Raw genomic sequence first — 57671 nt, forward strand, 5'->3', positions numbered from 1 at the left:
ACCCTGTAGTATTAACAAATGTTAGAAATTCAAATAAACAATTAATTTTTTATACAAAATATTAATGCGTAGGCCGCTGATATTTTTTGAGGATATTAATTAGCGGTTATTTGAGCTGTGTATGTCTTTTTATGTGCAGTAAAGGCGAACGTAAAAAAACAGCGCAAATGGTGCGGTGAAGTGGAAGGAAAAGATTGTGTAATTGTGCGGAACGTCGCAGGCATATCCAATACAGCAGTCTGTGTTGTTGGCTGGATAGGGCGAAAAATGTTCGCTCAAATCCCTTACCGGATGGTTAAACATCAGGCGATTAGCCATCCGGTAAGGAATCTTAAGACAGGGGGGATCACAGATACGAGCGTTCAGCGTTCGTCAGTTTGTGCAGGAGAAGTCTGTTGCGGCAAGGTGGTCTGCTGGGATTCTTTCTTGTCCTGGTGGTGGTGCCACGCACCGATAGCAGAGTAGACGAAGCGTCCGAAGAAGAAGATGAAGCTGATAAGCAGTACGATCCGGATCATGCGACTGTTAAATCGGTGTCGTTTGCGTAGGCTGGTAACCTGGCTCACAAAAGGTTCCTTAAAGTGTACCCAACCAGTGGGCGATACTTACATTAAGGCACACTAAGAGGGAATGGTCAATTCTTCGTTATGTAAAATTGCATCATGGGTTTTATCCCCTTATGTTATGGAAATTAATATTATTATTTGCATTAATAATGAATAAACGATCATAAATAAAGAAAAAGGTAATAATTGATTAATGGGGGATATTTTTTTTGACATATATCAAACCTCATCGGTTATCCGTAACTAAAATCGATGAGTCGTTGTGATGTGTATTACATCATAGTTTTAAAGTCAGGTGGGATGCCTGTCTGAATGCCCTTCACAGAAAATACCCCTACATGACGTGAGGGATTCTACTGAGCATCTATGAAACTCAATAAAAACTATATAAGTATTAGAGATAAATGGTGGGCGCTACCCCTCATCTTACCATCTTTACTGTTGCCGTTATTGAGCACTGCCAATACCTACGCACATATTAGTACCGGTACTGTCATCCTTTTCTACCTGCCTTTAGCGCTGACGATTAGCCTGATGTTGTTTTTTAGTTGGGCGGCACTGCCAGGAATAATCATTGCCATCGGTTGGTACAAATATCCGCAGGTTGGGTTATTTGAAACGCTGTCAATTATTACGCACTTTATAGTTACAATGGTGCTTAGTTGGGGGGGGTATAAAGTTTTTGCTCCCCGGCGAAACAACGTGGCGCATGGCGACTCCCATCTGATGTTTCAGCGAATATTTTGGCAGGTTTTCTGTCCGGCAACGCTATTCCTGCTCCTCTTTCAGTTTGCTGCGTTTGTTGGCGTATACGAGAGCAAATCAGGCATGGTGGGCGTTATGCCCTTTAATACAGGAACGTTGATCAACTACCAGGCTATGCTGGTCGGGAACCTTGTTGGTATTCCTCTGTGCTATTTTATAATCCGAACCATTCGTAATCCGCTGCATATACGGGGCTATTTTTCGCAATTAAAGCAGCAGTTTGACACCAAAGTAACGCGAACAGAGTTTGCTGTCTGGTTGATAATATTGACTTTATTGATGGCTCTGCTGTGTATGCCGTTAAATGAACAGAGTTCGATATTCAGCACAAATTATACCTTGTCTCTGTTACTGCCCGTCATGTTATGGGGCGCAATGCGTTACGGTTACCGATTTATTTCAATGATATGGACAGTCGTGTTGATAACTGCCATTCATTATTATCAGCGCTATATGCCCTGGTATTCGGGTTACGATACACAACTTGCAATTACCTCTTCGAGTTACCTCGTTTTTTCTTTCATCGTAAATTACATTGCCGTGCTGGCAACGCGTCAGCGATTTGTCACCCGACGCACACATCGTCTGGCATATTTTGATCCGATGGTGCATTTGCCAAATCTGCGGGCATTGAACCGAACGTTGAAAAAAGCGCCATGGTCAGTGCTCTGTTTTCTGCGTATTCCGGGCATGGAACTGTTGGTGAAAAACTACGGTATTATGCTGCGTATCCAGTACAAGCAAAAACTTTCTCATTGGATAGCGCCGTTGCTGGAACAAGACGAATATGTTTTTCAATTATCCGGTAATGATTTAATTCTGCGTTTTAATACTGAGTCACATCAGCAGCGTATTGAAGCGCTGGACAAACATATCAGGCAGTTTCGTTTTGTCTGGGATGGTATGCCCCTACAACCGCAGGTTGGGATCAGTTTTTGCTATGTTCGCTCACCCGTTAACCACATCTATCTGTTGCTGGGGGAGTTAAGCACTATCGCCGAGCTCTCGCTGGCAACCAATATGCCGGAGAATTTGCAGCGACGTGGCGTAATGCACCTGCAGCGGGATCTGAAAGATAAAGTGGCGATGATGAACCGTTTGCAGCAGGCGCTGGAGCATGATCGCTTCTTCCTGATGGCACAGCCGATTTTTGGCGTGCGGGGCGATGTTTATCATGAAATCCTGTTGCGCCTTCAGGGCGATGAAGGTGAAACGATTGCTCCTGATAATTTCTTACCGGTAGCCCATGAGTTTGGGTTGTCATCCAGCATTGATCTGTGGGTCATTGAAAATACGCTGAAATTTATGGCGCAGAATCGGGAGAAAATGCCCGCTCATCGTTTTGCGATCAATTTATCACCCACGTCCGTATGTCGAGCCAAATTTCCTCACGAAATCAGCCAGTTGTTGGCGAAGTATCAGGTTGAAGCATGGCAATTGATCTTTGAGATTACAGAGAGCAATGCGTTAACCAATGCGGAGCAGGCGCATGCAACATTGCTGCAATTGCAAGTTCTGGGCTGTCAGATTGCGATCGATGATTTTGGTACCGGCTATGCCAGCTATGCACGGTTGAAAAATGTGAGCGCTGACATCCTGAAGATTGACGGAAGCTTTATCCGTAACATTGTCTCAAATAGTCTCGACTACCAAATCGTGGCCTCGATTTGCCACCTGGCGCGGATGAAAAAAATGTTGGTGGTCGCGGAGTATGTTGAAAGCGAAGAAATACGTAGTGCGGTGATTTCTCTGGGGATTGATTATTTGCAGGGCTATCTGATTGGTGAGCCGCGGCCGCTGCATAAAACTCTGGAAGAACAGGTGCCAGTCACGCTGGCACCTGCCGATCACTCACGCAGCGATATCGGGTGAGTTTTCTTCCTCAATTTTCAGGCGCCAGCCTGTGACGGCCTCCCAGTATTGCTGCTCTTTTTCCAGATCGAGCAACACCAGCGCGTTCTGGCTAAACCAGTCGTGCGGGAAGCGTAGCGTCCAGTGGTTATCGTCGGTAATCAACGTGAGCGTCGGTGGCGTAGTGGTTGCCTGGCGCTGGTTGTTGAGCAATACCCCAAGTCGCAACAGCTGAATTAGCGGCAGGAACTGCTTTTTCTTGAACAGCGTAAAGCGGGGCAAATCATCCAGCTTAACCGCTTTACGGTGATAGCGAACCAGGGTCGCCATCATCAGCTGTTGCTCCTGGTTGAAACCTGGCAGGTCGCTGTTTTGCAGAATATAAGCCGAGTGGCGATGCAGTCCGCTGTGGTTGATGTTCAGCCCGACTTCATGCAGCATCGCCGCCCACCGGAGCAACGCTTCCAGTTGTGGGTTTGCCAGTTTAGGTTGCTGCGCATGCCACTGATCGTACATTTGCATGGTTGTTTCCAGTACACGTCGGGCTTGTTCGCTGTCGATATTGTACTGGTTTGCCAGACTGCTGGCGGTACGGCTACGAACATCCTGGTGGCGAAAACGGCCTTCCATCTCATACAGTACGCCTTCACGCAGCGCGCCATCGGAAAGTCGGAGTTCACGAATAGCGAGGGCATCAAAAACACCGCACAGTATCGCCAGACCGGGAACAAAAACGGCTTTTCGTTCTTCTGACAGCCCCGGCATGCTGAGTGCCTCAAAGGAAGCATGCTTCAGGACTTCAGTTGTCAGCTTGTCCAGACGTTCAGGGGTGATAAAACCATCTTTCTCACCCATTTCCAGCAGCACTTCATGCGCGGCTTTGATGGTGCCTGAAGCTCCCAGTGCAACGTTCCAGCCCTGAATTCGAAATTGCCAGGTGAGCGTTTCAAGCTTTTGCGCTGCCGCCATACGGGCTCTCTGGAAGTTTTCCCGGCTGATCGCTCCACCCGGAAAGTACATCTGGGCAAAACTGACGCAACCCATACGGCGACTTTCGACCAGTTTAGGCTCGAAATCTTCACCGATCACCAGCTCTGTCGAACCACCACCGATGTCGATAACCAGCTTACGGCCTTTTTCTGGCTGCGTATGCTCCACGCCCATAAAAATCAGTCGGGCTTCTTCGTTACCGGAAATTATTTCGATCGGGTAGGGGATGACCTTTTCTGCTCGCTTAAGAAAATCGGTCGCATTTAGCGCCTGGCGCAAAGTATGGGTTCCCACGATGCAGACGCTGGAGGGAGGAAATCCCTGCAGACGTTCAGCGAAAAGTGACAAACAGCTTAAGCCGCGTTCCATCGCTTCTTCGCTTAGCTTGTTGTCCGCGCCAAGGCCGTCCGCCAGATGTACGCGTTGTTTCAGTCGCCCGATAATTTGCATTGCGCCATCAACCACGCGGGCAATGACCATATGGAAACTGTTTGAACCAAGGTCGACCGCAGCAAATTCCTGCGGTCGTGGAGACTTGTCGTGTATTGGCATAGAGTTAGTCAGGTTGCTCGAGTGATTTGATGTAGTCGTAAATCGCTAATTGTGACTGAACCTTACGGCGGTTTCCGCGCGGTACGTAGCGATTACTCAGTTCTTTATCAATAAAGCGGGCTTTCACCGTGTCGCTGAACAGGATATCGATAATATCCAGCACGCGCTGCTTAAGGCGTGGGTCAAGAAGCGGTGTGGCAACTTCGATACGATAATCGATGTTTCTTGTCATCCAGTCAGCAGAGGAGAGATACACCTGCTTATCGCCCCCGTTCTCGAAGATATAGACCCGGTCGTGTTCGAGATAGCGGTCAACAATGCTGATAACGCGAATATTGTCACTGATGCCTTCCAGATTCGGGATCAGTGAGCACATTCCGCGGATCAATAAATTAACGGGGACACCTGAACCTGAAGCCGCATACAGGCGGTCAACCAGCCCTTTATCGACCAGATTATTCAGCTTCAGGGTAATGCCAGAAGGCAGCCCTTGCTGTGCATTAGCGATCTCTTTGTCGATCATGCTGTACAGCAGGCGCCGTGAGTTCTGCGGGGAAACCAGCAGATAATCGAACGTTACCGGGCGATATGGGTTTTCGATGAAGTTAAACACCCGACGGACTTCGTTGGTAATGCGCGAATCGGCAGTCAGCAGCGAGTAGTCGGTATACAGACGCGCTGTTTTTTCGTTGAAGTTCCCGGTGCCGATATGTGCATAGCGCACGACTTCATCGCCTTCTTTGCGCGAAATCAGGAACAGCTTGGCGTGAATTTTCAGCCCTGGTGCGGAGAAGATGACATGAACCCCCGCTTCGGTAAGGCGCTTAGCCCAATGAATATTGGCCTCTTCATCGAAGCGCGCCTGCAGTTCCACCACCACGGTTACTTTTTTACCGTTATGCGCGGCATGGATCATCGAGTCGATGATGCGCGAATCTTTCGCCACACGGTAGATGTTAATTTTTATCGCCAGCACGCTCGGGTCAAATGAGGCCTGACGCAGCAGTTCAAGAACGTGTTCAAAGGTGTGATACGGATAATAAAGCAACACATCGCGTTCTCGTACGGCATCAAAGCCGTTGCGAAACTTCTCGTTATCGAACCAGATATGGCGCAGACGCGGCAGGGGTTTGTTCACCAGGTTAGCTTTGCCAACGTTGGGAAAATTAATAAAGTCTTTGAAGTTATGATAACGCCCGCCGGGGACAATGGAGTCGTAGCGAGAGATCGTCAGTTTTTCACGCAGTACTTCAACCAGCGCATTGGGCATATCGCGCTGATAAACAAAACGTACAGGCTCTGCGGTCAGACGTTGTTTCAGGCTGGAGGACATGAGCTCCATCAGGCTCGATTCCATCTCATGCACCAAATCGTACTCGGCATCGCGGGTCATTTTCATCGAATAGGCATTCAGCGCATCGTAATCAAAGAACCCTTTAAAAATGTCATCAAGGCAATAACGTAAAATGTTGTCCAGCAGGATCATCGGTTTGCGACGGCGCGGGGTTTCCGGCGGCAAATTCACAAAGCGAGGAACCTTATCGGATGGAATTTCCAGCAAAGCGTAACGAATCGTATCTCCGCGGATAATTTCCACGGCCAGATAAGTGTAATCGTCTTTTAAAAACTGGACTAAATCCGTCTCGCGGTTAATCAGGATTGGCGTAATGTGCTGACGCAGATATTGCTTGAAGTAGTGGCGTAACCAGCTCTGTTGATTTACTGACAACTGGCGTTCGTTGATCAAGAAGATCTGGTTGCGTGCCATCTCCAGCAGCAATTCGTTGTACAGGCCGTCAAATTCCTGATCGGCTTTTAATACGCGGGCCTGGATTTTGCCTAACAAATGGCGGGAGTGAGAGTTAGAACCCTGTTCTTCGCTAATAATGATACGGCGCTTCAGTTCGGCAAAACGCACCTTGTAAAACTCGTCAAGGTTATTGGAATAGATGCCTAAGAAACGCATCCGTTCGATCAACGGGTTTGATTTATCAGCTGCCTCCTGGAGCACGCGTTCGTTGAACGCCAACCAGCTGAGTTCTTTCTCGATATATAGCTTTTCCTGACCCATTACCACTTTTACTCCGTTTCATTCACGGGACACTACCGATTTATTATGGCGAGCATTGCTCTCAGATGTCCAACTGTGCCAGAAAAATATGACAATAAACCGTCTGATAGCAAAGAGAAAGGGGGAGCGTAGCGCCGCAGACCCGATAAGGCATTTATGCTGTTATCCGGAAATCAGGCGTTGTCATGCCGGATGGCGACGTTAAAGCGTCTTATCCGGCTTACAGGTTGGTGAGTCTATTATTCGTCTGCCGCATAACCATGGGGTGGCAGACGATTGCCATCCAGCCATGCGGCGTTATCGCGCATCTTCAGGCGACCGTCGGTAAACCAGCTGACGACCAGCGGATAAATAGCATGTTCCTGCGCCTGAACCCGGGCAGTAATATCATCCTCGCTATCACCTGCAAATACCGGCACCTTGGCCTGGAGAATAACCGGTCCGCCGTCCAGTTCATCGGTGACGAAATGGACTGAAGTTCCGTGTTCTTCATCCCCATTTTCCAGCACCTGACGATGGGTATGTAGGCCTGGATACTTGGGTAATAAAGAGGGATGGATGTTCAGCAGTCGTTCAGAATAGTGAGCGACAAACGCCGGGCTGAGGATGCGCATATAGCCGGCCAGCACGACGACATCTGGCGCATAGGCATCAATTTCCTGAATCAGCTGGCGGTCGAATGCTTCGCGGCTGGCAAAGTGGCTTGCTTCCAGGGAATGTGCCGGAATATTTTCCTCTCGCGCGCGAACAAGGCCGAACGCATCGGCCTTGTTGCTGAATACTGCACGTAGGGTGCCACTGATTTTTTTCTGTTTGCAGGCATCGATTATTGCCTGCAAATTGCTTCCGTTGCCGGAAATGAGCACCACAATGTTTTTCATTCAATGACCACACGCTGTTCGGAATCAGACGCTTTGATGATACCGATTTTCCAGGCGTTTTCACCTTTTGCCTTCAGCAGCGCGAGTGCACTTTCTACTTCGGATTCCGGTAGGGCAATGACCATGCCGACCCCACAGTTGAAGGTGCGATACATCTCGTGCTGACTGACGTTACCCGCAGTTTGCAGCCAGTTGAAGACGGCTGGCCACTGCCATGAGGATTCATCGATGACGGCCTGAGTATTGTCTGGCAGTACGCGCGGAATATTTTCCCAGAAACCACCGCCGGTCAGGTGTGCGATAGCATGCACATCAACCTTCTCGATCAGTTCCAGAATGGATTTCACATAAATGCGTGTTGGCGCCAGTAAATGGTCCGCCAGCGGCTTGCCTTCAAGTTCGGTGGTTTCTGGGTCGCAACCGCTGACTTCAACAATTTTACGTACCAGGGAGTAGCCGTTAGAGTGCGGGCCACTGGAGCCGAGCGCAATCAGCACATCGCCATCAGCCACTTTTGAACCGTCGATAATTTCTGATTTTTCGACGACGCCAACACAGAAACCTGCCACGTCATAATCTTCACCGTGATACATCCCCGGCATTTCAGCCGTTTCACCACCAACCAATGCACAACCAGACTGCAGGCAACCTTCGGCAATGCCGTTGATTACGCTGGCTGCGGTGTCCACATCCAGTTTACCCGTTGCATAGTAGTCGAGGAAAAACAGCGGTTCAGCGCCCTGAACCACGAGGTCGTTCACACACATCGCCACCAGATCAATGCCGATGGTATCGTGGCGTTTCAGATCCATCGCCAGACGCAGTTTTGTCCCTACGCCATCTGTGCCGGAAACCAGTACCGGTTCACGATATTTTTGCGGCAATGCGCACAGCGCACCGAAGCCACCCAGACCACCCATTACTTCCGGGCGACGAGTTTTCTTTACTACGCCTTTGATTCGATCAACCAGAGCATTACCCGCGTCAATATCAACACCGGCATCTTTGTAGCTAAGAGAGGTTTTATCGGTCACTGCTTGGGTCCCCACGCGTTAACTTGCGGTAGCAATTAAATTCGGCGCAATTCTAACAGGGAAAGCAAACGTTTGCGAGCCTGCTTTACAGTGACTTTTATCTGCTGAGTATTTCAGCATTTTACAGTCGTTTATCTATTTGTTTGAACTGAGCCACGAAAATGAAACCGGGTTCAGTCTTGTGCTTGAAACCTGCCTGCTGAATGCACAGTATCGTACTGAAACCGGTTTCTGTTTTCTGTTACGTACCACATCAGGTGCGTTTGAACAGTGCAATCATGATAGGGGAAACGTATGCCTGGGTTTAAAGCAGATTTTATGTGGGGCGGTGCTGTGGCCGCTCATCAACTGGAAGGCGGCTGGCAGGAGGGCGGTAAAGGGATTAGCGTTGCCGATGTGATGACGGCTGGGGCCCATGGGGTAGCGCGTGAAATTACCGACGGCGTGATTGCAGGTAAAAATTACCCTAACCACGAGGCTATCGATTTTTATCATCGCTATCAGGATGATATTAAGCTGTTTGCTGAAATGGGCTTTAAGTGCTTTCGTACCTCTATTGCATGGACGCGTATTTTCCCGCAAGGCGATGAAGCCCTGCCCAATGAAGCCGGATTGCAATTCTACGACGATCTCTTTGATGAATGCCTGAAGTATGGGATCGAACCGGTGATTACACTGTCGCATTTCGAGATGCCTTATCACCTGGTGACGGAATACGGTGGCTGGCGCAATCGTAAGCTGATCGATTTCTTTGTCCGTTTTGCCGGGGTGGTTTTCACTCGCTACCAGCATAAAGTGAAGTACTGGATGACGTTTAATGAAATCAACAACCAAGCTAACTTCCACGAAGATTTTGCTCCGTTTACCAACTCCGGCCTTAAGTATCAGCCGGGTGAAGACCGCGAACCGGTCATGTACCAGGCGGCGCACTATGAACTGGTGGCGAGTGCGCTGGCAGTAAAGGTTGCACGCGAAATCAACCCGGCATTGCAGGTTGGGTGCATGATCGCTATGTGTCCTGTTTACCCACTGACCTGTGCGCCAGACGATATAATGATGGCGATGAACGCGATGCACCGTCGATATTGGTTTACCGACGTTCACGCTCGGGGCAAGTATCCGCAGCATCTGTTGAACTACTTTGCGCGCCGCGGCTTCAAACTCGATATTACCGAAGAAGACCGACGAATACTGGCTCAGGGCTGCGTCGACTATATCGGCTTTAGCTACTATATGTCCTTCGCGACGCAGGCAACGGCAGATAACCCGCAGCTGGATTACGACGAATCGAAAAGCCTGGTGCCCAATCCGTATGTGCAGAAATCAGACTGGGGCTGGCAGATTGATCCCGTTGGTCTGCGCTATTCGCTGAACTGGTTCTGGGATCATTATCAGCTCCCGCTGTTTATTGTTGAAAACGGGTTTGGCGCGATTGACGTACAGGAAAGTGACGGCACGGTAAACGATCAGTACCGCATCGACTACCTGGCAGCCCATATTCGTGAGATGAAAAAAGCGGTGGTGGAAGATGGTGTGGATCTTATGGGCTACACGCCATGGGGCTGTATTGATTTAGTGTCAGCGGGAACCGGCGAAATGAAAAAACGCTATGGATTTATTTATGTCGACAAAAATAATGACGGGAGTGGGACATTAGCACGCTCTCCTAAGAAATCTTTTTCATGGTATCAAAATATCATCCGGAGCAACGCTGAATTTCTATAAAATTCAGTGCATTGATATTAAGCCCCGCCCATATTGCGGGGCTTGTTTTATACTCATCTTCCAGACGCAAATGACTTTGGTTGATCCATATCAAGCGTATCCAGTGTTGCGACAGAGACGAAAAGCGGTATAATCCGGCGATTTTTTTTGTGGTTGCCACTCGTCTGAGGAAAGGAGAAGAGTATGAAGATCGTGGAAGTCAAACACCCACTCGTCAAACACAAGCTGGGACTGATGCGTGAAAACGACATCAGCACTAAACGCTTTCGTGAACTCGCCTCGGAAGTTGGCAGTCTGCTGACTTATGAAGCAACTGCAGGTCTGGAAACCGAAAAGGTGACCATTGAAGGTTGGAACGGCCCGGTTGAAGTAGACCAAATCAAAGGCAAAAAAATCACCGTTGTCCCCATCCTGCGTGCGGGCCTGGGTATGATGGAAGGCGTACTGGAGAACGTTCCGAGCGCGCGTATCAGCGTGGTGGGGATGTACCGTAACGAAGAGACGCTGGAGCCGGTTCCGTATTTCCAGAAACTGGTTTCTAACATCGATGAGCGCATGGCGCTGATCGTTGACCCGATGCTGGCAACCGGTGGTTCCGTTATCGCGACCATCGACCTGCTGAAGAATGCAGGCTGCACCAGCATTAAAGTACTGGTCCTGGTTGCGGCACCAGAAGGTATCGCAGCACTGGAAAAAGCACACCCGGATGTTGAGCTGTACACCGCATCTATCGACCAGGGGCTGAACGAGCATGGATACATTATTCCGGGACTCGGCGATGCCGGCGATAAGATTTTTGGTACCAAGTAAATGAATAAATAAAAAGAAGCCGACTTTAAGAGTCGGCTTTTTTTTGAATAAAACAACCCAATCGCTACTAACACACAATACTCAGAGGAAAACACTATGACGCGCCGTGCTATCGGGGTGAGTGAAAGACCGCCGCTTTTACAGACAATCCCGCTTAGTTTGCAGCACCTGTTCGCCATGTTTGGTGCAACGGTACTGGTGCCAGTCCTGTTTCATATCAACCCGGCTACCGTCCTGCTGTTTAACGGCATTGGTACGTTGCTGTATCTCTTCATTTGTAAAGGTAAAATTCCAGCCTATCTGGGTTCCAGCTTTGCGTTTATCTCCCCGGTACTGTTGCTGCTGCCGTTAGGGTATGAAGTGGCGCTGGGCGGTTTTATTATGTGCGGCGTTCTGTTCTGCCTGGTTTCTTTCATCGTGAAGAAAGCTGGCACCGGCTGGCTGGATGTGATGTTCCCGCCTGCTGCGATGGGCGCAATCGTTGCCGTCATCGGTCTGGAGCTGGCGGGTGTTGCTGCGGGCATGGCGGGATTGTTGCCTGCTGAAGGGCAATTACCAGACTCGAAAACCATCATCATCTCAATGGTGACGCTGGCCGTAACGGTATTTGGCTCTGTGCTGTTCCGCGGTTTTATGGCGATTATCCCGATTTTGATTGGTGTACTGGCCGGTTACGCGCTTTCCTTTGTGATGGGCGTTGTGGACACCACACCCATTGCGCAAGCGCACTGGTTTGCTCTGCCAACGTTCTACACACCGCGCTTTGAGTGGGTTGCGATTCTGACCATCCTGCCTGCGGCATTAGTCGTTATCGCCGAGCACGTAGGCCACCTGGTCGTCACGGCCAACATTGTGAAAAAAGATCTGATTCGTGACCCTGGCCTGCACCGCTCGATGTTTGCCAACGGCCTGTCGACGGTGATCTCCGGCTTCTTTGGTTCGACGCCTAATACTACCTACGGTGAAAATATCGGTGTTATGGCGATTACTCGCGTATACAGTACCTGGGTTATCGGCGGTGCGGCGATTTTCGCCATTCTGCTCTCCTGTGTGGGTAAACTGGCGGCGGCAATCCAGATTATCCCGCTGCCGGTCATGGGCGGTGTATCGTTGCTGCTGTACGGCGTCATCGGCGCTTCCGGTATTCGCGTGTTAATCGAATCAAAAGTCGATTATAACAAGGCGCAAAACCTGATTCTGACGTCTGTTATTTTGATCATCGGCGTAAGTGGCGCGAAGGTTCACATTGGTGCTGCGGAACTGAAAGGTATGGCGCTGGCGACCATCGTCGGCGTTTGCCTGAGCCTGATTTTCAAAGTCATCAGTCTGCTGCGTCCGGAAGAAGTCGTCCTTGATGCTAAGGATGCGGATAGCCCGCAACAGTAAGTCTCTGACCGGGCAGCACTGCTGCCCGGTTCTATCACGACGTATTTCTGTGTTAAACTCATCTCGATTTTATGAAATCCTGGGTTGAGGTATCTCTGAACACACCGGCACAGCTCTCTCTGCCACTTTATCTTCCTGACGATGAAACCTTCGCAAGTTTCTGGCCGGGGGATAACTCCTCTTTACTGGCTGCACTGCAAAACGTGCTGCGTCAGGAACATAGCGGGTACATTTATCTTTGGTCGCGTGAAGGCGCAGGCCGTAGTCATTTGCTGCATGCAGCCTGTGCAGAACTGTCTGCACGCGGTGATGCGGTAGGGTATGTGCCGCTCGATAAACGAACCTGGTTCGTACCTGAGGTGCTTGACGGAATGGAGCATCTGTCGCTGGTATGCATCGATAATATCGAGTGTGTCGCCGGAGATTCTCTTTGGGAAATGGCGATCTTTGATCTTTACAACCGTATCCTGGAATCAGGGAAAACCCGCCTGCTGATCACCGGCGATCGCCCGCCGAGACAGCTGAACCTGGGGCTGCCGGATCTCGCCTCACGTCTGGACTGGGGGCAAATCTACAAGCTTCAGCCGCTTTCCGATGAAGACAAGCTACAGGCTTTGCAATTACGTGCCAGATTACGTGGGTTCGAACTGCCTGAAGATGTAGGACGTTTTCTGCTTAAGCGTCTGGATCGAGAAATGCGTACGCTGTTTATGACGCTGGATCAACTGGACCATGCTTCGATCACCGCTCAGCGCAAGCTGACGATTCCCTTCGTAAAAGAAATTTTGAAGCTGTAAGTGCCGCAGCCGAAAAACTGCGGCAGTCTTAAGATTAACCGACGATTTCCAGCACTTGCTCAGGTGGGCGACCAATCCGCGCCTGACCTTTCGCTACCACAATCGGGCGCTCCATCAGCTTCGGGTTTTCGACCATCGCCTGAATCAGCGCATCTTCACTCAAACTGCTGTCCGCCAGGTTGAGCGATTTGTAGAGTTCCTCTTTCTGACGCATCAGTTCACGCGCGCTGGACATTCCCAGCATCTTTAGCAATTCACGCAGTGTCGCTGCATCAGCCGGGGTTTCCAGATAAAGCACGACTTCTGGGTCTACACCGTTAGACTTTAGCAATTCCAGCGTTTCACGGCTCTTTGAGCAGCGTGGGTTATGGTAAATTTTAATCGCGTCTGACATGACTTCTCCTTGCATGACGATTCGGCCGGCCAAATGTGCCTGCCGCAGGCCGGATAAGACGCAACAGCGCCGCCATCCGGCAAGTATTCAATGGTTACATCTTCGAGTACGGTTTAAAGCGCTCTTGCAGTTGGCGCAGCTGGTCGATACGGGCATCGTATCTGGCCTGCTGCTGGCTGCCGAGTTTCACCTGAGCACTGGCATTGCTGAGCATCGAGATCGCCTGATCAAGACGGCCCGCCAGCGCATACCCTTCAGCACGCGCGGCCAGCTCCTGATCGCGGTTATTCAGGTTCGCTTCCGTTTGCGCCAACAGATCCCAGCCGTTAGTGTCATCTTTATGGTTAAACGTATAGCGATTCAGGATGGTGGCAGCCTCTTTAGCTTGTCCCCCCTGCAAATACGCATTTGCCAGGTTGAGTTGCAATACGGGATTCACGCGCAGATCGCGAGCGTTTTTCAGGCGATTAATGGCATCGCTGGTTTTCTTCTGACCGAGATCGATGTCTGTTGCCAGGTCGAGATACCATGCATTATTCGGATCTGCCGCGAGCAGCGGCTGAAGCGCTTTGCGTGCGTCGTCGTATTTACTGGCTTCCATCGCTTGCAGCGCCCGACCGTACTGCGCAGCGCGCTGTTCGCGCACGTTGCCTTTCGACCAGCTATCCAGTAGATCGCTGGTTAACTGATTGCGGCCTGAATTGTACATGCCCAGGGTTCGCGCTTTGGCCAAATAGAAATCTTCTGAAGATTGCACGACGACCGGGCGCATCTGGTTGGCGCGGTTACGCGCATCTGCCAGACGGCTTTCTGGCAGGGGGTGAGTCAGAAGAATTTCCGGGGGACGTGTAGAGTAACGGGCCTGATCGAGCAGTTTCTCCAGGAATGTTGGCATGGCCTGGGGATCGAATCCTGAACGTTGCAGCACCTGAATACCGATGCGGTCTGCTTCCTGTTCGTTCTGCTGAGTAAAGCTAATCATCCCCTGGCGAGTACCCGCCAGCGTACCGGTTAGCGCCGCCATACCTGCCTGCGGGCTGGCCATCGCTAATAAAATCGAACCTAATGCGCCGACCCATGTCAGCGGCGCGCTACGTTTCTGATCTTCCATCGCTCGCGCCAGGTGGCGCTGCGTGACGTGAGAAATTTCGTGCGCCATTACCGACGCCAGTTGGCTTTCGTTATCGGAATAGCGGAACAGTGCTGAGTGCAATACCACGTTGCCGCCAAAAAAAGCGAAGGCGTTTATTTCATCGTTGTTAATTAAAAAGAAAGTGAAGGGTGTTTTTACGGAGTCTGCATGCGAAACCAGGCGCATCCCCAGAGCATTAATATATTGGGTGAGCAGCGGATCGTTAATTAACGGCGCACTACCGCGCAGTTGGCGAACGTAATAATCGCCCATCTGCATTTCTTGTCCAATAGAAAGCGTACTCCCTGCCGAGGTTCCCATATCAGGTAGGGTATCCGCAGTGTCAGCAAATGCGGGCGCGACCTGACCGACGGTCAGTGCAGCAATGAGGGTAGCAACCAGGTTTTTTTTCAACTGCCTGAACATAACCTCTGTCCTGTATTCTTTTTTGAGATAGCCATTTGACCAATGCCGCGAAGTATCGTTCACACTCCGCAAGCTTAGCGAGTGTAACTGCGAAACCTGACGATGAACACCCAGGAAAAATGTCTTTTCACTTTGCGTAATCAGTCATAAAAAGCGAAGTCTTTTTTGTGACATTTCGATACAATTCGGGATCGCAATCCCGCTATTGAGGTTCAGGGAAGGTTTTATGCTCGAAATGTTGACGCAATGGTATCGCCGCCGCTTTAGCGACCCAGAGGCTATTGCTTTGCTGATTATTCTGGTTGCCGGTTTTGGCATCCTGTTCTTCTTTAGCGGTCTGTTAGCGCCGCTGCTGGTCGCGATTGTGCTGGCTTATCTGCTGGAATGGCCTACCGCCCGGCTGGAAAATATCGGTTGCTCGCGGCGCTGGGCGACGTCAATTGTGCTGGTGGTGTTTGTCGGAATTTTGCTGCTGATGGCGTTTGTGGTAATGCCTGTCGCATGGCAGCAAGGCATCTATTTGATCCGCGATATGCCTGGCATGCTCAACAAGTTGTCTGACTTTGCCGCCACCTTACCGCGACGTTATCCGGCGCTTATGGATGCGGGCATCATTGATGCGATGGCCGAGAATATGCGTTCCCGGATGCTCACCATGGGCGATTCAGTGGTGAAATATTCGCTGGCTTCTCTGGTTGGGCTGTTGACACTGGCGGTGTATCTGGTGCTTGTCCCATTGATGGTGTTCTTTTTGGTGAAGGATAAAAGCCAGATGTTGAATGCTGTGCGCCGGGTGCTGCCGCGAAATCGTGGACTGGCAGGACAGGTCTGGAAAGAGATGAACCAGCAAATCACCAACTATATCCGCGGTAAAGTACTGGAGATGGTGGTGGTCGGTGTTGCAACCTGGCTGGGCTTCCTGATGTTTGGTCTTAACTACTCTCTGCTGTTGGCAGTGCTGGTGGGGTTCTCTGTGCTAATCCCGTACATCGGCGCGTTTGTGGTGACTATTCCGGTCGTTGGTGTGGCGTTGTTTCAGTTCGGACTCGGAACGGAGTTCTGGAGCTGTTTCGCCGTGTACCTGATAATCCAGGCGCTGGACGGCAATCTGCTGGTTCCCGTCCTCTTCTCCGAAGCCGTAAACCTGCATCCATTGGTGATTATTCTGTCGGTAGTTATTTTCGGCGGTCTGTGGGGATTCTGGGGTGTATTCTTTGCCATTCCGCTGGCGACGCTAATCAAAGCCGTGGTGCATGCCTGGCCGGATGGTCAGACGGTTGACGATCGCTAATCCGTCAGCTCCGACGGCGCAATGCCGCCGGAGCTGAACTTGTCTGACCTCTATCCACTCTTTCTGAATAATTTCCTCCGGTATCGTTTTTCTCCGCGTTTGTCTTTAACTTGGCCATCGTGATGTTTTTTCGTCACGCAAGGAATAAGACCAACAGGAGAATTAAATGGGTCACAACACACACACGCAGCAAAAAGTGGGATGGGGCGGCTATCTCGCTTTTTTTATCACAATTGTCCTTTTTTCCGGCATGTTTGCGAAAAGTACCGAATGGTGGCGGGTGTTTGATTTCACCCTCCTCAACGGTGCGTTTGGGCAAATTAATGCGGCTGGCGAAACGGCGGTCTCTTTTCGCGGTACGGGCGGTATGGGGGCAAAAGATGGTTTTTTATTCGCACTTGAATTAGCCCCTTCCGTCATTCTTTCTCTCGGGATTATTTCCGTCACCGAAGGGTTAGGTGGATTGCGCGCCGCACAACAGTTGATGACGCCTGTCCTGCGCCCGTTGCTCGGAATTCCTGGTGTTTGTTCGCTGGCGCTGATCGCAAATTTGCAAAATACCGATGCGGCGGCCGGGATGACGAAAGAGATGGCTGAAGAGGGCATTATCACTGAACAGGAACGCGCCATCTTTGCTTGTTGGCAAACCAGCGGTAGCGCGTGCATCACTAACTATTTTTCGTCAGGCGCAGCCCTGTTTACGATGGTCACCGTACCGGTAATCACGCCGCTGGCGGTGATCCTTGTCTTCAAGTTTGTAGGGGCGAACCTGTTGCGGTTGTGGATCGCACAGCTTGAAAATCGCCGTATGCAGCAGGAGGGCTGAGATGATGACAACACACGTACGTAAAAATGTCATGGATATGTTTATCGATGGCGCACGACGCGGGTTTACCATTGCCACGACCAGCTTGCTACCTAACGTGGTGATGGCGTTTGTGATTATTCAGGCGCTGAAGGTGACGGGGTTACTCGACATCGTAGGCAGGGTATGTGAACCGATCATGGCGTTGTGGGGACTGCCGGGGGAGTCTGCCACCGTGCTGCTGGCGGCGGTGATGAGTATGGGCGGTGGCGTCGGCGTTTGTGCAAGCCTGGTTGTCGCAGGTACGCTTTCAGGACATGATGCTACGGTATTGCTACCGGCTATCTACCTGATGGGGAATCCGGTACAAAATGTTGGACGTTGTCTGGGAACGGCGGGAGTCCATCCTCGCTACTACCCGCTGATTATTGCAGTCTGCGTGATTAATGCGCTGCTCTCTATTTGGGTTATGCAGGTTATTGCCTGACAAGGAAGGTTATGAACTGTTCCATTCTTAATTTGACGTTGTTCCAGCATGGACACGTATACGCACCTGAAGATTTAGGCCAACAGGATATTCTGGTTTCTGGCGGAAAAATTGTCGCCATCGCCCCGTCTATTGCGGCAGAAGATTTTCCCGGTTGTGAGTGCATCAATCTTGAAGGGGCAATTGTTTGTCCCGGCTTTATCGACCAACACGTCCATCTGATTGGCGGTGGTGGGGAAGCGGGACCGCACACCCGCACGCCGGAAGTACGTCTGTCACGACTGGTTGAAGCCGGTATCACTTCCGTCGTGGGATTGTTGGGAACGGACGGTATTACCCGTCATCCTGAGTCGTTGCTGGCGAAAACCCGTGCTCTGGAATTTGAGGGGATCAGCGCCTGGATGCTCACTGGGGCATATTCTCTACCTTCACCTACGATAACCGGCAGTATTGACCGCGATGTCGCGCTAATTGACAAAGTGATTGGCGTGAAATGCGCAGTTTCGGATCATCGCTCCTCTGCCCCGAATGCAACGGCGCTGGCGAACATGGCGGCGCAGTCGCGTGTTGGCGGGTTATTAGGGCAAAAACCCGGGATTAGCGTCTTTCATATGGGGGACAGTCCGCGCATGCTGGAACCGCTGTGTGAAATTCTGGCGTGTTGCGATGTGCCGATGACCAAACTGTTGCCAACGCATGTTAATCGCGCGGAACCGTTGTTTCAGGCAGCGCTGGAGTATGCCCGCAAAGGAGGTTATATCGATATCACCAGCAGTATTGATGAGCCTGTTGATCCGGCAACGGCGATTGCTACAGCGTTGCGCCACGAAGTGCCGCTATCGCGTATTACCCTGAGCTCGGATGGCAACGGTAGCCAACCGGAATTTGATGCGTCCGGTAATCTGACAGGGATTGGCGTCGCAGGGTTTGAATCACTGGCGGAAACGCTGCGTCAACTGGTGCAGATTCATGCGATACCGCTGGAACAGGCGCTTTGCCCGCTTACACGCACAGTCGCGGAGTTTCTTGGGCTTGCGCATAAAGGCCGTCTGACGGTGGGATGCGATGCGGACATTCTGGTGCTGAACGACGCGCTGGAAGTGAATGACCTGTGGGCGAAGGGGAAAGCCGTGGTGAAAGAGAAAAAGGCGTGCGTTAAAGGGACGTTTGAGTAACCGGGTGGTTATCTGCCGGATGGCGACGCTAAAGCGTCTTATCCGGCCTACGTGCGTGCATTTGTAGGCCGGATAAGGCGTTCACACCGCCATCCGGCATTTCACGGTCAGGCGTTTTCCAGAACCCAGTTCAGCACGATGTCGTGGTGATTGCTGGTTTTGAAATCATCAAACACATGTTCAATTTTGCCTTCGGCATCAATCAGGAAGCTGATGCGGTGGATGCCATCGTAGGTCTTACCCATAAATGACTTTTCACCCCAGACGCCAAACTGCTCGCAAACCTGATGATCTTCATCAGACAGGAGCGTGAAGTTAAGCACTTCTTTCTCCGCAAATCGGGAAAGCTTTTCTGGTTTATCGGTGCTTATTCCCAGCACCTCAACACCGGCTTTTTTTAACTGATCCATGTTATCGCGCAAGCCACAGGCTTGTACGGTACAGCCGGGCGTCATGGCTTTCGGGTAGAAATAAACCAGAACACGCTGTCCCTGGAAGTCGGTTAAATTTACTTGTTCTCCGTCTTGATCCGGCAAGCTAAATTTCGGTGCAATATCACCGGCTTTCAGTGGGTTCATTACTTAACTCCATCCTGTTCATCATGCTGTGAGTAATTGACGACGTTAATACTGCCTTGCGCATTGAGTTCTGTACAGAGTGCTTTAAACGCATCCTCAATATTTGCCGAATCATGTGACGCAGGACTATGTGCGGTAATTTGAATAAACAATTGTGCAGCCTTGCCGTTTTCTGCCGGCTGTGTGCGCGAAACCAGTTCCGCAATATTCATTTGGTGGCTGTCAAAAAGGGCGGTGAAGCGCTCAATCAAATGAGGAGAGTCGGGGACATCGACCTGCACCCATACCGTGGCGGGCATCGCCGGGCGGGGGCGAGCCGTCGTACGCTTCATCACAATCAATAAATCCAGCTCTGCGCCTTTCAAAGGCAGGGTTGATTCAATCAGGGTGATGGCATTCCAGGTTCCGGATAACAACATGATAAACGTAAACTCGTCACCCAGCATGGCCAGTCGGCTGTCTTCGATATTACAGCCACAACTGCTGACATGACGGGTGATAGTGTTCACAATTCCCGGGCGGTCAGCACCCAGCGCAGTAATGACCAGATAGTGTTGCGATGACGATGTCAAACCTGTTCTTCCTTTGAGCGGTGAGGTAATCATAAGGAAAGCATAAAAAAAACATGCATACAACAATCAGAAGGGCTATGGTCGCTTGCTTTTATTGTCGTACCAAACGTACCATTGAGACACTTGTTTGCACAGAGGATGGCCCATGTTCACGGGAAGTATTGTCGCGCTTATTACGCCGATGGATGAGAAAGGTAAAGTCTGCCGGTCGAGCCTGAAAAAACTGATTGATTATCATGTCGCCAGCGGCACCTCGGCGATCGTTTCGGTTGGCACCACCGGTGAGTCCGCTACCCTGAGTCATGATGAGCATGGCGATGTGGTAATGATGACGCTGGAGCTGGCCGATGGGCGTATTCCGGTTATCGCCGGAACGGGCGCCAATGCGACCGCAGAAGCCATTAGTCTGACGCAGCGTTTCAACGACAGCGGTGTTGTCGGCTGCCTGACGGTGACGCCTTATTACAACCGCCCAACTCAGGAAGGTTTGTTCCAGCATTTCAAAGCCATCGCGGAACATACTGACCTGCCGCAAATTCTGTATAATGTGCCGTCCCGTACTGGCTGCGATATGCTGCCGGAAACCGTTGGTCGCCTGGCGAAGGTAAAAAATATTGTCGCTATCAAAGAGGCCACAGGGAACTTAAGTCGTGTTCACCAGATCAAAGAGCTGGTTTCAGACGATTTTATTCTGCTCAGCGGTGATGATGCGACCGGACTGGACTTCATGCAGCTCGGTGGTCATGGCGTGATTTCCGTAACGGCTAACGTTGCGGCACGCGATATGGCTGAAATGTGCAAACTGGCGGCAGAAGGGCATTTTGCCGAAGCGCGGGTGATCAACCAACGTCTGATGCCGTTACACAATAAACTATTTGTCGAACCCAATCCTATCCCAGTGAAATGGGCATGTAAGGAGTTGGGACTTGTGGCGACCGATACGCTACGTTTGCCGATGACGCCAATCACGGACAATGCTCGTGATATCGTCAAAGCGGCGCTTAAGCATGCCGGTTTGCTGTAAAGTTTAGGGAGATTTGATGGCTTACTCAGTACAAAAGTCGCGCCTGGCCAAGGTTGCGGGTGTTTCGCTTGTTATGTTGCTCGCGGCCTGTAGTTCTGACTCGCGCTATAAGCGCCAGGTGAGCGGTGATGAATCCTATCTGGAGGCCGCACCGCTTGCTGAGCTTCATGCGCCAGCTGGGATGATTCTGCCGGTTATGACCGGCGACTATAACATCCCGGTAACCAACGGCAGCGGTGCCGTGGGTAAAGCGCTGGACATTCGCCCACCGGCTCAGCCGTTAGCATTAGTCACTGGTGCCCGCACTCAGATTGCGGGCGATACGGCGACATTGCTGGTGGAAAATGGTCGTGGCAACACGCTGTGGCCGCAGGTCGTGAGCGTTGTTCAGTCTAAAAACTACACCATCGCGAAACGTGATGATGCCAGCCAGACTCTGACCACCGATTGGGTTGACTGGAACCGTCTGGATGAAGACGAACAGTACCGTGGACGTTATCAAATCTCGGTTAAACCGCAGGGCTATCAGCAGGCGGTGACGGTGAAATTGATTAACCTCGAGCAGGCGGGTAAACCGGTAGCCGAGCCGGCATCCATGCAGCGCTATAGCGCTGAGATGATGAACGTTATCTCTGCTGGTCTGGATAAGAACGCCACTGACGCTGCGAATGCCGCGCAGAACCGTTCTGCCGCGACGATGGACGTTCAGAGTGCGGCTGATGACACCGGTTTACCGATGCTGGTGGTACGTGGGCCGTTCAACGTGGTGTGGCAGCGTCTGCCGGCAGCGCTGGAAAAAGTGGGCATGAAAGTGACCGATAGCACCCGTTCTCAGGGCAGCATCGCGGTGACTTACAAACCACTGTCAGACAGCAACTGGCAGGAACTGGGCGCAAGCGATCCGGGTCTGGTATCCGGCGACTACAAACTGCAGGTCGGTGATTTAGACAACCGCAGTAGTTTGCAGTTTATCGATCCGAAGGGACATACCCTGACGCAAAGCCAGAACGACGCGCTGGTCGCCGTCTTCCAGGCAGCGTTCAGTAAGTAAAAATAAAGGGCTGGATAACTCCAGCCCTTTTTTTCTGATATGATACGCAAACGTGTGCGTCAGCAGAAAAACGCAATATTTATCGTTAATTCACACCCAGGAGTAATAAAGATGCAAAAGCAAGCTGAGTTGTATCGTGGTAAAGCGAAGACCGTATACAGCACGGAAAACCCGGACCTGTTGGTGCTCGAATTCCGCAATGATACGTCAGCAGGGGATGGCGCGCGCATTGAACAGTTTGACCGTAAAGGTATGGTGAATAACAAATTCAACCATTTCATTATGACCAAACTGCAAGAAGCAGGCATTCCTACCCAGATGGAGCGACTGCTTTCCGATACCGAATGTCTGGTGAAAAAACTGGAGATGGTGCCGGTTGAATGTGTGGTACGTAACCGCGCGGCAGGCTCACTGGTTAAGCGTTTAGGCGTTGAGGAAGGTATTGAACTGAATCCGCCGCTGTTTGATCTGTTCCTGAAAAATGATGCTATGCACGATCCAATGATTAACGATTCCTATTGCGAAACTTTTGGTTGGGTGAGCAAAGAGAATCTGGCACGTATGAAAGAGCTGACCTACAAAGCCAACGACGTGCTGAAAAAGATGTTCGATGATGCAGGCCTGATTCTGGTCGACTTCAAACTTGAGTTTGGTTTGTATAAAGGTGAAGTGGTGCTGGGCGACGAATTCTCACCGGACGGTAGTCGTCTGTGGGACAAAGAAACGCTGGATAAAATGGACAAAGATCGCTTCCGCCAGAGTCTGGGCGGCCTGATCGAAGCCTATGAAGCTGTCGCGCATCGTCTGGGTGTGAAGTTAGACTAACGCCTCCCTGAGCCGGCGATCGCTCTCCGGCTCATCAATCCCCCCGATTTTGATTACTGTTTCTTATGGTAATCCTGTTCCGAACCGCCTACGATCATCAACATAATGAATAAAAAGTTGAGGTGACTATGCGCTGGCAAGGGCGTCGTGAAAGTGACAATGTGGAAGACAGACGAAATAGCGCCGGTGGTGGTCCTTCTATGGGGGGGCCCGGTTTTCGTTTGCCGAGTGGTAAAGGCGGTATCATTCTGCTGATTGTGGTGCTTGTCGCGGGCTATTATGGTGTGGATCTCACCGGACTCATGACCGGTCAGCCTGTTTCGCAACAGCAAACCACACGCTCCATCAGCCCAAATGATGATGAAGCCGCAAAATTTACCTCAGTGATACTGGCTACGACCGAAGATACCTGGGGTCAGCAGTTTGAAAAAATGGGGCGCACCTATCAACAGCCGAAGCTGGTGATGTATCGTGGTGCGACGCGTACCGGCTGCGGTGCGGGCCAGTCCGTGATGGGACCGTTTTATTGCCCAGCGGACGGCACGGTATATATCGATCTTTCCTTCTATGATGACATGAAAAATAAGCTGGGCGCTGATGGCGATTTTGCTCAGGGCTATGTCATCGCGCACGAAGTGGGCCACCATGTGCAGAAACTGCTGGGTATTGAACCGAAAGTTCGTCAGATGCAGCAGAATGCCTCTCAGGCCGAAGTGAATCGCCTTTCTGTTCGTATGGAACTGCAGGCGGATTGCTTTGCGGGTGTCTGGGGACACAGTATGCAGCAGCAGGGTGTACTTGAATCCGGCGATCTGGAAGAGGCGTTAAACGCCGCTCAGGCCATTGGTGATGATCGTTTACAACAGCAAGGGCAAGGGCGCGTTGTGCCCGATAGCTTTACTCACGGCACCTCGCAGCAACGTTATACCTGGTTTAAACGCGGCTTTGACAGTGGCGATCCGGGACAATGTAATACCTTTGGCAAAGGCATTTAAGATATTGAGGCAGGGATGTCTGACAATGCTGCACTAAGTGCGCTCACAGAACGCATGGCCAGAGAAGGGATTCGTCGTCTGCTGATAATCAGCGGCGAAGAAAACTGGTGCCAGGCCCAAGCGTTAGCGCTACGCAATACATTACCCGGCGACTGGCTGTGGGTGGGGGCGACAGCCCCCGCTGAGTCTGGTTGCACACCCCAGGCGCTACAAACGCTGTTAGGGCGCGAATTTCGCCATGCCGTTTTTGATGCCGGACAGGGGTTTGACGCCGCGGCATTTGCCGCCTTAAGCGGAACGCTGGTTGCCGGCAGTTGGCTGGTGTTGCTGACCCCACCCTGGCAGGCCTGGCAAACGTCTCCGGACGCGGATTCCCTGCGCTGGAGCGACTGCGCCAAACCTATCCCAACACCACACTTTGTTGAACACTTCAGGCGAGTAGTGACTCGTGAAGGAGAAACGCTGCACTGGCAACAGCATCAGGCGAAATCCTATCCGCATTTTCCTGTGCGAGCAGACTGGCAGCCGGCAAACGGCGATCCCCAGCCGGAACAGGCGACGATTTTACATCACCTGTTGGATATGCCTCCGGGTGTGGTTGCGGTGACCGCCGCGCGTGGTCGGGGCAAATCCGCGCTGGCCGGGCAGTTGATTTCGCGTATGACGGGGACAGCTATCGTTACCGCACCGGCGAAAGCGGCAACGGATGTGCTGGCGCAATTTGCTGGGGAACGCTACTGCTTTATGGCGCCAGACGCGCTGTTAGCCAACGCTGAAACGGCTGACTGGCTCGTTGTTGATGAAGCGGCTGCGATTCCTGCGCCGCTTTTGCATCAGCTGGTTTCACGTTTTCCCCGCACGCTGTTAACGACAACTGTTCAGGGCTATGAAGGAACCGGCAGAGGGTTTTTGTTGAAATTCTGCGCTCGCTTCCCAAATCTGCAACGCTATGAATTACAACAGCCAGTGCGTTGGGCACAGGGATGCCCACTGGAAAAAATTGTCAGCGATGCGTTGGTGTTTGATGATGAAACCTTTACTCATGCACCACAGGGTGAGATTCGCTTCAGCGCATTTGATGCGAATGTCTGGCATACCAACCCGACGCTACCGCTGGCGGTCTATCAATTGCTCTCCGGCGCGCATTATCGCACTTCACCACTGGATCTGCGCCGGATGATGGATGCGCCGGGGCAGCATTTTCTTCAGGCATCGGGCGTGGACTCTGTTGCGGGCGCTGTCTGGCTGGTGGATGAGGGGGGACTATCTACAGCGTTAAGTCAGGCTGTGTGGGCGGGATATCGTCGGCCAAGAGGCAATCTGGTTGCGCAGTCACTGGCGGCGCATGGCAGCGATCCGCTGGCCGCAACGCTGGTTGGCCGGCGGGTTAGCCGTATTGCGGTTCATCCTGCTCGTCAGCGGGAAGGTATCGGGCAGCAACTGATTATGCAGGCCCATCAGTATTCTTCGCAGTGTGACTATCTTTCCGTCAGTTTTGGTTATACGGCCGAGTTGTGGCGTTTTTGGCAGCGCTGCGGTTTTGTCATGGTGCGGATGGGGAATCATCGTGAAGCCAGCAGCGGGTGCTATACGGCAATGGCGTTGCTTCCTATCAGTGATGCAGGGCAGCGCCTGGCTGAGCGGGAGCATCAGCGATTGCGTCGTGATGCGGCGATCCTCGCACAATGGAATGATGAGTGTATCCCGGTCGTTCCACTGAAAGCGTCTACGCTTAATGATGATGACTGGGATGAGCTGGCAGGGTTTGCCTTCGCGCATCGGCCGTTACTCACATCACTCGGTTGTCTGAGTCGTCTGCTCCAGCACTGTGAACAGCCTCTCCCGGCGCTGCGAGGGCGTTTACAGGAACAATGCAGTGACGCGGAATTGTGCAAGCGGCTGAAGGTACCGGGGCGCAAAGCGTTGTTGCTGGTTCAGCGTGAAGAGGCGGCGCAGGCGTTAGCGCAGTTGGATATCGAACGTCAGCAACAGTTACGTAATCGCATTATGCAATGGCAATTTTTTCACTAACTTCTTCAATTTCCTGGCATGGTCATTGCGGTTAAGCGGCGTAGAATAATTCTCATCAGTTAAGGAGATCGCCATGAAACATGACCATTTTGTTGTTCAAAGTCCCGATAAACCCGCTCAACAGTTGCTGTTGCTGTTTCATGGTGTCGGCGATAATCCGGTAGCCATGGGCGAAATTGGTTCCTGGTTTGCACCACTGTTTCCGGACGCGCTGATTGTCAGTATTGGTGGCGCTGAGCCTTATGGCGCAGTCGGTGGGCGTCAGTGGTTTTCGGTTCAGGGTGTAACAGAAGAGAACCGTCAGGCGCGTATTGATGCCATCATGCCGGTGTTTATCGAAACCGTTCGCTATTGGCAGAAACAGAGTGGTGTTTCACCTCAGGCTACCGCGTTGATTGGTTTTTCTCAGGGGGCGATTATGTCACTTGAGAGTATCAAAGCTGAGCCGGGGCTGGCATCGCGGGTCATCGCCTTTAATGGTCGTTACGCCACCTTGCCGGAAGCGGCTACCACCGCCACCACGGTGCATTTGATTCACGGCGGTGAAGATCGGGTGATTGAGTTATCTCATGCCGTTGCTGCGCAGGAAGCGTTAATTCGTGCAGGTGGGGATGTGACGCTGGATATCGTCGAAAATCTGGGGCACGCCATCGATGAACACAGCATGCAGTTTGCGCTCGATCATCTGCGTTTTACCGTACCGAAGCACTACTTTGATGAAGCGCTAAGCGGTGGTAAGCCTCACGATGATGATGTGATTGAGATGATTTAACCTGTAGGCCGGATAAGGCGAAGCCGCCATCCGGCATGACAGTCAGTGATAGTGCCGGATAGCAACGTAAGATGTGGTATCCGGCCTACAAATTATTTCTTCGGCTGATCCTTGTTCGGCCAATCGTCGTCATCGTCCCATTTATCGTTAAAATCACGATGCGGGGGAAGCTCCGGCTTATTGGCGAGAAATTTCTTATGGTCGACACGCTTAAGATCTTTGATCACATTCAGCAGTACCCCCACCAGAAACACCAGCACTAAAATCCACCAATATTTTGCCAGCCAGTCCATGCTCATTTCCTCTTGCAGGAACACTCATCAGGCGACGAGTTGTTCCATGATACGTTGATACATACGGGCAAGCAGCTGCAGGTCGGCGGCATTGACGCATTCATTTATTTTATGAATGGTGGCATTGACCGGCCCAAGTTCCACCACCTGTGCCCCCATGCGGGCAATAAAGCGCCCGTCGGACGTCCCGCCTGTCGTCAGTAACTGCGGTTTAATCTCATTATAGTGCTCAATGGCGTTCACCACTGCATCCACCAGTTTACCGCGTTCGGTCAGGAACGGTTGGCCGGAAAGCCACCAGTCTACTGTGTAACGCAGTTGGTGCTTGTCCAACAGTTCCAGTACCCGCGACTTTATCATTTCGTCGTTTAATTCGGTGCTGAAACGGAAGTTGAACTGAATAAACAGTTCGCCAGGGATAACGTTGTTGCTGCCCGTACCTGCCTGAATATTGGCAATCTGCATGCTGGTTGCCGGGAAGAACTCATTGCCCTGATCCCACTCAATCGCCACCAGCTCATTGAGCATTGGTGCAACCCGGTGTACTGGGTTATCAGCCAGATGCGGATAGGCCACATGTCCCTGTACGCCATGAATAGTCAGGTTGCAGGTGAGGGAACCACGACGTCCATTTTTCACCACGTCACCGACGATTTCGGTGCTGGACGGCTCACCGACCAGGCAATAATCCAGCCGCTCATTGCGCGCCATCAGCGTTTCAACGACCTTCACGGTGCCGTTTTTAGCGCTGGCTTCTTCGTCAGACGTTATCAAAAATGCCAGACGCCCTTGATGGTTCGGATGTTGGGCGACAAATCGCTCTGCCGCCACGACCATTGCCGCCAGCGAACCTTTCATATCGGCCGCACCGCGCCCGAACAGCATGCCGTCGCGAATGGTCGGTTCAAACGGCGGATTGATCCACCGATCAACATCGCCTGCGGGCACTACGTCGGTGTGACCGGCAAATGCCAGGGTCTCACCTTTTCCGCGCCATGCCCAAAAATTCTGTGTGTCACCAAAATCCATTCGCTCAACGGTAAAACCTACCGCACGCAGACGTTCAATCATTAACGCCTGGCACCCGGCATCATCCGGGCTCAGGGAAGGTCGGCGAATAAGCTGCTGTGTCAGCTCAATAACCGGGCACGACATAGACTATACCTCATTAAAAAACTGCAAATACTCGTCATCTTTCAAGCTGCATGTGCGGCGATGGCATTCACTCACTCCAGTCACTGACTTTAGTAAGCTCCTGTGGCTCATTCGCTGGTTGCCTTCCCGCTGCCCGAAATCCATTGAGTATAACTGGATTCACTGAAACCAAGCAGCATAGGCTTACCCGGCTCGCAGAGCAATGGGCGTTTGATAATTGCAGGCATTTCAATCATCAATGAGGCGGCAGCAGTGGCATCCGTGATTTGATTACGCGTTGCTTCATCCAGTTTGCGCCAGGTGGTTCCCCGCGTATTGAGCAGTGCCTCCCAGCCTAACTCGTTGATAAAGGACTGTAACAGCGCGTTGTCCAGACCGTCGACACGATAATCATGGAAGCGGTAGTCAATACCCTGCGTTTCCAGCCAGCGTCGGGCCTTTTTAATTGTATCGCAATTCTTAATGCCGTAGAGGGTGATCATGTGAATCCTTATTGACGTATTTTGAATACTTATTCTTGTATTGTCGCGTTTCTGATAATACATATTGTCATTCATTCGTTATAGAAAAATATAACATTGTTGAACAACGGTGAATAATGATTCCTGAAAGTTCCAAAATTTCACGTCGAGCGGTATTTCAGAATTAACCTGTTTGCATCAGTCTGTTTTTCCATCAAAATTGGCAAAGTCGTAGATTATGTGTGAATATTTCAAAATATTGCAGTGAGTCACATAAAATTTATGGGTATAGCGCATAGTGATGACATGACCCCAAGTACTGGAGGATGTAATCACAACCATCGGTTAAATTATCTTCTTTTAATGAGGATGATTTCGTAGAATGCCCATAATAATAAGAGAGGTTGTTATGATTGAACGTGAACTGGGGAACTGGAAAGACTTTATCGAAGTGATGCTTCGTAAATAATTTTCTGGAAGAAATTCATATCCTGAAAAGGATGAAAAAGGCGACTCATCGTAAGTCGCCTTTTTTGTGCCCGATTATTCAGGGCGTGGCTTCAGCGGGAAGCGTCTACGCACCAGCACAAAGAACAGAGGGACGAAGAAAATCGCCAAAATGGTGGCTGAAATCATCCCGCCCATTACACCGGTCCCAACCGCATGCTGGCCACCGGAGCCAGCACCGCTACTGATTGTCATCGGTAGTACCCCGAAGATAAACGCCAGCGATGTCATGAGAATCGGACGTAAACGCTGGCGACACGCATGCAGCGTAGCGCCGAGCAGGTCGTGTCCTTTTTCGTTCATCTCGTTGGCGAATTCAACAATCAGTATCGCGTTCTTCGCCGATAGCCCGATTACCGTTAATAAGCCGACCTGGAAATAAACATCGTTTTCCAGGCCCCGCATCCAGGTCGCCAGCAGTGCGCCAATGACCCCCAACGGTACGACCAGCATAACGGAGAACGGTACCGACCAGCTCTCGTACAGCGCAGCCAGACACAGGAACACGACCAACAGCGAAATGGCGTACAGGGCAGGAGCCTGAGATCCCGATAACCGTTCCTGATAAGACATCGCCGTCCATTCAAGGCCAAATCCGGTTGGTAACTGGCGAACCAGCGATTCCATCACGTCCATTGCCGTACCCGTACTGACTCCGGGTGCGGCTTCGCCGACGATTTCAACAGCAGAATAACCGTTATATCGCTCCAGACGCGGTGAACCGGTTTCCCAGCGCGAAGTGGCAAACGCGGAGAAAGGTACCATGCCGCCGCTGCTATTGCGCACGTACCACAGGTTAATATCGTCCGGGAGCATGCGGTATTTTGCCGCAGCCTGGACGTAAACCTTCTTCACGCGGCCCCTGTCCATAAAGTCGTTTACGTAGCTGGAGCCCCACGCCGTCTGCAATGTATCGTTGATGTCGTCAATGGAAACACCCAGCGCCTGAGCTTTACGCTGATCGATATCAATTTGCAGTTGCGGACTGTCATCCAGGCCGTTATGGCGAACACGGGTCAGTGAAGCGTCTTTCCCGGCAAGCTCAATTAATTTGTCGCGTGCAGCCATTAGCGCGTCATGGCCTGCGCCGGCGTGGTCCTGTAATTCCATATCGAAACCCGCGGAACTACCAAGGCCGCTGATGGCCGGAGGGCTACTGGCGAAGACGCGGGCTTCTTTAATCTTGTTAAAGGCCTTGGTCGCGCGTTCGATAATGGCAAAGGAGGTACCGGTGGTGGTATCGCGTTCATCCCAGTCTTTTAACCGGACAAACATGCGCGCCACGTTCTGTCCGTTCCCCCCAGGACCGGAACCAACCGTGGAGAAGACGGACATAATGTTGTCTTTCTCGTGAGTGAAGTAGTACTTCTCGACTTCCTCAACGACTTTTAATGTTTGCTGCTGCGTGGAGCCGCTCGGCAACTGTACCGAAGTGGTAAACATCCCGCGGTCTTCTAATGGCAAGAAGGACGTTGGCAGGCGCAGGAACAGGAACACCATACCGCCAAGCAGCAGTCCGTAGATCAATATCCAACGCAGGCTGCGATGCAGGATCCGGGCAACGCCTTTTTCGTAACGTTCAGCGTTGCGGTTAAACATTCGGTTAAACCAGCCGAAGAAGCCTGTTTGGCCATGATGCTCGCCCTTATGCAGCGGTTTAAGTAGCGTAGCGCACAGGGCAGGGGTCAGGATCATCGCCACCAGAACAGACAGCACCATTGCGGAGACGATAGTAATCGAGAACTGGCGATAAATGGCCCCAGTCGTACCGCCGAAGAAGGCCATTGGAATAAAGACCGCCGACAGCACCATAGCAATACCGACCAGCGCGCCCTGGATTTGCCCCATTGATTTTCGCGTCGCTTCACGCGGTGAGAGGCCTTCCTCACTCATAATACGCTCGACGTTTTCCACCACCACGATAGCGTCATCAACCAGCAGGCCGATCGCCAGCACCATCGCAAACATTGTTAAGGTGTTAACGCTGTAGCCAAAGGCGTAAAGCACGGAGAAGGTACCCATCAGGACGACGGGAACGGCGATTGTCGGGATAAGCGTCGCACGGAAATTTTGCAGGAACAGGTACATCACAAGGAAAACCAGCGCGATTGCTTCGAGCAGCGTTTTCACCACATCGATAATCGACGCTTTGACGAAAGAGGTGGTTTCATATGCCACCTTGTATTCCAGCCCGTGCGGAAAATACTGCGACAGCTCATCGAGGCGGTTGATGACCAGTTCCGCTGTTGCCATTTCATTGGCACCAGAGGCCAATTTGACACCAAGTCCGGACGCGGGGTTGCCATTAAACCGGCTGAGGTAGTCGTACTTCTCGGCCCCCATTTCGACCGTTGCCACATCGCCTAGTCTGACTTCCGAGCCGTCCTGGTTAACACGTAGTGTAATATCGCGGAACTGTTCTGGCGTTTGTAGTAGTGACTGCGCGTTGATCGTTGCATTCAACGCCTGTTTGTCCACCGAAGGCGTACCGCCAAGCTGCCCAACCGCAATTTGCGCATTCTGTGACTCAATAGCGTCAGTCACATCTTTGGCGGTCATCTGGAAGCTGTTAAGTTTGGCTGGGTCGAGCCAGATACGCATGGAATACTGTGAACCGTAAGCATCAATATCCCCTACACCGTTAATACGGCTAAGTGGGTCCTGAATATTACTCGCCACGTAGTCGGCAATATCTTGCTTATCCATTGAACCATCGGTAGACACAAAAGCGATGGTTAGAATATTGGTATCCCCGGTTTTTCGCACCGTAACACCCTGATCCTGTACCGCCTGTGGCAGTTTACGCATCGCCGATTGCAGCTGGTTTTGCACCTGCTGTACAGCTTCATCAGGATCGGTCCCTGCCACGAAGCTAAGCGTCACCGTCGCCTGACCGGTTCCGCTGCTTTGGGATGACATATACATCAGATTGTCGAGACCCGTCATGTTCTGCTCGATAACCTGGGTCACCGTGTTTTCCAAGGTTTGTGCAGATGCGCCAGGATAGTTTGCGGTAACCCGCACGTTTGGCGGTGCCAGGTCGGGATATTGCTCAACGGGCAGCGAAAAAATAGCCAGGGCTCCTGTCAGGCACAACAGGATAGCTAACACCCAGGCAAAAATGGGGCGATCGATAAAAAAATTCGCCATTAAAAGGGGACCTCGTGTTTCTGCGTATATTTATGCGTATGACTTGCTTCACTGTAGCGGCAAGGTACGGAGCAAACGTGGAGAAAAAAAGAAGATAATGTAAATTATCATGCCCGTTTACAGCGTACCTTTTGTGCCAATGCCGTCAGGCCTGAATTCAGGCTTTCCGACGCTTTGCCGTTCTTTACGTTAGCTGACTGTCGGTCTCTGCCGATCGAAAGCTGATGCTCACCAGCGTGCCTCCTCCGGAAGGTTGCGAGAAGGTCAACGTACCGCTGAGTCTCTCTGCGCGCTCACGCATGATATTCAGACCGTAGTGCCCCGTAGGCTCATGAGGCTCACCGATGCCGACACCGTTATCACGGATATAAACGGTATGATTACCATCCGGCGCGGTCACACAACTGACTGCAATTTCGCTGGCATTGGCATGCTTAATGGCATTCAGCACGGCTTCACGGACGATCTGTAACAGATGCACCTGCATTTGCGCGTCCAGTGCCAGTGTTGGCAGTCGACAATCGAGAGTCAGTTTAGCAGATGTTTGATTTTGCAGCGTTTCCAGCATTTCATGCAGGGCGGAAGGCAAATCGGCCTGCTGTAACGTCAGGCGGAAGGTGGTAAGCAGCTCGCGCAATTGGCGATAAGCATCATTCAGTGCCTGGGAGAAGTCCGCCATGATGCTTTGCGCCGGAATGTTATCCTGCGGAATAGCGCGTTTCAGTAGCGTAAGCTGAATACGTAAATAGGAAAGTACCTGTGCCAGCGAGTCGTGGAGCTCGCGGGCGATTGTTGCTCGCTCTTCCATTAACAGCAACTGCTGAAAATGCTTTTGCGCCTGGTTGAAGTACAGCCCGCGCCCGAGCATAGTTGATACGCTGTTGAGTAGTGGTGTGGACGCATTGACATTCGGGCTTTGCCAGTGCAGTTCACCGTACACCGTATCTTGCATCGTGACGGGCAGGATCTGCATCGGCAGTTCAGGGCTTGCTGTTCCTTCGCTGATTCGCCAGTTATCACCGACGGTGAGCTCCAGAAAATACGCGGCGTCATGTTCGCGGACAATCTGTAAAATATGGCGGAAGCAGTACACGTCAATCTGGCTGGTATTCAATGCCTGGGAACATTGATATAACACTTCCAGGCGGCGATTGGCTTCGTGGAGATCGTGGGTTTTCTCGGCGACGGAGGCTTCCAGCGAGCGGTACAGCTTATGCAACTCACTCGACATCTGGCTGAACGTCTTCGCCAGTAATCCCAGTTCGTTGGGGAGTTGTGTATCCAGCGGTGAGATATCAAACCGACCGTGTTCAATATGCTGGCTGGCCATCACCAGCTTATTCAGCGGGCGCACGACCTGCTGGCGAATACGCCGTAGCGTAAAGAAGACGAGGGTGAAGATGCCGATCCCCCCCGCCAGCGATATGCCAAAAACCAACATCACCTTGCGCTCGGCATAATGCTGAAGTGCCAGCACAAAGAGATCTATTTGATCGACGTAATTGTTGATATTGGACTGATACCACTGTAAGTCGCCATTGGTCAGGCGGGCATTCATTTCCAGCCAGTTAGCATGCAGGCGGCCATAGCGACTTTTTACCGCTTGCGGAACATACCAGGCGTTCAGGTTTTGCAATGCTGGCGCGTTAAGCGCTTGCTGGAAAAGCCGACGGTGGGCGTTTAACTGTGGGCTCTGGCTTTGCAAATCGTAACCTAATCGATAGCTCTGCATACGCAGAGAGCCGGCAATATTGATGGCTTCAGCATCCCGCAAGCTGCTGGTCAGCGTAAGCAGTGCAATACCCGTTGAGAGAATCGACAGCAATACTATATAGAAAAAAGCCTTAGCCAGGCTGGCCGAGACCGGACGCTTTACCGTCACTTGCGCACCCTCACACAATTCACGCCACGCTCCGACTCAACCTGAACGATTCAGCGTATTTGATAAATGTTAAAAAAGTAATCATGAAACTGATTATTAAATGAAACACAATTTCATATTCGATGAAATAAATTGATCTGCCACAGGTTCTGGATAAATAGTTGTGCTTCCTGGGCAAATGAACATTGCCGCCCTCTTCAGGGTCGGTTAATAACAACAGTCATATAAAGAATAAGGTTTTCGCAACCAAAAAAGAAGGAAGCCATGAATCGTTTTATTATGGTCAATAGCCAACAGTGCCTGGGATGCCACGCCTGTGAGGTCGCCTGCGTCATGGCCCACAATGACGAGCAACATGTCCTGAGCCAACGGCATTTTCAGCCCCGAATTACCGTCATCAAGCATCAGCAACAGCGCAGTGCAGTCACCTGCCACCACTGTGAAGATGCCCCTTGTGCCAGAAGTTGCCCGAATGGGGCCATTAGTCATGAGCACGACAGCGTTCAGGTGAATGCGCAAAAGTGTATTGGCTGCAAATCGTGCGTCGTTGCCTGTCCTTTTGGTACGATGCAGATCGTACTCACTCCTGTCGCTAAAGGAAAGGTAAAAGCAACAGCGCACAAATGCGACCTGTGTCAGGGGCGTGAAGAGGGTCCGGCTTGCGTGGAGAACTGTCCGGCGCAGGCGTTACAACTGGTGACGGAAAGTTCGCTTACCGGATTATCAAAAGCACGCCGGCTGCGTACGGCAAGTCTCGAAAGTCAGCCCTGGCATGCCAGCGCGACCGATTTTACGCCCCATTTGCTCACCAGGCGCGAGCAGATGCAGGCGACGCCACCGCGCGGTGAGCCGGATAAATTGGCTTTAGAAGCCCGTAAAACCAGCTTTGATGAAATATACCTGCCATTTCGTACGGCGCAGGCGGAGCGGGAAGCATCTCGTTGCCTGAAGTGTGGCGAGCACAGTATTTGCGAATGGACATGCCCACTGCATAACCACATCCCGCAGTGGATTGAACTGGTAAAAGCCGGGAACATTGATGCGGCGGTAGAGCTTTCTCACCAGACTAACTGCCTGCCAGAGGTGACTGGACGCGTCTGTCCGCAGGACCGACTGTGCGAAGGGGCCTGCACGGTGCGGAACGAACATGGCGCGGTGACTATCGGCAATATTGAACGTTATATTTCTGACCGTGCGCTGAGCAAAGGATGGCGACCTGACCTAAGCCATGTACAGAAAGTCGATAAACGTGTCGCTATTATTGGCGCTGGTCCGGCAGGTCTTGCCTGTGCTGATGTGTTAGCGCGAAACGGCGTCAGCGCCACCGTGTTCGATCGTCATCCTGAAATCGGCGGTTTGCTGACCTTTGGTATTCCGGCTTTCAAGCTGGACAAATCGCTGCTGGCGCGCCGCCGTGAAATCTTTAGCGCCATGGGCATTCATTTCGAACTGAACTGTGAAGTGGGTAAAGACGTGGCGCTGTCCTCGTTGCTGGACGATTACGACGCCGTATTTGTGGGGGTTGGTACTTATCGTTCGATGAAAGCCGATCTACCAAATGAAGATGCGCCGGGCGTTTATGATGCACTGCCGTTCCTGATTGCCAATACCAAACAGGTGATGGGGCTGGATGCGTTGCCGGAAGAGCCCTTTATTGATACCGCAGGGCTGAACGTTGTCGTGCTGGGCGGCGGCGATACGGCGATGGACTGTGTGCGAACCGCGTTACGTCACGGTGCGAGTCAGGTGACCTGCGCCTATCGTCGTGATGAAGCCAACATGCCGGGCTCGAAAAAAGAGGTGAAGAACGCGCGTGAAGAGGGAGCCAATTTCGAATTTAACGTTCAGCCGGTTGAACTGATGTTAAAGGCTGATGGACGCGTCAGCGGCGTACGTTTTTTACGTACTCAACTCGGTGAGCCTGATGCTCAGGGGCGTCGCCGCCCGGTCCCTGTTGCCGGGAGTGAGTTTGTCATGCCCGCTGATGCGGTGATTATGGCGTTTGGTTTTCACCCGCACGGTATGCCGTGGCTCGAGAGTCAGGGTGTGAAGGTCGACAACTGGGGACGTATTGCAGCGAATGTGGAGAGTGCATACCGGTATCAAACCAGTAATCCGAAAATCTTTGCTGGTGGTGATGCAGTTCGCGGTGCGGACCTGGTCGTTACTGCGATGGCGGAAGGGCGACATGCCGCACAGGGCATCATTGACTGGCTGGGCGTAAAATCAGTCAAATCTCATTAGCCTAAGGTCAAGACAAACCCGGTTTCACGGCGTAGTATTATTTCTCACTTCTTGCTGTGGAGCCGGTATGTCGCAAAAAATTACCCTCATCAAAGATAAAGTCCTTTCTGATAACTACTTCATCCTGCGCAATATCACCTATGACCTGACCCGCAGCAATGGCGAGGTCATTCGCCACAAACGTGAGGTTTACGATCGCGGTAACGGTGCCACAGTTTTGCTGTATAACCCGGAGAAAAAAACCGTCGTGCTGACCCGTCAGTTTCGTATTGCGACCTGGGTCAACGGCAATGAAAGTGGACAACTGATTGAAGCCTGCGCCGGGTTGCTGGATAACGATGAACCGGAAGTTTGCATTCGTAAAGAAGCTATTGAAGAGACCGGCTATGAAGTGGGCGAAGCACGGAAACTTTTTGAGTTATATATGTCGCCGGGCGGCGTGACGGAGATCATTCACTTTTTTATCGCGCAATACAGTGACAGCCAACGGGCAAATGCGGGTGGCGGTATTGAAGATGAGGATATTGAAGTACTGGAATTGCCTTTTGAACAGGCACTATCGATGATCAAAACGGGCGAGATTCGCGACGGGAAAACGGTGCTTTTACTTAACTACCTGCAATCGTCGCATCTTATGGATTAGCGGTCAGAGTTTATATTTCTTTACAAAGATACAGGCCAATCCGACGATTCTTATTGAGCCTCATCAGTCGCGCAAGGAAGATACCGCCTGGGCTGTGTGTTTTGATTTCGGGGTTGTACCGTCCATGCGCTATCGCATTATTTTCTTGTTCCTGCTCGGCCTGCTACCGGCCCGCTTGCTGTGGGCGGCGCCTGCGCAACAGGCATTTTCTGATTGGCAGGTGACCTGCAACAATCAAAACTTCTGCGTGGCGCGAAATACGGGAGATCATCACGGCCTGGTGATGACCCTAAGCCGCAGTGCCGGGGCGCATACCGATGCTGTGTTACGTATTGAACTTGGTGGTATGGATTCTCCTGATGTCAAAGAGGCCGATATTGCGCCGCGCTTGCTGTTGGACGGCACGCCACTCCCATTGTCCGGTGAACACTGGCGTATTACGCCCTGGCATTTGATGACGGATGATCCGGCTACCATCGGTACATTTTTACAAACCGTGCAGGATGCGAAAGCCATTACCCTACAAAAAGGTACGCAAACACTTTCTCTGTCTGGGTTGAAAGCAGCATTGTTGTTTATTGATGCGCAACAAAAGCGCGTCGGTAGTGAAACCGCCTGGATTGAGAAAGGAGACGAGCCGCCGCTCAGCGTTCCGCCGGCTCCCGCCCTGAAAGGTGTGGCGGTGGTTAATTCCACGCCAACGCCACTCACTCAACAGGAGCGTAGCGAGCTGTTGGATTATGGCAACTGGCGGATCAATGGCATCCGCTGTTCACTCGATCCCATGCGTCGTGAGATTCGGGTTTTCGCCTTAACGGACGATAAAGCTCTACTGATGATCGGCTGCGAAGCAGGGGCATACAACACGATCGATCTGGCATGGACCGTTTCTCGTGCCACACCGTTTACCTCTCGCGCTGTACGTCTGAGCCTGCCATTTAAAACAGATGCAGACAGTACCGACATGGAGCTGACCAATGCCACGTTTGACGAGAAATCTCGTGAGTTGGTCACTCTCGCCAAAGGGCGAGGTTTATCGGACTGCGGGATCCAGACACGCTGGCGGTTTGACGGCCAGCGCTTTCGTTTGGTGCGTTACGCACAAGAGCCAAGTTGTGATAACTGGCATGGACCAGATGCCTGGCCCACGCTGTGGATCACGCGTTAATTTAATGCCGGATGCGACTGCGCCTTATACGGGCTGAAGGTGATAGATTTCGTCGGCCTGCTAAGACGCGTGAGCGTCGCCATCAGGCGTTCAGCACTTTATGCGCTTTTTCGACGATGTTCTCCACCGTAAAGCCGAAGAAAGGGAACAGTTTGTCTGCCGGAGCAGATTCCCCATACCCCGTCATGCCGACAATTGCGCCTTTCAGACCGACATATTTGTACCAGTAGTCGGCAATACCCGCTTCTACTGCCACGCGTGCGCTCACGTTTGCCGGCAGAACCGATTCCCGGTAAGCCTCATCCTGGGCGTCGAAAATATCTGTTGAGGGCAGTGAAACCACACGGACATTGCGGCCTTCACCCGTCAGCTTTTCCGCCGCCAGCAATGTAATTTCCATTTCTGAACCTGTAGCAATCAGGATGACATCGGGTTTTCCTCCACTGTCTTTCAGCACATAGCCACCGCGGGCAATCTGCTTCACCTGCTCGGGCGTACGTTCAATCTGTGCCAGATTCTGTCTGGAGAGGATCAACGCCGTGGGTCCGTCATGACGCTCCACCGCCAGCTTCCAGCCGACCGCTGTCTCCACCTGATCGCACGGACGCCAGGTGCTGAAGTTAGGTGTCAGGCGCAGGCTGGCGAGTTGTTCGACGGCCTGGTGCGTCGGTCCATCTTCTCCCAGGCCAATCGAGTCATGGGTATAGACCATGATCTGCCTGGCTTTCATGAGTGCCGCCATGCGTGCGGCGTTACGGGCATACTCAACAAACATCAGGAAGGTCGCCGTATACGACACAAAACCACCATGATGAGCGATGCCGTTGGCAATGGCGGTCATGCCAAATTCACGCACGCCGTAGTGAATATAATTGCCGGCGAGATCTTCTTTCAGAGATGCAGAGCCTTTCCAGATAGTCAGGTTGCTGGGTGCGAGATCTGCTGAACCACCCAGCAGTTCAGGGAGTATTGGCCCGTAGGCGTTCAGTGTATTTTGCGAAGCCTTGCGGCTGGCGATTTTGGCCGGATTAGCCTGCAGTTCGGTAATGTATTTCTGGGTTGTTTTTTCCCATTCGTCGGGGAGTTCGCCGCGCATCCGGCGGGTAAACTCTGCTGCCAGTTCCGGGTATGCGTGTTGGTAAGCCGCGAATTTCGCATTCCAGTTCTGTTGCGCTTTTTCCCCTTTTTCGCGTGCATCCCATGCCCGGTAAATTTCTTTCGGGATCTCAAAGGGCGGGTGATGCCAGCCCAGTTTCTGACGGGTCAACGCCACTTCTTGTTCACCCAGCGCGGCACCGTGCGCTTCTTCTTTTCCTGCTTTATTGGGGGAGCCAAAACCAATCACCGTCCGACAAATAATCAGTGACGGCTTATCGGTTACGCGCTGTGCTTCCACAATTGCTTGCTTCACGGCTTCAGGGTCGTGGCCATCAATCTCGTGCACCACATGCCAGTGATAGGCTTCAAAGCGTTTCGCTGTATCGTCGGTAAACCAGCCTTTGGTTTCGCCATCAATCGAGATACCGTTGTGATCGTAGAAACCGATCAGTTTACCTAGCCCCAGTGTGCCCGCCAGCGAACAGGCTTCGTGAGAAATCCCTTCCATCAGACAGCCGTCACCCATAAAGACGTAGGTGAAGTGACTGACAATTTCGTGATCCGGCTGATTAAATTGTGCAGCCAGCGTCCGTTCAGCGATGGCCATCCCAACCGCGTTTGCGAGTCCCTGACCCAGTGGACCCGTGGTGGTTTCCACGCCCGGTGTGTAGCCAATTTCCGGATGCCCTGGCGTCTTTGAGTGCAGTTGGCGGAAATTCTTTAGCTCTTCTAACGGCAGATCGTAGCCGGAAAGGTGTAGCAGGCTGTAGAGCAACATAGAGGCATGACCGTTGGACAGGATAAATCGGTCACGATCGTACCAGCTGGGGTCGGTTGGGTTGTGGTGGAGAAAATCGTTCCACAGCACTTCAGCGATATCGGCCATGCCCATCGGTGCACCGGGATGGCCAGAGTTAGCTTTTTGGACGGCATCCATACTCAGCGCACGAATGGCATTGGCAAGCTCTTTACGGGTCATAGGAAATACTCCTTGAAAAGTAAAGCGTTAGATGCGTGTTGTGATTCACACTTTTGGGAAAATTGCGGGCGTTGTCAGCAAAAAGCATAGCAGACAGGCATGGTATTGCTGGCTTAAGCAGGTAACATAGCTGTTATAAATTGATAACAAATTCTTTCTTTGAATGGTGAGAGTTTGGAGGCCTTCAAAGTTTGTGCCGCTGACTGAGGTGATAATGTGCGGCTCAGCAGAATGGTTACCCGCGCCACTTTTTTGATAGATACGTGAAAGGAACAACAAGATGGATGACCAGTTAAAACAAAGCGCCCTCGATTTCCACGAATTTCCAGTACCCGGTAAAATCCAGGTTTCTCCGACCAAGCCGCTGGCAACACAGCGTGATCTTGCTCTGGCCTACTCGCCGGGCGTAGCTGCACCGTGCCTTGAAATTGAAAAAGACCCGCTGGCAGCCTACAAATATACCGCGCGTGGCAACCTTGTCGCGGTTATCTCTAACGGTACTGCGGTGCTGGGACTGGGTAACATCGGTGCGCTAGCCGGTAAACCCGTGATGGAAGGTAAAGGCGTTCTGTTTAAGAAATTCGCCGGAATTGACGTGTTCGATATTGAAGTCGATGAACTCGATCCGGATAAATTTATCAATGTCGTGGCGGCCCTCGAACCTACATTTGGCGGTATCAACCTCGAAGACATCAAAGCGCCGGAATGTTTCTACATTGAGCAAAAGCTGCGTGAGCGCATGAATATTCCGGTATTCCATGATGACCAGCACGGCACTGCGATTATCAGTACGGCCGCAATTCTTAACGGTCTGCGGGTGGTAGAGAAGAATATTTCTGATGTGCGCATGGTGGTGTCTGGCGCAGGTGCTGCGGCGATTGCCTGTATGAACCTGCTGGTGGCGCTGGGTATGCAGAAGCACAACATTGTGGTCTGCGACTCCAAAGGCGTGATTTACAAAGACCGCGAGCCGAATATGGCGGAAACCAAAGCGGCTTATGCGGTGGTAGATGACGGTAAGCGTACGCTGGATGACGTGATTGACGGTGCAGACATTTTCCTCGGCTGCTCGGGTCCGAAAGTATTGACTCAGGAAATGGTCAAGAAAATGGCCCGTGCGCCAATGATCCTGGCACTTGCCAACCCGGAACCGGAAATCCTGCCGCCGTTGGCGAAAGAAGTCCGGTCTGATGCCATCATCTGTACTGGTCGTTCCGACTACCCGAACCAGGTTAACAACGTCCTGTGCTTCCCGTTCATCTTCCGTGGTGCGCTGGATGTGGGTGCTACCGCCATCAACGAAGAGATGAAACTGGCCGCGGTACACGCGATTGCAGAACTGGCGCATGCTGAACAGAGCGAAGTCGTGGCTTCGGCTTACGGCGATCAGGATCTGAGCTTCGGCCCGGAATACATTATTCCTAAACCGTTTGACCCACGACTGATTGTCAAAATCGCGCCAGCGGTAGCGAAAGCGGCGATGGATTCTGGCGTGGCGACACGTCCGATTGCTGATTTTGACGCTTACATCGATAAGCTGACCGAATTCGTTTACAAAACCAACCTGTTCATGAAGCCGATTTTCTCGCTGGCGCGCAAAGCGCCGAAGCGTGTGGTGCTGACGGAAGGGGAAGAAGCGCGTGTACTGCACGCAACGCAGGAATTGATCACCTTAGGCCTGGCGAAGCCGATCCTGATTGGTCGTCCGAGCGTGATCGAAATGCGTATCCAGAAGTTGGGTTTGCAGATCAAAGCTGGCGTCGATTTCGAGATCGTCAATAATGAATCCGATCCACGCTTCAAAGAGTACTGGAGCGAGTATTACCAGATCATGAAGCGCCGGGGGATCACCCAGGAACAGGCGCAGCGCGCAGTGATCGCCAACACCACGGTGATCGGTGCGATCATGGTGCAGCGTGGCGAAGCAGATGCAATGATCTGCGGTACGATTGGCGACTACCATGAGCATTTCAGCGTGGTGAAAGAGGTGTTTGGTCATCGTGAAGGTGTCCATACGGCAGGGGCGATGAATGCGCTGCTGCTGCCAAGCGGAAACACCTTTATTGCGGATACCTACGTTAACGATGACCCGACGCCGGAACAGCTGGCTGAAATCGCCGTGATGGCGGCAGAAACAGTGCGTCGTTTCGGTATCGAACCGAAAGTGGCGTTGCTGTCGCACTCTAACTTTGGCTCTTCCAATTGCCCATCCGCCAGCAAAATGCGCGACGCGCTGGAGCTGATTAAGGCGCGTGCGCCTGAGCTGATGATCGACGGTGAAATGCACGGTGATGCGGCGCTGGTAGAGAGCATTCGTAACGATCGGATGCCGGACAGCCCGCTGAAAGGCTCAGCCAATATTCTGGTGATGCCGAATATGGAAGCTGCCCGTATTAGTTACAACTTACTACGCGTTTCCAGTTCGGAAGGTGTTACCGTGGGGCCGGTGCTGATGGGGGTCGCTAAACCTGTTCACGTATTAACGCCGATTGCCTCTGTTCGTCGTATCGTTAATATGGTGGCGCTGGCGGTCGTAGAAGCCCAAACGCAACCGCTGTAATTTCACTTTAATTATTTCCGGCGCGGGGTTCTCCCGCGCCTTTTTATTTTTCATTTCTTAGTGATCTACTTCACCTTTTAAACCCACTTGCCGAATTTTGTTATTTACTCTGACAAAAAATTGCCACGATGAGGACAGTTTTAGCAGAGGCGGTGAGCAATGGAAAAAGAACGCATCATTCAGGAATTTGTGCCGGGAAAACAGGTCACGCTGGCGCATCTGATTGCGCACCCCGGTGAAGAACTGGCGAAAAAGATCGGTGTTCCCGAAGCGGGTGCTATCGGCATCATGACGCTTACGCCGGGAGAAACCGCGATGATCGCCGGCGATTTGGCTATGAAGGCAGCAGATGTACATATCGGTTTTCTCGATAGATTCAGTGGTGCGCTGGTGATCTACGGCTCTGTTGGTGCGGTCGAAGAAGCATTATTGCAGACCGTTAGCGGCCTGGGTCGGGTATTAAATTTCACTTTGTGCAACCTGACAAAAAGTTAATCAGAGGCGGCGATGAAACGTATTGCTTTTGTCGGTACGGTCGGGGCGGGGAAAACAACGCTTTTTAATGCGCTCCAGGGAAATTACTCCCTCGCCAGAAAAACACAGGCCGTGGAGTTTAATGAAAACGGTGATATCGATACACCCGGAGAATATTTTAGCCATCCGCGCTGGTATCACGCCTTAATTACCACGCTGCAAGATGTTGATACGTTGATTTATATACACGCGGCAAATGATAAAGAAAGTCGCTTACCTGCCGGGCTGTTGGATATCGGCGCCAGTAAACGACAAATCGCCGTTATCAGTAAAACGGACATGCCGGATGCCGACGTCGCCGCAACGCGACAACTACTTCGCGGGATAGGGTTCCAGGAGCCAATTTTTGAACTCAATAGCCATGACCCGCGCAGCGTGCAGCACCTGGTGGATTATCTGACTGAGCTCAGCCAAAAGGAGGAAAGGGCAGGTGAAAAAACTCATCACAGCTAACGATATTCGTGCGGCCCACGCACGCGGCGAACAGGAATTGTCGGTTGTTCTGCGCGCCAGCATCATCACCCCGGAGGCTCGCGAGGTTGCGGAGCTGCTGGGCGTCACTATCACTGAATGCGACGAATCAGCGCCAGTTGCAGCAACCGCCGCAACGGCCGCTCCAGTGGATGATGGCAAGTCGGAAAGTCAGCGCATTCGCGAAACCATCATCGCGCAACTGCCGGAAGGGCAGTTCACCGAAAGCCTGGTCGCGCAGCTGATGGATAAAGTCATGAAGGAGAAGCAGTCGCTGGAGCAGGGCGGAATGCAGCCGAGCTTTAACTCGGTTACCGGCAAAGGCGGCGTGAAAGTCATTGACGGCAGTAGCGTGAAGTTTGGTCGTTTTGACGGTGCTCAACCGCACTGTGTTGGCTTAACCGACTTAGTGACCGACCAGGACGGCAGCAGTATGGCCGCCGGCTTCATGCAGTGGGATAACGCTTTTTTCCCATGGACGCTGAACTACGACGAAATCGACATGATTCTGGAAGGCGAACTGCACGTTCGTCATGAAGGCGAAACCATGATTGCGAAAGCCGGGGATGTGATGTTTATCCCGAAAGGCTCCAGCATCGAGTTTGGTACGCCATCGACTGTGAAATTCCTGTATGTGGCCTGGCCTGCGAACTGGCAGTCCTGCTAAGGCGGATGTATGAAGGATTTCATTACCGAAGCATGGCTAAGAGCGAATCACACGCTTAGCGAAGGAGCTGAAATTCACCTCCCCGCTGATGCTCGCTTGACGCCGTCTGCCCGGGAACTGCTGGAAAGTCGACATCTGCGCATTAAATTTATCGACGAGCAGGGAAGTCTGTTTATCGATGACGAAGAACAGCAGCCGCAGCCGGTGCATGGTTTAACCAGTAGTGATACGCATCCACAGGCCAGTTGCGAACTGTGCCATCAACCGGTGATGAAGAAGCCTGACACGCTGACACATCTGACGGCGGACAAGATGGTCGCCAAAAGCGATCCGCGGCTGGGATTTCGTGCGGCGCTGGACAGCACCATCGGTCTGGCGGTGTGGCTGCAGATTGAACTGGCGGAGCCGTGGCAGCCATGGCTGGCGGATATCCGCTCACGTTTGGGCAACATTATGCGTGCCGATGCCATGGACGAACCGCTGTCCGCGCAGTCAATCGTCGGTTTAAGCGATGAAGACTTGCACCGCCTGTCGCATCAGCCATTGCGCTATCTGGATCACGATCATCTGGTGCCTGAAGCCAGCCATGGACGCGATTCTGCATTGCTCAATCTGCTGCGCACCAAAGTCCGTGAAACGGAAACCGTAGCGGCGCAGGTGTTTATCACCCGCAGTTTTGAAGTATTGCGACCGGACATTCTGCAGGCGCTGAATCGCCTGTCGAGTACGGTCTACGTGATGATGATTCTGAGCGTGGCGAAGCATCCGCTAAGCGTCAGCCAAATCCAACAGCGACTGGGGGAGAAGCAATGATCATTGAACGTGCTCGTCAACTCGCCCAGCGCGCACCCGCTCGGGTGGTGTTCCCGGATGCGCTGGATGTTCGGGTGCTGAAAGCCGCGAACTACCTGCATCAGCACGGCCTGGCGCATCCCATTCTCGTCGCCAGCCCGTTCGCGCTGCGCCAGTTTGCCCTCAGCCATCGCGTGGCAATGGACGGTATTCAGGTGATCGACCCACAAAGCAACCCGCAAATGCGAGAGGAATTTGCGCTGCGTTGGCTGGCTCGGGCGGAAGAGAAAACGCCGCCAGATGCACTTGAGAAACTCAACGATCCGCTAATGTTCGCGGCCGCGATGGTCAGCGCAGGTAAAGCCGATGTTTGTATTGCTGGCAACCTGTCATCAACCGCGAATGTGCTGCGTGCAGGGCTACGCATCATTGGGTTACAGCCGGGATGCAAAACGCTGTCGTCAATTTTCCTGATGCTGCCGCAGTACCTCGGGCCGTCATTAGGGTTTGCCGATTGCAGCGTTGTGCCGCAGCCAACTGCTGCACAACTGGCGGATATTGCGATTGCCAGTGCGCAGACCTGGCAGGCCATTACCGGAGAAGAACCGCGTGTCGCCATGCTGTCCTTTTCAAGTAATGGCAGTGCGCGCCATCCCAACGTTGCCAACGTGCAGCAGGCCACGGACATCGTTCGTGAACGCGCACCGCAGCTCACCGTTGATGGTGAACTGCAGTTTGATGCCGCTTTTGTACCGGATGTCGCCGCGCAAAAAGCGCCTGCCAGTCCGCTACACGGCAATGCCAATGTGATGGTCTTCCCGTCACTGGAGGCAGGCAACATTGGTTACAAAATCGCTCAGCGCCTGGGAGGGTATCGTGCAGTCGGTCCGTTGATTCAAGGGCTTGCCGCACCGCTTCATGACCTTTCTCGCGGCTGTAGCGTGCAGGAAATTATCGAACTGGTGTTGGTGGCAGCAGTGCCGCGCCAGACTGACGTGAGTCGTGAAGACGCCTCACAAACACTGGTTGTTTAGGTCCCGTTCTGGACCCCTTCTACTTAAGAGGAAAGCACAATGGAAGCATTAGGAATGATTGAAACCCGGGGCCTGGTTGCACTGATTGAGGCTTCTGACGCAATGGTTAAAGCGGCACGCGTGAAACTGGTTGGCGTGAAGCAAATCGGTGGCGGTCTGGTTACTGCAATGGTTCGTGGCGACGTGGCGGCCTGCAAAGCAGCAACGGATGCGGGTGCTGCTGCAGCACAGCGCATTGGGGAACTGGTTTCTGTACACGTGATTCCGCGCCCGCATGGCGATCTGGAAGAAGTCTTCCCGATCAGCTTTAAAGGCGATAGCAACGACATGTAAGTCGTCCATGTGACGCCACAGACTTCATTGCTGGCGTCACCCTCTCTCCTTTTCACATTACCTTCTGCGGAGGGTAGGGGGAGGTTTTACCTGAAATATGCCACGGAGGCGGGTATGAAACTGGCAATCGTCACAGGACAAATCGTTTGTACCGTACGCCATCAGGGACTCGCGCACGATAAGTTGCTGATGGTGGAAATGATTGATGCCCAGGGAAATCCTGACGGGCAGTGTGCTGTTGCGATCGACAGCATCGGAGCGGGAAACGGAGAGTGGGTGCTGCTGGTCAGCGGAAGCTCAGCCCGTCAGGCGCACCATAACGAATCATCGCCTGTCGATTTGTGCGTGATTGGCATTGTCGATGAAGTGGTGGCAGGTGGTCAGGTGATCTTCCATAAATAGGGCAGAAAATCATGAATCAACAGGATATTGAACAGGTCGTGAAAGCGGTACTGCTGAAAATGAAAGACAGCAGCCAGCCCGTTAGTGCCGTTCAAGAAATGGGCGTTTTTGCCTCCCTGGATGACGCAGTGGCGGCTGCAAAACTGGCCCAGCAGGGGCTGAAAAGCGTCGCTATGCGCCAACTGGCCATTCACGCTATTCGTGAAGCGGGCGAAAAACACGCCAGAGAATTAGCGGAGCTTGCCGTTAGTGAAACCGGCATGGGACGCGTTGAAGATAAATTTGCCAAAAACGTGGCTCAGGCCCGTGGCACACCGGGTGTGGAATGCCTGTCTCCACAGGTTCTGACCGGCGATAACGGCTTGACCTTGATTGAAAACGCACCGTGGGGCGTAGTGGCTTCGGTGACACCGTCCACCAACCCGGCGGCAACCGTCATTAACAACGCCATCAGCCTGATTGCTGCGGGTAACAGCGTGGTCTTTGCTCCGCACCCGGCGGCTAAACGTGTTTCTCAGCGCGCCATCACCCTGCTCAACCAGGCGGTGGTTGCTGCGGGTGGCCCGGCGAATCTGCTGGTCACCGTTGCCAACCCGGATATCGAAACCGCTCAGCGTCTGTTCAAGTACCCTGGTATCGGCCTGCTGGTGGTAACCGGCGGCGAAGCGGTAGTGGAATCGGCGCGTAAACACACCAATAAACGTCTGATTGCCGCAGGTGCGGGTAATCCACCAGTGGTGGTCGATGAAACGGCCGATCTGGTACGTGCAGCACAGTCCATCGTCAAAGGCGCATCGTTTGATAACAACATCATTTGTGCCGACGAAAAAGTGCTGATTGTTGTCGACAGTGTTGCCGACGAACTGATGCGCCTGATGGAAAGCCAGCATGCGGTCAAGCTGACGGCGGCCCAGGCTGAGCAACTGCAACCGGTGCTGCTGAAAAATGTTGATGAGCGCGGCAAAGGTACGGTCAGCCGTGACTGGGTCGGGCGCGATGCCGGAAAAATCGCTGCGGCAATTGGTCTGAACGTACCGGAGCAAACCCGTCTGTTATTCGTCGAAACCTCCGCGACTCATCCGTTTGCCGTTACCGAACTGATGATGCCGGTGCTGCCGGTCGTGCGGGTCGCTAACGTCGATGAAGCCATTGAACTGGCGGTCAAGCTTGAAGGTGGTTGCCACCACACGGCGGCAATGCACTCACGCAACATCGACAATATGAACCGTATGGCTAACGCCATTGATACCAGCATTTTCGTCAAGAATGGGCCGTGTATTGCAGGCCTGGGACTCGGCGGCGAAGGCTGGACCACGATGACCATTACCACGCCAACCGGGGAAGGGGTGACCAGTGCGCGCACGTTTGTGCGTCTGCGTCGCTGTGTGTTGGTGGATGCGTTTCGCATCGTATAACAGTTAGTCCATCAGGCTATAGGGAGAAAGAGATGGCGCACGACGAACAACGTTGGCTCACACCCAGACTGCAAAAAGCGGCAACGCTATGTAACCAGACACCTGCCGTGAGCGAATCACCGCTGTGGCTGGGCGTTGATTTGGGGACATGTGATGTGGTGTCGATGGTTGTCGACAGCGACGGGCAGCCGGTTGCGGTCTGTCTGGACTGGGCTGATGTTGTGCGCGATGGCATCGTTTGGGATTTCTTCGGTGCGGTGACCATCGTTCGTCGCCATCTCGATACGCTTGAACAACAGTTAGGTTGCCGTTTTACCCATGCGGCGACCTCATTCCCACCGGGAACCGACCCGCGTATCTCCATCAACGTGCTGGAATCCGCCGGGCTTGACGTGAGTCATGTGTTAGACGAGCCGACCGCGGTTGCGGATCTGCTGCAACTTGATAACGCCGGGGTCGTGGATATTGGTGGTGGTACTACCGGAATTGCCATTGTTAAACAGGGCAAAGTGACCTACTCCGCCGATGAAGCGACCGGTGGACACCACATTTCCCTGACGCTGGCGGGAAATCGCCGCATTCAGCTCGAAGAAGCTGAGCAGTACAAGCGCAGCAACGGTAAAGAAATTTGGCCGGTGGTGAAGCCGGTCTACGAAAAGATGGCGGAAATCGTAGCTCACCATATTGCAGGACAGGGAGTTACCGATTTATGGCTGGCCGGTGGTTCCTGCATGCAGCCGGGAGTCGATGAGCTGTTCCGTAAGCGTTTTCCGGAACTGCAAGTGCACTTACCGCAGCACAGCCTGTTCATGACCCCGCTGGCGATTGCAAATAGCGGAAAAGAAAAAGCGGAAGGAATCTATGCAAGCTGAATTGCAGACCGCGCTCTTTCAGGCATTCGACACCCTGAATCTGCAACGCGTTAAAACGTTTAGTGTTCCCCCTGTCACATTGTGCGGGTTGGGTGCGCTCAGCACCTGCGGGCAGGAAGCGCAAACGCGCGGACTGACGCATATGTTTGTCATGGTGGATAGCTTCCTGCATCAGGCGGGAATGACGGCCTCGCTTGAGCGTAGCCTGGCGATGAAAGGTGTGGCGATGACGCTGTGGCCGTGCCCGGTGGGCGAGCCGTGCATCACGGATGTCTGCGCGGCGGTCGCGCAACTGCGTGAATCGAAGTGCGACGGCGTCGTGGCCTTTGGTGGCGGTTCCGTACTGGATGCGGCCAAAGCGGTCGCACTGCTGGTGACCAACCCGACCCAGACGCTGGCTGACATGGACGAACGCAGCGTGTTACGTCCACGGTTGCCACTGATTGCTGTACCGACTACCGCCGGAACAGGCTCAGAAACCACCAACGTCACGGTGATTATTGATGCCGCGACCGGGCTGAAGAAAGTGCTGGCGCATGCAACCCTGATGCCGGATGTGGCGATTCTTGATGCAGCGCTGACGGAAGGTGTGCCCGCGCACGTGACGGCGATGACCGGAATTGATGCGCTGACCCATGCGGTTGAAGCCTACAGCGCGCTGAACGCGACGCCGTTTACCGACAGCCTGGCGATTGGCGCGATTGCAATGATCGGCAAATCGCTGCCGAAGGCCGTCGGCTACGGTCAGGATTTGGCGGCACGCGAAAGCATGTTACTGGCCTCCTGTATGGCCGGAATGGCGTTTTCCAGTGCGGGGCTGGGCTTGTGCCATGCAATGGCGCACCAGCCGGGGGCGACGCTGCACATCCCGCACGGACAGGCTAATGCCATGCTGCTGCCCACGGTCATGGGGTTTAACCGCATGGTGTGTCGCGAACGCTTCAGCCATATCGGGCGGGCATTAACCAATAAGAAATCGGACGATCGTGACACCATCAGCGCGGTTAGCGATCTGATTAACGAGGTGGGCCAGACCAAACGACTCTCTGACGTTGGGGCAAAGCCTGAGCATTACAGCGCATGGGCTCACGCCGCGCTGGAGGATATTTGTATTCGCAGTAACCCACGCACCGCCACGCAGGCACAGATTATCGACCTGTACGCGGCTGCCGGGTAATGCCTGTAGGCCGGATAAGGTGCTCGCACCGCCATCCGGCAATAACACGGCGTTAATGCCGGAGGCGACGTAAACGTCTTATCCGGCCTACAAATCACAAATGACAGGGAGTAGGGGCTATGGGAATTAACGAAATCATCATGTACATCATGATGTTCTTTATGCTGATTGCCGCCGTGGACAGGATCCTGTCGCAGTTCGGCGGTTCGGCACGCTTCCTCGGTAAGTTCGGTAAGAGTATTGAGGGATCGGGCGGCCAGTTTGAAGAAGGCTTTATGGCGATGGGCGCGTTGGGTCTGGCGATGGTGGGTATGACCGCGCTGGCACCGGTACTGGCGCATGTGCTCGGGCCAGTAATTATTCCGCTGTACGAAATGTTGGGCGCGAACCCGTCGATGTTTGCCGGAACGCTGCTGGCGTGCGATATGGGCGGCTTCTTCCTGGCGAAAGAACTGGCGGGCGGCGACGTTGCGGCGTGGCTGTACTCTGGCCTGATCCTTGGGGCGATGATGGGGCCGACGTTGGTGTTCTCCATTCCGGTTGCGCTGGGGATTATTGAACCGTCTGACCGTCGTTATCTGGCGCTGGGCGTGCTGGCCGGTATCGTCACCATTCCGATTGGTTGTATTGCGGGCGGTTTGATTGCGATGTACTCCGGCGTCGAAATCAACGGGCAGCCGGTGGAGTTCACCTTCGCGCTGATCCTGATGAATATGATCCCAGTGCTGATCGTGGCCGTGCTGGTGGCGCTGGGACTGAAATTCATCCCGGAAAAAATGATCAACGGCTTCCAGATCTTCGCGAAATTCCTCGTGGCGCTGATCACCATCGGTCTGGCGGCAGCGGTTGTCAAATTCCTGCTCGGCTGGGAGCTGATCCCGGGGCTTGATCCCATCTTCATGGCTCCGGGCGACAAACCGGGTGAAGTGATGCGCGCCATCGAAGTTATCGGTTCTATTTCCTGCGTACTGCTCGGTGCCTACCCAATGGTGCTGCTGCTGACTCGCTGGTTTGAAAAACCGCTGATGAGCGTCGGTAATCTGTTAAAAATCAATAATATTGCAGCTGCCGGTATGGTGGCGACGCTGGCGAACAACATCCCAATGTTCGGCATGATGAAGAATATGGATACCCGCGGCAAAGTGATCAACTGCGCCTTTGCGGTCTCCGCGGCCTTCGCGCTGGGTGACCACTTAGGTTTCGCCGCAGCGAACATGAACGCGATGATCTTCCCGATGATTGTTGGCAAGCTGATTGGCGGCGTGACGGCGATTGGTGTGGCTATGCTGTTGGTACCGAAAGATGAAGATGTTCCAGCAGAAGTAGAAACCAACCCGGAGGCGCAATCGTGAATACTCGCCAGCTACTGAGCGTCGGTATCGATATCGGCACCACCACCACTCAGGTGATCTTCTCCCGCCTTGAGCTGGTTAACCGTGCGGCAGTGTCGCAGGTGCCGCGCTACGAATTCATCAAACGCGAAATTAGCTGGCAAAGCCCGGTTTTCTTTACCCCCGTTGATAAGCAGGGCGGGCTGAAAGAAGCCGAACTGAAAGCGCTGATCCTCGCCCAGTATCAGGCGGCGGGTATCGCACCAGAAACCGTCGATTCCGGCGCGATCATCATTACCGGGGAAAGTGCGAAAACCCGCAATGCGCGTCCGGCGGTGATGACGCTCTCCCAGTCGTTGGGCGATTTCGTGGTAGCCAGCGCCGGTCCACATCTGGAATCGGTGATTGCTGGTCATGGTGCGGGTGCCCAGACTCTGTCAGAGCAGAAGTTGTGCCGTGTACTGAATATCGACATCGGTGGCGGGACCTCGAACTACGTGCTGTTCGACGCGGGGAAAGTCAGCGGTTCGGCCTGCCTGAACGTCGGTGGGCGTCTGCTGGAAACGGACGGCCAGGGGCGCGTGGTTCACGCGCATCAGCCGGGACAGATGATTGTCAATGACGTTTTTGGCCCTAGCACCGATGCGCGTTCGCTTAACGCCACGCAACTGGTTCAGGTGGCGCGACGGATGGCGGCGCTGATTGTGGAAGTGATTGAAGGCACGCTTTCACCACTGGCGCAGGCGCTGATGCAAACCGGTCTGCTGCCTGCGGGCGTGAAACCGGAAGTGATTACGTTGTCCGGCGGGGTGGGCGAATGCTACCGCAACCAACCTGCCGATCCGTTCTGTTTTTCCGACATCGGGCCACTGCTCGCCACGGCGCTGCATGAGCACCCGCGTCTGCGTGAGATGAACGTGCAGTTCCCGGCGCAAACCGTGCGCGCCACGGTGATTGGCGCTGGTGCGCATACGCTGTCGCTTTCGGGCAGCACCATCTGGCTGGAGGGCGTTCAGCTTCCGCTGCGCAATCTGCCGGTGGCGATTCCGGTGGATGAGTCCGATTTGGTTGCTGCCTGGCAACAGGCATTGATGCAGCTCGATCTGGATCCACAAACGGATGCTTATGTGCTTGCGCTGCCCGGTTCGTTACCGGTGCGTTACGCCGCGCTGTTAACGGTGATTGACGCGCTGCTGGCCTTCGTCGCGCGTTATCCGAATCCGCATCCCCTGCTGGTGGTAGCCGAGCAGGATTTTGGTAAAGCCCTGGGCATGCTGTTACGCCCACAGTTACAGCAACACCCGCTGGCAGTCATCGATGAGGTGGTTGTCCGGGCGGGGGACTATATCGACATTGGTACGCCTCTTTTTGGCGGATCGGTTGTGCCGGTGACGGTGAAATCACTCGCATTTCCTTCCTGAGGGAACGACTTATGAAACTAAAGACCACATTGTTCGGCAATGTTTATCAGTTTAAGGATGTAAAAGAGGTGCTGGCAAAAGCCAACGAACTGCGTTCGGGGGATGTGCTGGCAGGAGTGGCCGCAACAAGCTCGCAGGAGCGTGTGGCTGCCAAGCAGGTGTTGTCGGAAATGACGGTGGCGGATATCCGCAATAACCCGGTGATTTCCTATGAAGAAGACTGCGTAACGCGTCTGATTCAGGATGACGTCAATGAAACGGCCTATAACCGCATCAAAAACTGGAGTATCAGTGAGCTGCGCGAGTATGTGCTGAGTGATGAAACTTCTGTCGATGACATTGCGTTTACGCGCAAAGGGTTAACGTCGGAAGTCGTTGCTGCGGTGGCCAAAATCTGTTCCAACGCGGACCTGATCTACGGCGGCAAGAAAATGCCGGTGATCAAAAAGGCGAACACCACCATTGGTCTGCCGGGCACCTTTAGCTGCCGTTTGCAGCCGAACGATACCCGTGACGATGTACAGAGTATCGCCGCTCAAATCTATGAAGGTCTTTCCTTCGGTGCGGGTGATGCGGTCATTGGGGTCAACCCAGTAACGGATGATGTGGAGAACTTAAGCCGCGTTCTCGATACCGTGTATGGCGTAATCGACAAATTTAACATTCCGACCCAGGGTTGCGTACTGGCGCACGTCACCACGCAGATTGAAGCAATTCGTCGCGGCGCGCCGGGCGGGCTGATTTTCCAGAGTATCTGCGGCAGTGAAAAAGGCTTAAAAGAGTTTGGCGTTGAGCTGGCGATGCTGGATGAAGCGCGTGCCGTGGGTGCGGAGTTTAACCGTATCGCCGGGGAAAACTGCCTGTACTTCGAAACCGGGCAAGGGTCTGCGCTTTCTGCTGGCGCTAACTTTGGTGCCGATCAGGTGACGATGGAAGCACGTAACTACGGGCTGGCGCGTCACTACGATCCGTTCCTGGTGAACACCGTGGTTGGCTTTATCGGACCAGAGTATCTCTACAACGACCGTCAGATTATTCGTGCCGGTCTGGAAGACCACTTCATGGGCAAGCTGAGCGGCATCTCAATGGGCTGTGACTGCTGCTACACCAACCATGCTGATGCTGACCAGAACCTCAACGAAAACCTGATGATTCTGCTCGCCACCGCTGGCTGCAACTACATCATGGGCATGCCGCTCGGTGACGACATCATGCTCAACTACCAGACCACTGCATTCCACGATACCGCGACCGTGCGCCAGTTGCTGAACCTGCGTCCGTCGCCGGAGTTTGAGCGCTGGCTGGAAACCATGGGCATTATGGCAAACGGTCGCCTGACCAAACGGGCGGGCGATCCGTCACTGTTCTTCTGATGACGCGGGGATGACACACGATGGATCAAAAACAGATTGAAGAAATTGTACGCAGCGTAATGGCGTCAATGGGTGAGTCACAGCCGCAGGCTCAGGCACCGTCACCGGAAGCGAAATGCAGCACCACACAGTGTGCTGCGCCGACAGGTGAAAGCTGTGCGATGGACTTGGGTTCTGCTGAAGCCAAAGCGTGGATTGGTGTCGAAAATCCACACCGTGCGGACGTGTTGACTGAACTGCGTCGCAGTACTGCAGCACGCGTGTGCACCGGTCGTGCCGGTCCTCGCCCGCGTACTCAGGCGTTGTTGCGTTTCCTGGCGGACCATTCGCGTTCGAAAGATACGGTCTTAAAAGAGGTGCCGGAAGAGTGGGTGAAAGCGCAAGGGTTGCTGGAAGTTCGTTCAGAAATCAGTGACAAAAACCTGTATCTGACACGCCCGGATCTGGGGCGTCGTCTGAGTGCGGAAGCCATTGAAGCGTTGAAATCGCAGTGTGTGGCTAACCCGGATGTGCAGGTGATTATCTCTGATGGCCTGTCTACCGATGCGATCACCGCCAACTACGAAGAGATTCTGCCGCCGCTGCTGTCGGGTTTAAAACAAGCCGGGCTGAAGGTCGGTACGCCGTTCTTTGTTCGCTATGGTCGCGTAAAAATCGAAGATCAGATTGGCGAACTGCTGGGGGCGAAAGCGGTGATCCTACTGGTGGGGGAACGTCCGGGCCTCGGCCAGTCGGAGAGCCTTTCCTGCTACGCGGTGTATTCACCGCGCGTGGCGACAACCGTTGAAGCTGACCGCACCTGTATCTCGAACATTCACCAGGGCGGTACACCTCCGGTAGAAGCGGCTGCGGTAATCGTCGATTTGGCCAAGCGCATGCTGGAGCAGAAAGCATCCGGCATCAATATGACCCGTTAAGGAGACATCATGCCAGCATTAGATTTGATAAGACCATCAGTCACCGCGATGCGCGTGATTGCCTCGGTAAATGACGGTTTTGCTCGCGAACTTAAATTACCACCACATATACGTAGCCTCGGACTCATCACAGCAGATTCTGATGACGTGGCGTATATTGCCGCAGACGAAGCGACAAAACAGGCGATGGTGGAAGTGGTTTATGGCCGCTCATTGTATGCCGGTGCGGCGCACGGACCTTCTCCCACGGCAGGTGAAGTGCTGATTATGCTCGGCGGGCCGAACCCGGCTGAAGTTCGCGCGGGCCTGGACGCCATGGTTGCCAATATTGAAAGTGGCGCGGCGTTCCAGTGGGCAAATGACGCAGAAAATACCGCCTTCCTGGCGCACGTCGTATCGCGCACGGGTTCGTATCTTTCCGCGACAGCGGGATGTCGGCTTGGCGATCCTATGGCTTATCTGGTGGCACCGCCGCTGGAAGCGACATTCGGTATTGATGCTGCACTGAAATCTGCCGATGTACAGCTGGTGACCTACGTTCCACCACCGTCAGAAACCAACTACTCAGCGGCGTTTTTGACCGGTAGTCAGGCCGCCTGTAAAGCCGCGTGTAACGCCTTTGCCGATGCCGTTCTGGATATTGCCCGTAATCCGGTACAACGCGCGTAAGAGAGGTTGTGATGATCAATGCACTGGGATTACTGGAAGTGGATGGCATGGTTGCGGCTGTTGATGCTGCGGACGCCATGCTGAAAGCTGCGAACGTGCGACTGCTTAGCCACGAAGTGCTCGATCCTGGCAGGCTGACGCTGGTGGTGGAAGGCGATCTGGCGGCGTGCCGCGCTGCGCTGGATGCTGGCAGTGCTGCTGCTGCGCGTACAGGCCGTGTTATCAGCCGTAAGGAGATAGGGCGGCCGGATGATGACACCCAGTGGCTGATCGGCGGTTTTAAACGTGCGCCGAAGAAACCCGCGCCGAAGCCAGAAATGAAACCAGAAGCCAAAGCGGAAAAGACACAGGAAGCGCCTGTGACATCTGAGTCTTCTGATGAACTCCTGGCGTTATTGGCATCGACCCGTCAAGGAATGACGGCAGGGGAGGTGGCCGCGCACTTTGGCTGGTCACTTGATAAAGCCAGAAATGCGCTGGAACAGCTCTTTTCTGACGGAGCGTTGCGTAAACGCAGTAGTCGCTATCGCTTAAAAAATTAACCTGTCGGAGGGCCGGGGGCTTCATTGAAGCTTCCGGCTTAAAAGATCATGAAAAAGACCCGTACTGCAAACCTGCACCATCTTTATCATGAAGCATTACCCGAAGACGTTAAACTTACACCGAAGGTGGAGGTGGACAACGTTCACCAACGGCGAACAACAGATGTGTATGAGCATGCCCTGACGATTACTGCCTGGCAGCAGATTTACGATCAACTGCATCCGGGAAAATTTCATGGCGAGTTCACGGAAATCCTGCTTGATGATATTCAGGTGTTCCGTGAATACACCGGTCTTGCGCTGCGCCAGTCATGCCTGGTTTGGCCGAACTCGTTCTGGTTTGGTATTCCGGCTACGCGCGGCGAGCAGGGATTTATTGGTACGCAATGCCTTGGCAGTGCTGAAATTGCGACCCGCCCAGGCGGAACAGAGTTTGAGCTGAGCACACCGGATGATTACACCATTCTGGGGGTTGTCATTTCGGAAGAGGCGATTGCGCGTCAGGCCAACTTCCTGCATAACCCGGAAAGGGTGCTGCATATGCTGCGCAACCAGTCGGCGCTGGAAGTCAAAGAACAGCACAAAGCTGCGTTAT

52 protein-coding genes (1 of these 52 running past the window's edge) are annotated in these 57671 nt (G+C 53.0%); 37 read left to right on the plus strand and 15 right to left on the minus strand.

Features of this window, described 5'->3' with window-relative positions; genetic code table 11:
* Positions 1-362: 362 nt before the first annotated feature.
* A complete protein-coding gene (locus tag NNN64_RS00810; RefSeq protein WP_071887371.1) occupies positions 363-566 on the minus strand; it encodes a YfgG family protein in 204 nt (67 codons plus the stop codon).
* Between the two features lie 366 nt (positions 567-932).
* On the opposite strand from NNN64_RS00810, the gene NNN64_RS00815 reads away from it, so the two are divergent.
* Complete coding sequence (locus NNN64_RS00815) at positions 933-3203, plus strand: sensor domain-containing phosphodiesterase (RefSeq protein ID WP_271440150.1); 2271 nt, start codon at positions 933-935, stop codon at positions 3201-3203.
* On the opposite strand, the gene ppx is transcribed toward NNN64_RS00815, so the two are convergent.
* From ppx to purM, 4 genes are all read right to left on the minus strand, one after another.
* A complete protein-coding gene (gene ppx / locus NNN64_RS00820) occupies positions 3183-4724 on the minus strand; it encodes an exopolyphosphatase (RefSeq protein WP_271440151.1) in 1542 nt (513 codons plus the stop codon). The genes NNN64_RS00815 and ppx overlap by 21 nt on opposite strands.
* Before the next feature lie 4 nt (positions 4725-4728).
* On the minus strand, positions 4729-6795 hold the full coding sequence (gene ppk1, locus NNN64_RS00825) for a polyphosphate kinase 1 (RefSeq protein WP_202038075.1): 2067 nt from the start codon (positions 6793-6795) through the stop codon (positions 4729-4731).
* 239 nt (positions 6796-7034) lie between these two features.
* Complete coding sequence (gene purN / locus NNN64_RS00830) at positions 7035-7676, minus strand: phosphoribosylglycinamide formyltransferase (protein ID WP_271440152.1); 642 nt, start codon at positions 7674-7676, stop codon at positions 7035-7037.
* Positions 7673-8710, minus strand: a complete 1038-nt coding sequence (purM, locus tag NNN64_RS00835) for a phosphoribosylformylglycinamidine cyclo-ligase (protein WP_271440153.1) — start codon at positions 8708-8710, stop codon at positions 7673-7675. The genes purN and purM overlap by 4 nt, the downstream gene beginning before the upstream one ends.
* Before the next feature lie 294 nt (positions 8711-9004).
* On the opposite strand from purM, the gene NNN64_RS00840 reads away from it, so the two are divergent.
* The 4 genes from NNN64_RS00840 to NNN64_RS00855 all read left to right on the plus strand — a co-directional run bounded on the left by NNN64_RS00840 (position 9005) and on the right by NNN64_RS00855 (position 13428).
* Positions 9005-10435 (plus strand): 6-phospho-beta-glucosidase, encoded by a 1431-nt coding sequence (locus NNN64_RS00840; protein WP_271440154.1) that lies wholly within the window; start codon positions 9005-9007, stop codon positions 10433-10435.
* Between the two features lie 183 nt (positions 10436-10618).
* Positions 10619-11245, plus strand: a complete 627-nt coding sequence (upp, locus tag NNN64_RS00845; protein ID WP_003835110.1) for a uracil phosphoribosyltransferase — start codon at positions 10619-10621, stop codon at positions 11243-11245.
* Positions 11246-11341: 96 nt separating this feature from the next.
* Positions 11342-12631 carry a uracil permease gene (uraA, locus tag NNN64_RS00850; protein WP_003835107.1) on the plus strand — a complete coding sequence of 430 codons (1290 nt, stop codon included), beginning with the start codon at positions 11342-11344 and terminating at the stop codon, positions 12629-12631.
* Between the two features lie 95 nt (positions 12632-12726).
* A complete protein-coding gene (locus tag NNN64_RS00855) occupies positions 12727-13428 on the plus strand; it encodes a DnaA inactivator Hda (RefSeq protein ID WP_211924219.1) in 702 nt (233 codons plus the stop codon).
* A gap of 34 nt (positions 13429-13462) precedes the next feature.
* Here the strand turns inward: NNN64_RS00855 and arsC are convergent, their stop codons facing one another.
* Together arsC and bepA are read right to left on the minus strand one after the other, a co-directional pair.
* A complete protein-coding gene (arsC, locus tag NNN64_RS00860) occupies positions 13463-13822 on the minus strand; it encodes an arsenate reductase (glutaredoxin) (protein WP_271440155.1) in 360 nt (119 codons plus the stop codon).
* Positions 13823-13916: 94 nt separating this feature from the next.
* Positions 13917-15380 carry a beta-barrel assembly-enhancing protease gene (gene bepA, locus NNN64_RS00865; RefSeq protein ID WP_271440156.1) on the minus strand — a complete coding sequence of 488 codons (1464 nt, stop codon included), beginning with the start codon at positions 15378-15380 and terminating at the stop codon, positions 13917-13919.
* Between the two features lie 226 nt (positions 15381-15606).
* Here bepA and NNN64_RS00870 point away from each other — a divergent pair, with 226 nt between their 5' ends.
* From NNN64_RS00870 to iadA, 4 genes are all read left to right on the plus strand, one after another.
* Complete coding sequence (locus tag NNN64_RS00870; RefSeq protein ID WP_005121878.1) at positions 15607-16671, plus strand: AI-2E family transporter; 1065 nt, start codon at positions 15607-15609, stop codon at positions 16669-16671.
* A 166-nt stretch (positions 16672-16837) separates the two neighbouring features.
* Positions 16838-17497: a nucleoside recognition domain-containing protein gene (locus NNN64_RS00875; RefSeq protein ID WP_271440157.1), complete on the plus strand. Its 660-nt coding sequence runs from the start codon at positions 16838-16840 to the stop codon at positions 17495-17497.
* 4 nt (positions 17498-17501) lie between these two features.
* Positions 17502-17963, plus strand: coding sequence for a YjiG family protein (locus NNN64_RS00880; RefSeq protein ID WP_271440253.1), 462 nt, complete (start codon positions 17502-17504; stop codon positions 17961-17963).
* An 11-nt stretch (positions 17964-17974) separates the two neighbouring features.
* A complete protein-coding gene (gene iadA, locus NNN64_RS00885) occupies positions 17975-19138 on the plus strand; it encodes a beta-aspartyl-peptidase (protein WP_271440158.1) in 1164 nt (387 codons plus the stop codon).
* A gap of 107 nt (positions 19139-19245) precedes the next feature.
* On the opposite strand, the gene bcp is transcribed toward iadA, so the two are convergent.
* Positions 19246-19716: a thioredoxin-dependent thiol peroxidase gene (gene bcp, locus NNN64_RS00890; RefSeq protein ID WP_137384768.1), complete on the minus strand. Its 471-nt coding sequence runs from the start codon at positions 19714-19716 to the stop codon at positions 19246-19248.
* Entirely contained in the window at positions 19716-20288 is a 573-nt protein-coding gene (locus NNN64_RS00895; RefSeq protein WP_003037954.1) for a glycine cleavage system transcriptional repressor, read from the minus strand. The genes bcp and NNN64_RS00895 overlap by 1 nt, the downstream gene beginning before the upstream one ends.
* A 145-nt stretch (positions 20289-20433) precedes the next feature.
* Here NNN64_RS00895 and dapA point away from each other — a divergent pair, with 145 nt between their 5' ends.
* The 6 genes from dapA (at position 20434) to ypfH (ending at position 26986) form a co-directional block, all read left to right on the plus strand.
* Positions 20434-21312: a 4-hydroxy-tetrahydrodipicolinate synthase gene (gene dapA, locus NNN64_RS00900; protein ID WP_271440159.1), complete on the plus strand. Its 879-nt coding sequence runs from the start codon at positions 20434-20436 to the stop codon at positions 21310-21312.
* Positions 21313-21328: 16 nt separating this feature from the next.
* Positions 21329-22363 (plus strand): outer membrane protein assembly factor BamC, encoded by a 1035-nt coding sequence (bamC, locus tag NNN64_RS00905; protein ID WP_271440160.1) that lies wholly within the window; start codon positions 21329-21331, stop codon positions 22361-22363.
* A 111-nt stretch (positions 22364-22474) separates the two neighbouring features.
* A complete protein-coding gene (gene purC / locus NNN64_RS00910; protein ID WP_003835086.1) occupies positions 22475-23188 on the plus strand; it encodes a phosphoribosylaminoimidazolesuccinocarboxamide synthase in 714 nt (237 codons plus the stop codon).
* A gap of 128 nt (positions 23189-23316) precedes the next feature.
* On the plus strand, positions 23317-24183 hold the full coding sequence (gene ypfJ / locus NNN64_RS00915) for a KPN_02809 family neutral zinc metallopeptidase (RefSeq protein WP_202038085.1): 867 nt from the start codon (positions 23317-23319) through the stop codon (positions 24181-24183).
* A 15-nt stretch (positions 24184-24198) separates the two neighbouring features.
* Positions 24199-26214, plus strand: coding sequence for a tRNA(Met) cytidine acetyltransferase TmcA (locus tag NNN64_RS00920; protein ID WP_271440161.1), 2016 nt, complete (start codon positions 24199-24201; stop codon positions 26212-26214).
* Positions 26215-26287: 73 nt separating this feature from the next.
* Entirely contained in the window at positions 26288-26986 is a 699-nt protein-coding gene (ypfH, locus tag NNN64_RS00925; protein ID WP_271440162.1) for an esterase, read from the plus strand.
* Between the two features lie 92 nt (positions 26987-27078).
* On the opposite strand, the gene NNN64_RS00930 is transcribed toward ypfH, so the two are convergent.
* The 3 genes from NNN64_RS00930 to NNN64_RS00940 all read right to left on the minus strand — a co-directional run bounded on the left by NNN64_RS00930 (position 27079) and on the right by NNN64_RS00940 (position 28916).
* A complete protein-coding gene (locus NNN64_RS00930; RefSeq protein ID WP_003835080.1) occupies positions 27079-27279 on the minus strand; it encodes a YpfN family protein in 201 nt (66 codons plus the stop codon).
* 27 nt (positions 27280-27306) lie between these two features.
* Positions 27307-28434: a succinyl-diaminopimelate desuccinylase gene (gene dapE, locus NNN64_RS00935; protein WP_271440163.1), complete on the minus strand. Its 1128-nt coding sequence runs from the start codon at positions 28432-28434 to the stop codon at positions 27307-27309.
* Positions 28435-28541: 107 nt separating this feature from the next.
* Positions 28542-28916, minus strand: a complete 375-nt coding sequence (locus tag NNN64_RS00940; protein WP_271440164.1) for an ArsC family reductase — start codon at positions 28914-28916, stop codon at positions 28542-28544.
* Between the two features lie 388 nt (positions 28917-29304).
* Here NNN64_RS00940 and ypfM point away from each other — a divergent pair, with 388 nt between their 5' ends.
* Positions 29305-29364 carry a protein YpfM gene (gene ypfM, locus NNN64_RS00945; RefSeq protein ID WP_001386977.1) on the plus strand — a complete coding sequence of 20 codons (60 nt, stop codon included), beginning with the start codon at positions 29305-29307 and terminating at the stop codon, positions 29362-29364.
* A gap of 74 nt (positions 29365-29438) precedes the next feature.
* On the opposite strand, the gene acrD is transcribed toward ypfM, so the two are convergent.
* Positions 29439-32552 carry a multidrug efflux RND transporter permease AcrD gene (gene acrD / locus NNN64_RS00950; protein WP_271440165.1) on the minus strand — a complete coding sequence of 1038 codons (3114 nt, stop codon included), beginning with the start codon at positions 32550-32552 and terminating at the stop codon, positions 29439-29441.
* Between the two features lie 184 nt (positions 32553-32736).
* Positions 32737-34434: a nitrate/nitrite two-component system sensor histidine kinase NarQ gene (gene narQ, locus NNN64_RS00955; RefSeq protein ID WP_271440166.1), complete on the minus strand. Its 1698-nt coding sequence runs from the start codon at positions 34432-34434 to the stop codon at positions 32737-32739.
* Between the two features lie 264 nt (positions 34435-34698).
* Here narQ and aegA point away from each other — a divergent pair, with 264 nt between their 5' ends.
* The 3 genes from aegA to NNN64_RS00970 all read left to right on the plus strand — a co-directional run bounded on the left by aegA (position 34699) and on the right by NNN64_RS00970 (position 38489).
* The gene (gene aegA / locus NNN64_RS00960; RefSeq protein WP_271440167.1) at positions 34699-36678 is read left to right on the plus strand and encodes a formate-dependent uric acid utilization protein AegA; all 1980 of its coding nucleotides are present in this window, start codon (positions 34699-34701) and stop codon (positions 36676-36678) included.
* A 67-nt stretch (positions 36679-36745) separates the two neighbouring features.
* Positions 36746-37321, plus strand: a complete 576-nt coding sequence (gene nudK / locus NNN64_RS00965; RefSeq protein ID WP_061068315.1) for a GDP-mannose pyrophosphatase NudK — start codon at positions 36746-36748, stop codon at positions 37319-37321.
* 124 nt (positions 37322-37445) lie between these two features.
* Positions 37446-38489, plus strand: a complete 1044-nt coding sequence (locus tag NNN64_RS00970; RefSeq protein ID WP_271440168.1) for a DUF1176 domain-containing protein — start codon at positions 37446-37448, stop codon at positions 38487-38489.
* Positions 38490-38571: 82 nt separating this feature from the next.
* On the opposite strand, the gene tkt is transcribed toward NNN64_RS00970, so the two are convergent.
* Complete coding sequence (gene tkt / locus NNN64_RS00975; RefSeq protein WP_271440169.1) at positions 38572-40566, minus strand: transketolase; 1995 nt, start codon at positions 40564-40566, stop codon at positions 38572-38574.
* 280 nt (positions 40567-40846) lie between these two features.
* Between tkt and maeB the strand changes: the two genes are divergently transcribed.
* The 18 genes from maeB to eutR form a co-directional block, all read left to right on the plus strand.
* A complete protein-coding gene (gene maeB, locus NNN64_RS00980) occupies positions 40847-43126 on the plus strand; it encodes an NADP-dependent oxaloacetate-decarboxylating malate dehydrogenase (RefSeq protein WP_271440170.1) in 2280 nt (759 codons plus the stop codon).
* 159 nt (positions 43127-43285) lie between these two features.
* Positions 43286-43621 (plus strand): ethanolamine utilization microcompartment protein EutS, encoded by a 336-nt coding sequence (gene eutS / locus NNN64_RS00985; RefSeq protein ID WP_137384748.1) that lies wholly within the window; start codon positions 43286-43288, stop codon positions 43619-43621.
* A 12-nt stretch (positions 43622-43633) separates the two neighbouring features.
* Positions 43634-44113, plus strand: coding sequence for an ethanolamine utilization acetate kinase EutP (eutP, locus tag NNN64_RS00990; RefSeq protein WP_016153958.1), 480 nt, complete (start codon positions 43634-43636; stop codon positions 44111-44113).
* Positions 44091-44798 (plus strand): ethanolamine utilization acetate kinase EutQ, encoded by a 708-nt coding sequence (eutQ, locus tag NNN64_RS00995; protein ID WP_271440171.1) that lies wholly within the window; start codon positions 44091-44093, stop codon positions 44796-44798. Before eutP ends, eutQ begins: the two co-directional genes overlap by 23 nt.
* A 9-nt stretch (positions 44799-44807) precedes the next feature.
* Positions 44808-45611 carry an ethanolamine utilization cob(I)yrinic acid a,c-diamide adenosyltransferase EutT gene (gene eutT, locus NNN64_RS01000; protein ID WP_271440172.1) on the plus strand — a complete coding sequence of 268 codons (804 nt, stop codon included), beginning with the start codon at positions 44808-44810 and terminating at the stop codon, positions 45609-45611.
* A complete protein-coding gene (pta, locus tag NNN64_RS01005) occupies positions 45608-46624 on the plus strand; it encodes a phosphate acetyltransferase (RefSeq protein WP_271440173.1) in 1017 nt (338 codons plus the stop codon). The genes eutT and pta overlap by 4 nt, the downstream gene beginning before the upstream one ends.
* A gap of 39 nt (positions 46625-46663) precedes the next feature.
* The gene (eutM, locus tag NNN64_RS01010) at positions 46664-46957 is read left to right on the plus strand and encodes an ethanolamine utilization microcompartment protein EutM (protein WP_003835054.1); all 294 of its coding nucleotides are present in this window, start codon (positions 46664-46666) and stop codon (positions 46955-46957) included.
* Positions 46958-47071: 114 nt separating this feature from the next.
* The gene (eutN, locus tag NNN64_RS01015) at positions 47072-47359 is read left to right on the plus strand and encodes an ethanolamine utilization microcompartment protein EutN (protein WP_137384744.1); all 288 of its coding nucleotides are present in this window, start codon (positions 47072-47074) and stop codon (positions 47357-47359) included.
* Between the two features lie 11 nt (positions 47360-47370).
* Complete coding sequence (locus NNN64_RS01020; protein WP_271440174.1) at positions 47371-48774, plus strand: aldehyde dehydrogenase family protein; 1404 nt, start codon at positions 47371-47373, stop codon at positions 48772-48774.
* A 32-nt stretch (positions 48775-48806) separates the two neighbouring features.
* Entirely contained in the window at positions 48807-49646 is an 840-nt protein-coding gene (gene eutJ, locus NNN64_RS01025; RefSeq protein WP_202038106.1) for an ethanolamine utilization protein EutJ, read from the plus strand.
* Complete coding sequence (eutG, locus tag NNN64_RS01030) at positions 49636-50823, plus strand: ethanolamine utilization ethanol dehydrogenase EutG (RefSeq protein ID WP_271440175.1); 1188 nt, start codon at positions 49636-49638, stop codon at positions 50821-50823. Before eutJ ends, eutG begins: the two co-directional genes overlap by 11 nt.
* A gap of 119 nt (positions 50824-50942) precedes the next feature.
* Positions 50943-52175, plus strand: coding sequence for an ethanolamine utilization protein EutH (eutH, locus tag NNN64_RS01035; RefSeq protein WP_003835043.1), 1233 nt, complete (start codon positions 50943-50945; stop codon positions 52173-52175).
* Positions 52172-53575 (plus strand): ethanolamine ammonia-lyase reactivating factor EutA, encoded by a 1404-nt coding sequence (gene eutA / locus NNN64_RS01040; RefSeq protein WP_271440176.1) that lies wholly within the window; start codon positions 52172-52174, stop codon positions 53573-53575. Before eutH ends, eutA begins: the two co-directional genes overlap by 4 nt.
* A gap of 11 nt (positions 53576-53586) precedes the next feature.
* Positions 53587-54948: an ethanolamine ammonia-lyase subunit alpha gene (gene eutB, locus NNN64_RS01045; protein WP_003038029.1), complete on the plus strand. Its 1362-nt coding sequence runs from the start codon at positions 53587-53589 to the stop codon at positions 54946-54948.
* Between the two features lie 20 nt (positions 54949-54968).
* A complete protein-coding gene (gene eutC, locus NNN64_RS01050) occupies positions 54969-55865 on the plus strand; it encodes an ethanolamine ammonia-lyase subunit EutC (RefSeq protein ID WP_271440177.1) in 897 nt (298 codons plus the stop codon).
* A 9-nt stretch (positions 55866-55874) separates the two neighbouring features.
* A complete protein-coding gene (gene eutL / locus NNN64_RS01055; protein ID WP_198903394.1) occupies positions 55875-56534 on the plus strand; it encodes an ethanolamine utilization microcompartment protein EutL in 660 nt (219 codons plus the stop codon).
* A gap of 11 nt (positions 56535-56545) precedes the next feature.
* A complete protein-coding gene (gene eutK, locus NNN64_RS01060) occupies positions 56546-57076 on the plus strand; it encodes an ethanolamine utilization microcompartment protein EutK (RefSeq protein WP_137384737.1) in 531 nt (176 codons plus the stop codon).
* Positions 57077-57124: 48 nt separating this feature from the next.
* Positions 57125-57671, plus strand: the 5' portion of a protein-coding gene (gene eutR / locus NNN64_RS01065; protein ID WP_271440178.1) for an HTH-type transcriptional regulator EutR. It continues 506 nt past the right edge of the window; 547 of the gene's 1053 nt are visible here — the first part of the coding sequence; it begins with the start codon at positions 57125-57127; the stop codon falls past the right edge of the window.

Origin of the sequence: Citrobacter sp. Igbk 14 (genome assembly GCF_028069825.1) — a bacterium.
In the GTDB taxonomy this organism is placed as follows: domain Bacteria; phylum Pseudomonadota; class Gammaproteobacteria; order Enterobacterales; family Enterobacteriaceae; genus Citrobacter.

Bases quoted from the DNA above. Each gene is read 5' to 3' on its own strand.
- NNN64_RS00815 (WP_271440150.1), top strand. From the start codon at position 933: ATGAAACTCAATAAAAACTATATAAGTATTAGAGATAAATGGTGGGCG.
- ppx (WP_271440151.1), bottom strand. From the start codon at position 4,724: ATGCCAATACACGACAAGTCTCCACGACCGCAGGAATTTGCTGCGGTC.
- ppk1 (WP_202038075.1), bottom strand. From the start codon at position 6,795: ATGGGTCAGGAAAAGCTATATATCGAGAAAGAACTCAGCTGGTTGGCG.
- purN (WP_271440152.1), bottom strand. From the start codon at position 7,676: ATGAAAAACATTGTGGTGCTCATTTCCGGCAACGGAAGCAATTTGCAG.
- NNN64_RS00840 (WP_271440154.1), top strand. From the start codon at position 9,005: ATGCCTGGGTTTAAAGCAGATTTTATGTGGGGCGGTGCTGTGGCCGCT.
- upp (WP_003835110.1), top strand. From the start codon at position 10,619: ATGAAGATCGTGGAAGTCAAACACCCACTCGTCAAACACAAGCTGGGA.
- uraA (WP_003835107.1), top strand. From the start codon at position 11,342: ATGACGCGCCGTGCTATCGGGGTGAGTGAAAGACCGCCGCTTTTACAG.
- arsC (WP_271440155.1), bottom strand. From the start codon at position 13,822: ATGTCAGACGCGATTAAAATTTACCATAACCCACGCTGCTCAAAGAGC.
- bepA (WP_271440156.1), bottom strand. From the start codon at position 15,380: ATGTTCAGGCAGTTGAAAAAAAACCTGGTTGCTACCCTCATTGCTGCA.
- NNN64_RS00870 (WP_005121878.1), top strand. From the start codon at position 15,607: ATGCTCGAAATGTTGACGCAATGGTATCGCCGCCGCTTTAGCGACCCA.
- NNN64_RS00875 (WP_271440157.1), top strand. From the start codon at position 16,838: ATGGGTCACAACACACACACGCAGCAAAAAGTGGGATGGGGCGGCTAT.
- NNN64_RS00880 (WP_271440253.1), top strand. From the start codon at position 17,502: ATGACAACACACGTACGTAAAAATGTCATGGATATGTTTATCGATGGC.
- iadA (WP_271440158.1), top strand. From the start codon at position 17,975: ATGAACTGTTCCATTCTTAATTTGACGTTGTTCCAGCATGGACACGTA.
- bcp (WP_137384768.1), bottom strand. From the start codon at position 19,716: ATGAACCCACTGAAAGCCGGTGATATTGCACCGAAATTTAGCTTGCCG.
- dapA (WP_271440159.1), top strand. From the start codon at position 20,434: ATGTTCACGGGAAGTATTGTCGCGCTTATTACGCCGATGGATGAGAAA.
- bamC (WP_271440160.1), top strand. From the start codon at position 21,329: ATGGCTTACTCAGTACAAAAGTCGCGCCTGGCCAAGGTTGCGGGTGTT.
- purC (WP_003835086.1), top strand. From the start codon at position 22,475: ATGCAAAAGCAAGCTGAGTTGTATCGTGGTAAAGCGAAGACCGTATAC.
- ypfJ (WP_202038085.1), top strand. From the start codon at position 23,317: ATGCGCTGGCAAGGGCGTCGTGAAAGTGACAATGTGGAAGACAGACGA.
- NNN64_RS00920 (WP_271440161.1), top strand. From the start codon at position 24,199: ATGTCTGACAATGCTGCACTAAGTGCGCTCACAGAACGCATGGCCAGA.
- ypfH (WP_271440162.1), top strand. From the start codon at position 26,288: ATGAAACATGACCATTTTGTTGTTCAAAGTCCCGATAAACCCGCTCAA.
- NNN64_RS00930 (WP_003835080.1), bottom strand. From the start codon at position 27,279: ATGGACTGGCTGGCAAAATATTGGTGGATTTTAGTGCTGGTGTTTCTG.
- dapE (WP_271440163.1), bottom strand. From the start codon at position 28,434: ATGTCGTGCCCGGTTATTGAGCTGACACAGCAGCTTATTCGCCGACCT.
- NNN64_RS00940 (WP_271440164.1), bottom strand. From the start codon at position 28,916: ATGATCACCCTCTACGGCATTAAGAATTGCGATACAATTAAAAAGGCC.
- acrD (WP_271440165.1), bottom strand. From the start codon at position 32,552: ATGGCGAATTTTTTTATCGATCGCCCCATTTTTGCCTGGGTGTTAGCT.
- aegA (WP_271440167.1), top strand. From the start codon at position 34,699: ATGAATCGTTTTATTATGGTCAATAGCCAACAGTGCCTGGGATGCCAC.
- nudK (WP_061068315.1), top strand. From the start codon at position 36,746: ATGTCGCAAAAAATTACCCTCATCAAAGATAAAGTCCTTTCTGATAAC.
- NNN64_RS00970 (WP_271440168.1), top strand. From the start codon at position 37,446: ATGCGCTATCGCATTATTTTCTTGTTCCTGCTCGGCCTGCTACCGGCC.
- tkt (WP_271440169.1), bottom strand. From the start codon at position 40,566: ATGACCCGTAAAGAGCTTGCCAATGCCATTCGTGCGCTGAGTATGGAT.
- maeB (WP_271440170.1), top strand. From the start codon at position 40,847: ATGGATGACCAGTTAAAACAAAGCGCCCTCGATTTCCACGAATTTCCA.
- eutS (WP_137384748.1), top strand. From the start codon at position 43,286: ATGGAAAAAGAACGCATCATTCAGGAATTTGTGCCGGGAAAACAGGTC.
- eutP (WP_016153958.1), top strand. From the start codon at position 43,634: ATGAAACGTATTGCTTTTGTCGGTACGGTCGGGGCGGGGAAAACAACG.
- eutT (WP_271440172.1), top strand. From the start codon at position 44,808: ATGAAGGATTTCATTACCGAAGCATGGCTAAGAGCGAATCACACGCTT.
- pta (WP_271440173.1), top strand. From the start codon at position 45,608: ATGATCATTGAACGTGCTCGTCAACTCGCCCAGCGCGCACCCGCTCGG.
- eutM (WP_003835054.1), top strand. From the start codon at position 46,664: ATGGAAGCATTAGGAATGATTGAAACCCGGGGCCTGGTTGCACTGATT.
- eutN (WP_137384744.1), top strand. From the start codon at position 47,072: ATGAAACTGGCAATCGTCACAGGACAAATCGTTTGTACCGTACGCCAT.
- NNN64_RS01020 (WP_271440174.1), top strand. From the start codon at position 47,371: ATGAATCAACAGGATATTGAACAGGTCGTGAAAGCGGTACTGCTGAAA.
- eutJ (WP_202038106.1), top strand. From the start codon at position 48,807: ATGGCGCACGACGAACAACGTTGGCTCACACCCAGACTGCAAAAAGCG.
- eutG (WP_271440175.1), top strand. From the start codon at position 49,636: ATGCAAGCTGAATTGCAGACCGCGCTCTTTCAGGCATTCGACACCCTG.
- eutH (WP_003835043.1), top strand. From the start codon at position 50,943: ATGGGAATTAACGAAATCATCATGTACATCATGATGTTCTTTATGCTG.
- eutB (WP_003038029.1), top strand. From the start codon at position 53,587: ATGAAACTAAAGACCACATTGTTCGGCAATGTTTATCAGTTTAAGGAT.
- eutC (WP_271440177.1), top strand. From the start codon at position 54,969: ATGGATCAAAAACAGATTGAAGAAATTGTACGCAGCGTAATGGCGTCA.
- eutL (WP_198903394.1), top strand. From the start codon at position 55,875: ATGCCAGCATTAGATTTGATAAGACCATCAGTCACCGCGATGCGCGTG.
- eutK (WP_137384737.1), top strand. From the start codon at position 56,546: ATGATCAATGCACTGGGATTACTGGAAGTGGATGGCATGGTTGCGGCT.